Raw genomic sequence first — 56280 nt, forward strand, 5'->3', positions numbered from 1 at the left:
GTGGGTTTTTGGTATCGGCCGCTACAGCGGCGACTCGATCGAGTGGTTCCGGGTCTTCTCCTACGCCCCCCCGGCCGCGCCGGTGCTGCCGCGCACCGAGATCGAGGTGCTGGGCCGGCGCTACCCGCAGGGCCAGGAGGAACTCGCCCTGCTCTCGGGCTCGGTGGTGCTGCGCTGCCTGCACAAGGGCGCCCCGCTGGAGCTGGCGATGAGCGACGACGCGCTGACCGGCTTCCTGGCCTGGCTGGAGGCGGCGCCGCCCGGACAGCGGGTCAACGTCGCGTAGCGACGGGCCCGCTGGTGGGGGCACCCCCGGCCGGAGGCTGGGGGACGGGTCAACGTCGCGTAGCGACGGGCCCGCTGGTGGGGGGACGGGTCAACATCGCCTGGTGAGGCGCTGTTAACGGCCGTGAACCCGCGCGCTAGGCTGCGGGCATGGTGAACCTGACGCGCATCTACACCCGGACCGGGGACGACGGCACGACCGCACTCGGCGACATGAGCCGGACCACCAAGACCGACCCCCGGCTGATCGCGTACGCGGACACCAACGAGGCCAACGCGGCGCTCGGCGTGGCGCTGGCCGCCGGGCAGTTGGACGAGGAACTGGTCACGGTGCTGACCCGGGTCCAGAACGACCTGTTCGACGTCGGCGCGGACCTGGCCACCCCGGTCGTCGAGGACCCCAAGTACCCGCCGCTGCGGGTCGAGCAGTCGTACGTCGACCGGTTGGAGGGCGACTGCGACCGCTTCCTCGCCGAGCTGGAGAAGCTGCGCAGCTTCATCCTCCCCGGCGGCACGCCCGGCGCGGCCCACCTGCACCTGGCGTGCACCGTGGTGCGGCGGGCCGAGCGGTCGACCTGGGCGGCGATCGAGGCGTACGGCGAGGGCGTCAACCCGCTGACCGCGAAGTACCTCAACCGGCTGTCCGACCTGCTGTTCATCCTGGCCCGCACCGCCAACAAGGAGCGCGGCGACGTGCTCTGGGTGCCCGGCGAGAATCGCTGACCCCACCCGGTGGCGGGTCACTTCTCCCGCTGGGGGAAGACCGTGTAACCGGCCGCGATCAGCAGGTTGACGCCGACCACCAGGCCCATCCGCGGGTACCAGGAGCCCAGCGCCGCGGTGCGGGCGTCGTCGCCGACCAGCCACCGCACGGCCGCGACCAGTGCCACCGTGACCACCGCGGCCAGCAGCGTCAGCGCGCACACGCCCCACTCGTAGCGGGCCCGCGGCGCACCGTACCGGGGCGTCCCGGCGGGCTTCGGGCCGCCGGCCAGGCGGTGCGCGGCGTGCCCGTCCGCCCAGCGGACCAGGCGGCGGCCGTAGGCGAGCGAGAAACCGACGTACGCGGCGGCCAGGCCGTGCGTCCGGTCGGCGGTGGCGCCGCCGCGCAGGTCCGCGACGGTCGCGCCGAGGATCACCAGGTCGACCAGCGGGAGCAGCGTCAGCAGCACCGCGCCCGTCCGGCGCAGGCGCAGCGCGTACCGGGCCGGCAGCCCGGCCGCCAGCACCACCCAGAAGCCGATCCCACCGGCGACGATCAGGGAAACCATGCTGCGATCCTGTCGCGCCCCGGACGCCCGGTCATCGTCCGGCCAGCCGACACCGGTGTGCGACTTTCGTCGGACGGCTGGTCGTCCGACCGGTCGTTCCGGCGGGTCGGAAGGAGTGCTGGGATGGTGCCCGTGAGGCTCACCGCCCGCCAGGAGGACCTGGTCATCGCCGCCGCCGGGCTGCTCGGCGGCCTGCTGCTGCTCGCGTTCGGCGCCTACGAGGCCCGGCCCGGGCTGCCGGGGTGGGCGGTGGCGCTGCCGCTGGTGGCGATGGCGGCGCTGGAGACGGTGCGCCGCCGGCGGCCGGTCTGGACGGTCTGCCTGGGCGGCGCGCTGTTCGGCGCCGGGGTGTACCTGGGCTCGCTGACGGCCACCCTGCTGATGTACACCGACCTGCTGTACGCGGCGGCCCCGTACGGCCCGGTCCGGATGAGCAAGGTGCTGCAACTGACCGGCGCCGCCGCCACGTTGGTGCTCTCCGGGCTGGTCTGGCGGTACGGGTCGGTGCCCGGGGGCGCTGCTGGTCGCGGTGTTCTGCGGGCTGGTCTTCCTGGCCCCGGTCTGGACGGCCGACCTGCTGCGCCGCCACCGGGACCGCGCCGAGGCCGCGTGGCTGCGGGCCGAACAGACCGCGCTGCTGGCCGAGTTGGACCGGCGCGGCGCGGTGGCCGCGGAGCGCGCCCGGATGGCCCGCGAGCTGCACGACGTGATCGCCAACCACCTGTCGGCGATCGCCATCCACGCGACCGGCGCGCAGGCGGTGGCGCGCCGTCAGCGGCGCGCGGCGGACGAGCCGCTGGTGCAGGCGCTGGCGGTGATCCGGGAGAACAGCGTCCAGGGGCTGGCCGAGATGCGCCGGATGATCGGCCTGCTGCGCGGGAGCGGGCCCGAAGAGCCGTCCGTGGCACCGGGGTTGGCCGCGGTGGACGTGCTGCTGGAGCAGGCCCGGGCGGCCGGTCGGGCGGCCGGGCTGCGGTTCGAGGTGCGGGAGCTGGGCGAGCGCGGCGAGCTGTCCGCGCCGCTGGAGCTCGCCGCGTACCGGATCGTCCAGGAGTCGCTGACCAACGCGGTCAAGCATGCCGCGCCCGGCCCAGTGCGGCTGGAGATCCGGTACGGGGAGCGGGAGTTGGCGATCTCGGTGGAGTCCGCGTACCGGGCCGGGGCGGGCCGGCCGGTGCCCGGGGCGAGGGCCGGGCTGGTCGGCATGGGCGAGCGGGCCCAGCTGCTCGGCGGCCGGTTCGCCGCCGGGCCGGAGGGGGAGCGGTGGGCGGTGCGGGCGGTGCTGCCGCGGACGGCGGGCGGGGAGCGGGCGTGATCCGGGTGCTGGTGGCCGAGGACCAGGCGGCGGTGCGGGCGGCGCTGGTGATGATCCTGCGCGCGGAGGACGACCTGGAGGTGGTCGGCGAGGCCGCCGACGGCGAGCAGGCCGTCCGGCTGGCCCTGGAACTGCGGCCCGACGTGGTGCTGATGGACGTCCGGATGCCCCGGCTGGACGGCGTCGCGGCGACCCGGCGGGTGGTCGCCGCCGGGGCCGGGCAGGTGCTGGTGCTCACCACCTTCGACCTGGACGAGTACCTGTGGGGCGCGCTGCGGGCCGGCGCCGCCGGGTTCCTGCTCAAGGACCTGGAGGCCGAGGCGCTGGTCGACGGCGTCCGGGCGGTGGCCCGCGGCGACGGGATGCTCGCGCCGTCCGTCACCCGGCGGCTGATCGCCTTCTTCGCCCGGCCGGGCGGGCCCGGCCCGGCGGCTCCGGCGGGCGCCGCGGAGCCGGCGGAGCTGACGCCCCGGGAGCGGGAGGTGCTGGGCCGCCTCGGGGCGGGCCTGTCCAACGCCGAGATCGCCGCCCGGCTGCACACCGCCGAGGCCACCACCAAGACGCACGTCAGCCGGACACTGGCCAAGCTCGGCCTGCGCAGCCGGGTGCAGGCGGCGATCCTCGCCCGGGAGCCGGGGGTGCCCGGCCCGGGGGAGCGGTGAGGGCGGGACGCGGCCGGGGGCGGGGCGCGAGGGGCACAGATCACACCCGTCCCGGCGCAGATCACACTGCCGGAACGCACCACGGCGGGCGCGCTCCCACTAGAGTCCGGCGAGAGCGCTGCCGCTCCCGCGGTCGGTCCGTACTGCCCGGGTGCGGGACGTTCTGGGCGGCTGGGTGAGTTTGCTCACGGTCCGCCCGCAGACGGGTGATTTGGGCGGCAATCGAGCGTAGGTGTGAGGTGTTCCTGCGTATATTCCCTCGGACGGGTGAAGTTGAGGGGCAGTCCGGCGGGTGACAGCAACCTGCGGAACTGGTTCACCGTCAGATTCAGAAGGGGCCGGTGCGCGGACACGGCCCCGTGGAGCACGGACGTTCCCCGAGGTGCGGGCGGCACCGTGGAGCGGACGCCCGGCGGACGGCCGAGGAGGAGGACAGCATGCGCATCACCGGCGACCACACCGGACTGGCCATCGAAGGGCGGCTCGACGTGCGCAGCGCCGCCGACGCCAGGGCACTGCTGCACGCCGCCGTCGACGGCGGCGAGGGAGACCTGGTCCTCGACCTCGGACGCCTGGAGTTCTGGGACGCCACCGGGCTCGGCGTCATCATGGGCACCCACCGCCGGGCCGGCCGGGTCGGGCGGCGGCTGGTGCTCCGGGAAGTGCCGGTCCAGTTGCAGCGCCTGCTGGTGGCGACCCGGCTGCACCGCATCCTGGCGGTCGAGGGAGCGGTGCAGGACCCCTGCGGGACGACGCTCCCCGCGCTCGGCTAGCCCGCGCCCGGCCCACGCGCGTTCGGCGCCCGGGCCGGCGGCGGGAGGCGGACGGCGCACGGCCGGGTTCGTGTGCGGACGGCTCGGCGCCGGAACCACCCCTGTGTGGTGACCCGTCGTGTCCATGTGGGAAAGTCTCCGCTCAGGTGTCCGAGTGGCGGGGAGCAGCGACGTGGGTCAGCCGAGCGGGGAGTTCCGGGGGGACGGGGTGCGCCCGCGCAGCGGGGAACTGGTCAGCGGTGAACGGCTGGTGGTGGTCGGCGGCCCGGAGGGCTCCGAGGCCCGGCACTGCCCGGACGAGTGGATGCCGCAGCCCCGCCGGATTCGCGGCCTCGTGCAGGCCCGGCCGGAGCTCGGCCCCAGCCCGGCCGTCGGCCCGCTCGCCCTGGGCGCCGGCCCCGGCGACCTGCGGCTGCTGGACCGCGACGCCGACATCGCCGCCCTGCTGGAACAGCTCCGGGCCGGACGGTCGGTGCAACTGCTCGGCCAGGCCGGCTCGGGCCGCTCCGCGCTGCTCGCGGCCGTCGCCGAGGCGGCCGGGGAACTCGCCCCGGACGGCGTGGTACGGCTGAGCGGCTACCGGCGCACCACCGCCGACCTGCTCCAGGACCTGTTCGCCGCCACCCACCAGGCCCCCGACTTCCGCCCGGACCGCGAACAGCTGGCCGAACTGCTGGCCGGCGTCGCCGCGGTGGTGGTGATCGACGACGTCGAGCCGTCCGGCGAGGAACTGGAGGAACTGCTCGCCTTCGCCCCCGAGTGCGCGTTCCTGCTGGCCACCCTCCCCGACACCCCGCCCGCGCCCCCCGGCTCCCGGCTGCGCGACCACCTGGTGGCCGGCCTGTCCCGCCCCGCCTGCCTGACCCTCGCCGCCCGACTGGCCGGACGCCCCCTGGACGAGGCCGAACGGGCCTGGGCGGTGGACCTCTGGTTCGAGTCCGAGGGCCTGCCGCTGCGCTTCGTCCGGGCCGCCGCGCTGCTGCGCCAGCGCGACGTCACGGTGGACGCGCTGATCGCCGCGCAGGAGGACCGGCGGAGCGTGTTCGGCTCCGTCCACGAGTACGAACTGCCCCGCGATCCGGCCGAGTTGGAACGCGAACTGCGCCGCCAGGTGCCGCTGCCCTCGGTGGGGGAGAGCGCCGCCCCGGCCCGCCGCCTGGTCCAGGGGCTGAGCGAGTCGGCCCGGCTGGTGCTGCGCCTCGCGCTCGCCCTCGGCGGGGAGTGCCCGACCGCGCCGCACCTGCCCGCCCTGGTCGACGTCGGCCTCGGCGAGAGCGCCCTGCAGGAACTCGTCGAAACCGGACTGGCGGTCTCCGTCGGCGGCCACCACCGCCTCACCGAGGGCGTGCTCGACGCGCTGCTGCCCGAGGTCGAGGACGACGGCAACGGCCTGCCCGCGCCGTTCGCCCCCGGCGGGATCGCGCACGGCGCCGCCGAACACCTCGCCTGGTGGGTCGGCCACGCCTCGGTCTCCACCCGGCAGGTCGCCGCCGAGGCCGAGGTGATCCTCGCCGTGCTGCTCGCCGAACGCGACGCCGACCGCCCCGCCGAGGTGCTCCGGCTGGCCCGGGCCGCCGCCCCCGCGCTCGCGCTGTCGCTGCGCTGGGGCGCCTGGGAACGCGCCCTGCACCTCGGCCTGGAAGCCGCCAGGATGCTCGGCGCGCCCGCCGAACAGGGCTGGTTCCACCACGAGTTGGGCGTGTACGCGCTCTGCGCGGGCAGCCCCCAGCGGGCCGCCGCCGAACTGGAGGCGGCGATCGCGCTGCGCGCCGCCGCGGGCGAACAGCGCGGCGGGGCCGCCGCCCGCCGGATGCTCGACCTGGTCCGGCTGGAGGAGACCGCCGCACTCACCGCCGGCCCCGACAGCGAACCCGCCCGCCGCCGCCGCGCCATCCGGGCGATCGCCCAGGTGGTGCCCGGCCGGCTGCGCAAGCGGGCCCCGCGCGGCGCCCGCAAGACCGTCCTGCTGGCCGGCGCCGCCGTGATGGCGCTCGGCGTCCTCGGCACCGCGATCGGCGTCGCCGCCGGCGGGGACGACCACCCCGGAGGCGACCGCACCGGCAACTCCGCGGACGACCTGCCCCCGCTCGACCCCACCACCTCCCCCCGCCCCAGCAGCTCCCCCGCGCCCGCGCCGTCCGGCAGCGAGAGCCCGTCCGCGACGGACCCGGGCAGCCCGAGCGAGAGCCCGTCGCCCTCCACCGGCGGCCCGGCCACCACCAGCCCGTCGGCCACCCACCGGCCCGGCAGCACCCCGAGCCCGACGGCCACCACGACCAAGCCGGGCACCGGCACCGGCGGCAACGCGGGCGGGACCACCGGCGGGACGACCGGTGGCGGCACGGGCGGCGGTTCCGGCTCCGGCGGGGGCACCGGCTCCGGCGGCGGCACGGGTGGCACCGGCGGCCCGGGCGGCACCGGCGGTACGGGCACCAGCCCGGCGCCGTCCGCCTCCTCCTCGCCCTCCCCGTCGCCCAGCTCCTCGCCGCCCACCAGCCCCCCGGCGACGGGCACGCCCTCGCAGAGCGGTTGACCGCCCGTCAGAGCAGCAGCTGCTCCAGGGTCACGTTCCCGCGGGCGAGGCGGCGCGCGTACGCGGCCCAGGCCGGGCGGGCCAGCAGGGCGTCCAGCGGGTCGGGGGCGTCCGGGCCGAGGGCGCGGCGCAGCAGGCGGCGGGCCAGGCCCAGCGGGGCGCCGCGTGCGCACAGCCAGGCCTCGGCGGCGTCCAGGCCCCCGGCGGCGTGCGCCTCCCGCAGCGGGGCCGCCCAGCCCTCGGCCCACCAGGCGGCGCGTTCGGCGTCCGGGACTTCGGCGAAGGTCGGGGCCAGCGCGGCGGCCAGCCGGCGGCACAGGTCGTCCGCGGCGGGCAGGTCCGGGTACTCGGTGCGGAAGTGCGCCCAGTCCGCGCCGCCGGTGTCGGGGGCGCCGCCGGGGAGGTCGTCCGGGCCGGGCGGGTGCTCCGCCAGGTGGATCTCGCCGCCGGTGAACACCTCGCGCAGCACCCCGTACCGCAGGGCGGTCGACTCGGCGAGCAGCACCGCGTCGTAGAGGTCCTTGCCCTGCGGGTAGGCGTCGGCGGCCAGCCACAGCAGCTTCCAGGAGAGGGAGAGTTCGCGTCCGGCGACGCGCAGCACCGCCCCCGGCGCGACCTCCAGCGGGTCGGGTTCCAGCGGCAGCCGCTCGGTGAAGACGAAGTCCACCTGCACGCCGCCGCCCGGCAGGCCGTCGGCCGCCCAGGGCAGCAGCAGGCGGCGGCCGGGGACGCGGTCGTACGTCCAGATGTCCTCGTCGACGGCCTCGTCCGGCAGGAAGCGGACCGGGCCGGCGGCGGGGACGGCGGCGGTCAGGTCGGCGAACAGGGCGGCGGTGCGCGGGTCGTCGAGCCCCCAGTCGGCGGGGACGACCACGAAGTCCAGGTCGCCCGGTTCGCGGGCGGCGGGGCCGAACCAGGCGCGCAGCACCACGGAGCCGCGCAGCACCAGGTGGTCGGCCCAGCGGGAGGCGGCGACGGCGGCCAGCACGGCGTCCATCGCGGTGCGGCGGGCGGCCCGCCAGGCGGTGGCCGGCGCGGGGTCGGCGAAGCGCGGGTCGGTGGGCCGGTACGCGTCGGCGTGCTGCTTGAGCGACGGGTCGAAGACCGCGGCCTGCCGGGCCCGCGGGTCCGCGATCGGACGGAACGTCAGCGGCAGCTCGGCGTGGGCGCTCCGGGCTAGCTCGGCGGCGTCGGGGGCGCCGCGTCCGTCGGTCACGACGGGCCCGCCGCGCCGTCGTCCAGCCAGCCGTCGTCCAGAGCGAGCGCCGAGTCGTGGACCACGTACTCGCGTTCGGCCTTCAGCGGCGGGAAGCCGGCCGCGGTCAGGGCGGCGGTCAGGCGTTCCAGGCGGGAGCCGGCGGTGGCCTGGCCGACCCGGTGGCAGCGCTGGGTGACGAAGTACTGCCGGTGGCCGTCGGGTTCGGTGCGGCGGGCGTTCCAGGACACGTGGGCGCCGTGGCCGGCGGCGGCCCGGGCGAGGGCCTCGCGGGGCGTGCCGGGGGAGAGCCGGACCTTCACGTGGTGTTCGAAGTAGTGCGCGGGGTCGGCGCGTTCGGCCTCGGCGTCGGTGCGCGGGACGCCCGGCGCCCAGGGCGCGGCCTCGATCTTCACCCGGACCGGGGTGAACCCGGCCCCGCGCAGCCGGGCCGCCTCGGCGGCGGCCCGCCGGTGCTGCGCGGCCAGCGTGCCCGCGGCCCGCCAGGACAGCATCGGCTGCGAGGGGTGCCGCCCGCGGGCCAGCAGGATGTGGGTGAACTCCAGCCCGTGCGCGGCCGCCCAGCCCGCCAGCGCCCCGGCCTCGGCCGGGGCCAGCGTCAGGTGCGTCTCGTACGGGGCGACCCCGGCGGTGCTGCGAACGGGCATGCGGGGATTGTGGCAGCCGGGACGGACACCGCCGCGGGCTGGGCAGGCCGGGCCCGGGGGAGGGCTAGAAGAGCTTGAGCTTGTCGTCGTCGATGCCGCGCAGCTCGTCGTAGTCGAGGACGACGCAGCCGATGCCCCGGTCGGTGGCCAGCACCCGGGCCTGCGGCTTGATCTCCTGGGCGGCGAAGACACCCTTGACCGGGGCCAGCAGCGGGTCGCGGTTGAGGAGTTCGAGGTAGCGGGTGAGCTGCTCGACGCCGTCGATCTCGCCGCGGCGCTTGATCTCGATGGCGACGGTGGCGCCGTCGGAGTCGCGGCAGAGGAGGTCGACCGGGCCGATCGGGGTCGGGTACTCGCGGCGGATCAGCTGCCAGCCGGAGCCGAGCACCTCCATCCGGTCGGCGAGCAGCTCCTGTAGGTGGGCCTCCACGCCGTCCTTGATCAGGCCGGGGTCGACGCCGAGTTCGTGCGAGGAGTCGTGGTGGACGTCCTCCAGCGTGATGATCAGCTTCTCGCCGGCCTTGTTGGTGACCGTCCACACGCCGTCGCCCTCCTTGAGGGAGCACGGCGGCGACATCCAGTTCAGCGGCTTGTAGGCCCGGTCGTCGGCGTGGATGCTGACGCTCCCGTCGGCCTTCACGATCACCAGGCGCACGGCGGAGGGCAGATGTGCAGCGAGGCGGCCCGCGTAGTCCACGGTGCATTTGGCGATGACAAGACGCATGGGGACAAGCCTAAGGCCCGCCGGGAGTGCCCCGGTCCGTGTTCGATTCCGGAGGGCGGGCCACCGGTGGCCGGGCCGGTGGGGCCGAGGCGGCGCAATCCCGAGACAGCCGGTCCGGGCGGGCCGGGCCCGGGAGCCGTTTGAAGCGAGTGCGCGCACGGCGGGTGTCGGCCGGGCGGGAGCGGCGAAACATGGTGACCGCACGCGTACGTGCGGTGAGGGGCCGCAGCTCGGCGCGCTGGGTTGGGACACGGCTGATTCCGGCCAATCTCGTCCCGGGAGGGGCGTTCCGGGCGGCAATCCGCCGATTCACCAACCCGGGTGAGGGGGGGACTGCCAGGCTGGTCTGACCCCCCAGGACCGAACCCCGACGCGCGGCGTCCGCCGGGCTGTCGCACCGTCGACGCTCGAACGGCGCGCGCGGTCCACCGCACGTCCGTCCCACCGTTCCCCGGCACCGCACCCCCGGTGCCACCCCTACCGCACCACCCTCAGCACACCGGCACCACCGCCCCGGCGACCACGTCGGAGCGGACCGCGAGAGGAGAACCCATGTCGCTCGACGTCTCACCGGCCCTGCTGGAGAAGGCCGAACGAGGCGAGGTCGACGAGCGGGAGTTCGTCGACTGTGTCCGCACCTCGCTGCCCTACGCCTGGGACATGATCAGCTCACTGGTCGCCCAACTCAAGGTCGACGGGACCGACTTCGCCGACAACGAAGTCCCCCCGCCGAGCGAGCAGGAGCGCGGGCAGCTGCTCCGCGCACTGGCCAGCGACGCGATCCGGGGCGCCCTGCAGCGGCACTTCGGCGTCCGGTTGGCGTTCCAGAACTGTCACCGCGTCGCGGTCTTCGCCCCCGGCCCCGACACCGAGACGCGGCTGGCCCGCTTCACCTCGGTCCGGGCCCAGCTGCTCAACCAGTCGCCGGAGCTGCGCGACTGCTGACCCGACGTCAGCGCCCGGCGCCGCACGTGCGCTGACGGCCCGTCAGCGCCCCTGTGTCGCCGCCGCACGCGGGCCCCCCGGTCAGGACACCCGGGGCGGCCCGCGACCGCGCGACGGGCCGTCAGCGCGCCCGCACCGGCCTCCGCGCGCGCCTGCGTGCGGTGCTCGACTGCGGCCGGCGGCATCCCCTCGCCCCCGCCCCCGGCCCCCGCGCGCCCCCGCTGCCCGCTGCCCCCGCGCGGGCGCTCAGGACAGCTGCGGCAGCACCTCCGCGCCCAGCCGGGCCAGGTTGTGCAGCGTCGCCGCGGTGTCGCCCGAGCCCTCCGCGAGCAGCGCGAAGCGCCGGATGCCGGTGCGCTCCGCGGTGGCCAGCAGCCGGTCCGCGCACTGCCGGGGGGTACCGACCGCGTGCAGGTCGCAGAGCAGCTCGGTGTACGCCCGCGGGTCGCGCATCGAGCGCTCCCGGCCGTCCACCGTGCGGTGCGCGCCCAGGCCGTGCGCGAAGAAGTCCGGCATCGCCCGCAGCAGGCTGGCCCGGGCCGCTCCCGCCCGGTCGTCGACCTGCGCCACGCCCGCCGCCACGTGCTCCCGCTCCACCCGGGCCAGCTGCTCCTCGCCGCGCCCCGCCGCCCGCCAGGCCGCCCGGTACGCGGCCACCATCTCCCGCTTGTCCTCGTCGCCCGAGTGCATCCCCAGCAGCATCGGCAGGCCCCGTTCGGCGGCCGTCCGGACCCCGCCCGGCGAGGTGCAGGCCACCACCATCGGCGGGCCCGACCGCCCCGACCCCGCCTCGTCCTGGCGTTGGCGCGGGATCACCGCGCCCTCCAGGCCCAGCCAGCCCGCCAGGTCCGCCCGCCGGGCCGGCTCGGCGGCCCGCGGCACCACCGCCACCTCCGGGAACGCGAACTGCGGCCCCGCCGCGCCCACCCGGGCCCCGCGCAGCCAGCGCAGCAGCAGGTCCAGCCGCTCCGGGAAGCCCCGCTCGTACGCCTCCAGGCCGCCGCCGAACACCGCCAGGTCGATCCACGGACCGCCGCGCCCCACCCCCAGGGTGAACCGGCCGCCCGAGGTCAGGTGCAGCAGCGCCGCCTGCTCGCCCAGCGCCACCGGGTGACGGGTGCTCAGCACGCTCACCGCCGTCCCCACCCCGATCCGCCGGGTGCGGCCCAGCAGCAGCGCGGCCAGCGTCGCCGCGTCCGGGCAGACCCCGTACGGCACGAAGTGGTGCTCGGCCAGCCAGACCGCGTCCAGGCCGGCCCGCTCGGCGGCCAGCGCGGCCGAGACGGTCCGCTCCAGCGCCTCGCCGTGGCCCTGGCCCGGGAACTGCGCGGACAGCAGGAAGGCGCCGACCCGGAGCGCGTCCGTGCCGGCGCCCGGCGCCTGCTCGGGGGCGGGCCGCTCGGCCGGCAGCACGCCGCCGGCCGCCCGCGGGACGGCGGAACGGGCCTCGGGCCGGGCGGTGGTCTTCGTCATCGGGTGCCTCCATCGGTGCCGCGCAGGGTCTGCGGGCCCCGCCGTGTCACCACGTGAGTAACCCATGTCATGTGCCAATGGCACGCCGAACCCCCGATTTGCTCGGGGAAAGGGTGGATTACCCCGGAAACCCCGGCGCCCGCCCGCCGCTCCGTGCTATTGGGGCGGACGGGACCGGCGGGACGCCCGGGAACCCCCGGGGCGCCACCGGGTACAACGCGGGGCGCGACCCTCCGGTCACCGGCTGGGAACGGCCCCCCGGCGGCCCTTACCCTGGAGGCACAGCGCGCCGATGGAGAGGTCGTCACGTGTCACCCCGCCGCAACCGGATCGAGAAGCCCGACGACCGCGGCAGCGCCGCACCGACGGGCGGTTCGCTGCGCCGGGTGGAGGCGTACCGGGGCGAGGACTGGGTGGTGCAGACCGTGGCCGGCACCGCCGGCCGGTACTACCGCTGCCCCGGCTGCGACCAGGAGATCCCGCCCGGCGTCGGCCACGTGGTGGCCTGGCCCGACCACGGCGGCGTGGACGACCGGCGGCACTGGCACCGGGCCTGCTGGGGAGCGCGGGAGCGCCGCGGCTCCAACCTCCTGCGGGGCCGCGGCGCTCCGAAGTACTGACGGCGGGTCAGGCGTCGCGCCGCTTCAGCACCAGGTAGCCGCAGAGCAGCGCGGCGGCCGTCCACAGCGCGCAGATCAGCAGGCCGGTCCACGGGCCGTACGGCTGGCTGGCGGGCTGGTAGACCTGGAGCGACCGGGAGCCGGCCCAGTCCGGGAAGTAGTGGGCGACGTTCTTCACCTTCGGCACCACCGAGAGGATCGGGGAGAGCAGGAAGAAGAACGGCACCAGGATGCCCAGCGCCAGGGTCTGGTTGCGCAGCAGCACCGTCACGCCGGCCGAGAACAGGCAGAGCAGGGTCAGGTAGAGCGCGGCGCTGAACACCGCCCGCAGCACGCCCGGCTCGCCCAGCGTGGTGCGGTGCTCGCCCAGCATCGCCTGGCCGGCGAAGAAGGTGACGAACGCCGTCACCAGCGAGACCGCCAGGGCCAGCGCGCCGACCACCGCCGCCTTGGCGGCCAGCAGGGTGCCGCGCTGCGGGACGGCGGCCAGCGAGACCCGGATCATGCCGCTGCTGTACTCGTTGCCGACCGCGAGCACGCCGAACACCACGATCGCCAGCTCGCCGAGCATGATCCCGGCGAAGGCCGTCCCGGTGGCGTCGAACGGGGTGGTGGAGTCCTTGGTGACGTCGGCGAAGTTGTTCTTGGTCACCAGCGACAGCAGGGCGCCGACGACCAGGGTGACCAGGAAGGCCGCGGCGAGCGTCCAGACGGTGGAGCGGACGCTGCGGATCTTGGTCCACTCGGACTGCGCGACGGCGGGGAACGCGGCCATCTCAGTTCTCCTTCCCGGACGGGCGGTCGTTCCAGCCCGCGCCCCAGGCCGGGGCGGGGGCGGTGGGTTCGGCGGGGGCACCGGGTTCGGCGGGGGCACCGGGGGTGCCGGGTGCGGCGGGAGCGCCGGGGTGCCCGCCGGTGCGGTACTCCACCGACTCGGCGGTCATCTGCATGAACGCCTCCTCCAGCGAGGCCTGCTGCGGGCTCAGCTCGTGCAGGGTGACGCCGTGCGCGGCGGCCAGCTCGCCGAGCGCCGCCGGGTCGCCGTCGACGACCTCCCAGGAGCCGTCCGGGCCGGGCTCGGCGGTCAGGCCGGCGCCGTGCAGGACGTCCAGCAGCCGCTCCGGCTGCGGGGTGCGCAGGCGGACCGCGGAGCGGGAGTTGCGCTTGATGAACTCGGCCATCGGCAAGTCGGCGAGCAGCCGGCCGCGGCCGATCACCACCAGGTGGTCGGCGGTCAGCGCCATCTCGCTCATCAGGTGCGAGGAGACGAACACCGTGCGGCCCTCGGAGGCCAGCCGCTTCATCAGGTTGCGGATCCACAGGATGCCCTCGGGGTCGAGGCCGTTCACCGGCTCGTCGAACATCAGGGTCTGCGGGTCGGCCAGCAGGGCGGAGGCGATGCCCAGCCGCTGGCCCATGCCGAGCGAGAAGCCGCGGGCGCGCTTCTTCGCCACCGCGCTCAGGCCGACCAGGTCGAGCACCTCGTCGACCCGGGCGCGCGGCACCCGGTTGGACTGGGCCAGCCAGAGCAGGTGGTCGTAGGCGGTGCGGCCGGGGTGCACGGCCTTCGCCTCCAGCAGGGCGCCGATCTGCCGCAGCGGGTCCTGGATCTCGGCGTAGCGCTTGCCGTCGATGGTGACCTCGCCGCCGGTCGGGTGGTCGAGGTCGAGGATCATGCGCATGGTGGTGGACTTCCCGGCGCCGTTCGGGCCGAGGAAGCCGGTCACCACGCCCTCCGGGATGCGGAAGCTCAGATCGTCCACGGCCAACTTGTCACCATAACGCTTCGTCAGGTGATGCAACTCGATCATGTGGCTCTCCTTGGTCTGCGGCCAGGTTATGGCAAAAAGCGGATCAACCGGACAACCTGCGTCCGGCGCGTGCCCCCCGGGCCCTACGGTGGAACCATGACCTCGCCCAGCGCGCCGGCCGTCCGCGAGAACGGCACCGGTACCCCGCTCGTCCTGCTGCACGCCTTCCCGCTCTCCGCGCGGATGTGGGAGGTCCAACTGGAGCGCGTACCCGGTCCGGCCGGGGACGACGCCCGGGTCGTCGCACCGGACCAGCGCGGCTTCGGCACCGCCCCGCTCGGCGAGGGGCCGCCGTCGCTGGACACCGCCGCCGACGACCTCGCCGACCTGCTGGACGCGCTCGGCGTCGAACAGGCCGTCCTGGGCGGCCTGTCGATGGGCGGCTACGTGGCGATGGCCTTCGCCCGCCGCCACCCCGAGCGGCTGGCCGGACTCGTCCTCGCCGACACCAAGGCCACCACCGACACCGACGCCGCCCGCGCCAACCGGGAGCGGATCGCCGCCGCCGTCCTCGAACGCGGCAGCGTCGACCTGCTGATCGAGGAGCGGACGGCGGAGAACCTGCTCGCCCCCGGCACCGACCCCGAACTCACCGACGCGGTACGCCGGATGATCGCCGAGGCCAGCCCGGCCGCGGTCGCCTGGGCGCAGCGCGCGATGGCCGCCCGCCCCGACTCGCTGGACGAACTGGCCGCCCTGGAGGTGCCCGCCGCGGTCATCGTCGGCGAACTCGACACCGTCACCCCGCTCAGCGAGGCCCGGATGATGGCCGAGGCCCTCTCCGACGCCGAACTGACCGTCATCCCCGCGGTCGGCCACCTCTCCTCGCTGGAGGCCCCCGAGACCTTCAACGCCGCCGTCCGGGCCCTGCTCAAGCGCGTCAAGTAGCCGCCGGTCCGCCGGGAACGCCGGAGGGGCCCGGAGCGCGAGCTCCGGGCCCCTCCGGGCACTTCAGCGGTGTCCCGACCCGGGCGACGGGGCGTCAGCGCGACTGCTGCGCCGGCACGCCCAGCGAGTCGTCGGTCGGCAGCGAGGCCGCGGCGACCGCGGCGCCCGTCAGCGTGGCCAGCATCTCGCGGACGTTGGTCAGCTGGGCGTTGATCGAGTCGCGGCGGTTGGTGAGCGCCGCCAGCTCGCGCTCCGACTCGCTGCGGACCCGGTCGGCCTTCGCGTTGGCGTCGGCCACGATGTCCTCGGCCTGCCGCTGCGCGGTCTCGATGGTCTGCCGGGAACGGCGCTCCGCGTCGGTGCGCAGCTTCTCCGCCTCCAGGCGGAGCTGCTCGGCCCGGTGCTCGATCTCGGCCAGCCGCTTCTCCGCCTTGGCCTGACGGGCCGCCAGGTCGCGCTCCGACTGCTCCCGGCGCTTGGCCAGGTTGGTCTCGAACTCCAGGGCGGCCTGGGCGGCCTTGGTGCGGGTCTCCTCGAAGAGGGCGTCCGCCTCCTCGCGCTTGTTCTGCGCGTCCTTGTTGGCCTCGGCCCGCAGCTGCGCCGCGTCCGACTTGGCCTTGTCGACGATCCGCAGGCCCTCGTCCTCCGCCTTGGCCTTGCGGTCCTTGGCGTAGTTCTCGGCCTCGGTGCGGACCTGCTGCGCGGCGGCCTCGGCCAGCTCGCGGTGCTGCTCGGCGGCGCGGTGCGCCTCGTCGCGCAGGTCCTTGGCCTCCTCCTCGGCGAGGCGGAGGATCTTCTCGACGCGGGCACCGAGACCGGCGTACGAGGGCTCCGCGTCGGTGACCGCGGCCTGGGCCGTCTGGGTCTCCAGATGGAGTTCCTCGATGCGCTTCTCCAGCGCGCTGATCCGGGAGAGCGCGCTGTCTCGGTCGGCCACCAGCTTGGCGATCCGCTCGTCGACCTGGGCGCGCTCGTACCCACGGCGTACCAGGTCGAAGCCGTGCGGGGAGTGACTGTCGCTCATGGGATTTCTGGGCTTCCTGTCGTCAAACCGCTGAGATGGTTGAGGGAATCCTGACACGGTACCGGAGTGTCAACGGCGAAACGCCGTCGGTTCGCGGACAATGTCCGCTCAATCGGGTGGCGCGCCCCCGGAGCGATTGCCCGAGGACCGCGGAGAGCCCACTCCGGCACCTGCCTTGGGCCCTCCGTCCTTCTTGCTTCCCCCGTTGCCGTGCACCGCCGGAGCGGGCGCCTCGAACGCCTCCAACGCCGACAGCACGTCCTGGACCCGAGAGATCTCGGTGTTGATGTCCTTGCGCCGACGGACCAGTTCGTCCAACTCCCGCTGACCCTCGTCGGTCACGCGCTTGGCCTCGGACTTCGCCTCGGCGAGCATCCGCTCCGCCTCCTCGGCCGCCAGCCGCACCTGCTCCTCGGCGTCCGAACCGGCCCGGCGGACGCGCTTCTCGGCCTCCTCGTCGGCGCGCTTGAGCCGCGACGCGGCCTCGTCGGCCGCCGCCTCCAGCTGCTCCTCCGACTCCATCTCGGCGGCCTTGAGCTTCGCCTCCGCCTTGATGATCAGCGCCTCGGCGCGGGTGGTGGAGTCCGCCAGCTTGTTCTCGGCCTCCTTGAGCAGCGTCTCCGCCTTGCGCACCGCGGAGATCCGCACCCGGCCCGCCTCCGCGGACGCCTCCGAGGTCAGCTCGGACGCCCGCGCCTCGGCCGCCGCGATCAGCTCCGCCGCCCGCTCCTCGGCCTCCGCGACCTGCGCCTGCGCCTGCTCCTCGGCCTCGGTCAGCTGCTCCTGGGCCGCCGTCACCAGCGCGTCCACCCGCTCGCCGGCCGACTTCATCGCCTGCGCGTTCTCCTTGCGGGCCCGCTCGTGCAGCGCCTCGATCTCGGCGTCGGTGCGCTCGCGCAGCTCCTCGGCCCGCTCGCGGATCGCCGTGGAGTCCCGTCGGGCCTCCGACAGCAGCGCGTCCGCGTCCGAACGGGCCTTCTCCACCTCGGCCTTGCCCCGTGCCTCGGCCTCGGCGCGCAGCCGCTCCGCCTCCTGGCGGGCCGCCGACACCATCGCGTCGGACTGCTCCTCGGCCGCCGCGGCCACCGCCAGCGCCTCCGCCTGGGCCTGCTCGCCGAGCTGCTCGGCGTCCGCGAAGGCCCGCTCCAGCACCGACTTCGCCTGCTCGCGGGTCGCCTTGTCGTACGACTCGGCGGCCTCCCGGGTCTCCCGGTCGAAGGACTCGGCCCGGCGGCGGATGTCCGCGTCGAACTCCTCCGCCAGCGTCCGGGTCGCCAGCGCGTACTCCTCGGCGTCCGACCGCAGCGCGGCCGACCGCTCCTCGGCGTCCGCCAGCGCGGACGCCGCGAGCTCCTCCGCCTCGGCCAGCACCCGCTGCGCGGCGGCCTCCGCCTCGGCGCGCTGCTGCTGCACGAACTCGGCCACCGCGGCCCGCAGTTCGGCGCTCTCGCGCTCGGCGGCGGCCCGCAGCTCGCGGTCGTACTCCTCGGCGGCCGCCCGCAGCTCGGCGCTCTCGCGCTCCGCGGCGGCCCGCAGCTCGGCGATCTGCCCGGTGGCCTTCTCGTGCATGCCCGCCACCGACTGGCGGACCTCGGCGGCCTCCTGCTCGGCCGCCGCGACCAGCTCGGCGGCCCGCGCCTCGCCGTTCGCCCGCAGCTGCTCGGCGGCGTGCTCGGCCCGCTCGCGCAGCTCCGCGGTCTCCCGCTCGGCGGCGGCCCGCAGCTCGGCACTCTCGCGCTCCGCGACGGCGCGCAGCTCCCCGGTCTCCCGGTCGGCGGCGGCGCGCAGTTCGCGGTCGTACGCCTCGGCGGCCTCGCGCTGTTCGGTGGTCTCGCGGTCGGCGGCGGCGCGCAGTGCGGTGGTCTCCTGCTCGGCGGTGGCCCGCAGTTCGCGGTCGTACGCCTCGGCGCTCTCGCGCAGCTCGGTGGTCTCCCGCTCGGCGACCGCCCGCAGTTCGGTGGTCTCCTGCTCCGCCACGGCCCGCAGTTCGCGGTCGTACGCGTCGGCCTCCTCGCGCAGCCGGGCCGCCTCGGCCCGGTCGGCGGCGGCCTCGGCGCCCAGTGCCGCGGCGTCCGTGCGGGCGGCGGCCAGGGCCTGCTCGGCCTCGGCGCGCAGCCGCTGGGCGTCCTGCTCGGCGTCGGCGCGGGCCCGGGCGGCGTCGGTGGCGGCACTCTCGCCCAGCGCCGCGGCCTCGGTGCGGGCGGCCTCGCGGACCTGCTCGGCCTCGCCGTCGGCGGCCTCCCGGATGGCGGTGGCCTCGGCCAGCTTCTCGGCGGTCAGCGCCTGGTCGCGCTCCAGGTCGGCGCGGGCGGCCTCGCGGGCGGCGGCGGCCTCCTCGCGCAGTGCCAGGGCGTCGGCCTCGGCCCGTTCGGCGACCGCGCGGGCCGCCTGCTCGGCCTCGGCGCGCGCGGCCCGGCCGGCCTCCTCGGCCTCGGCGCGGTGGCGCTCGGCCCACTGGGCGGTGTCGGCACGCAGTGCCTCGGCGGCGGCGTCGGCCTCGGCGCGGACGGTGTCGGCCGCGGCGGCGGCCCGCTCGCGCAGCTCGGCGCCGTCCCGTTCGGCGGCGGCCCGGGTCTCCTCGGCGGCGGCCTCGGCCGCGGCCAGCTTCTCGGCGCGGGCCTGCTCGGCGGCGGCGGTGATCTTCTCGCCCTCGGCGCGGGCCCGGGCCAGGGTCTGCTCGGCCCGGCCCTGGACGGCGGCGGCCTGCTCGCGGGCCTCGGCGCGCAGCCGCTCGACCTCCTCGCCGGCGCCGGAGCGCAGCGCGTCCGCGTCGGACTTGGCGCTGGTCAGCAGCTCCTCGGCCTGCTTCGCGGACTCCTCGATCTGCACCGCGGCCTGTCGGCGGGCCTCGGCCCGGACCCGTTCGGCCTCGGCCTCGGCGGCGGAGCGCTGCTCCTCGGCCTGTTCGCGGGCCCGGGCGGCCTCGGCCTGCATCCGCTCCAGCTGCTCGCGGATCGAGGCGGCGTCCTCCATGGCGGCGTTCTGGGCCTGCTCGACGGCCTCGCGGGCCTGCTCCAGCAGGGTGCCGGCCTCGGACTTGGCGTGCTCGACCAGCCGGTCGGCCTCGGCGGCGGCCTCGCCGCGGGTGGCCTCGGCGTCGCTGCTCGCCCGGGCGAGCACCTCCTCGGCCTGCTTGGCGGCGCGGGCCAGCCGCAGTGCCGCGTCCTTGGCGCCCTCGGCGCGGCCGGCGTCCTCGGCCTCGGCGCGGAGCCGTTCGGCCTCGGCGGCGGCCTGCTCGCGCAGCCGGGCGGCCTCGGCCTCGGCGGCGGCCCGGCGTTCGGCGATCTCCGCCTCGGCCTCGGTGCGCAGCTGGTCGGCGACCGACTCGGCGGCGCCGCGCAGGCGCTCGCTCTCCTCGCGGGCCGCGGCCTTGGCGGCGTCCGCCTCGGCCTGCACGGTGGCGGCGGCGGAGCGGATCAGGTCGGCCTCGCGGGTGGCGGCGGCCACCATCTTGGCGATCTCGGCGCGGGCGGTGGCGGAGCGCTGCTCGCTGGCGGCGGCGCCGTCGGCGACCTTGCGCTCGGCCTCGCTGGTGGCCTCGGCCTGCAGGCGCTGGGCGGCGGCGGTGGCCTCCTCGCGCATCCGGGCGGCCTCGGCGCGGGCCCGTTCGGTCTCGGCCACGGCCTCGGCGCGCAGCCGCTCTATCTCGGCCTGGGCGCCGGACAGGGCGGCCTCGGCGCGCTCCTGGTCGGCGCGGGCCTGCCGCTTGAGGGCGGTGATCTCGGCCTCGGCGGCGGCGAGCCTCTGCTGGGCGGCGGCGTGCGCGCCGGCCAGCTCCTGCTGGGCGGCGGTGAGGGCGGCGGCGCGGTGCTCCTCGGCCTGGGCGCCGGTCTGCTGGGCCTGCTCGGAGGCGGCGCGCAGCAGGCGTTCGGCGTCGGTCTGGGCGCGCAGCAGGGCGGCCTCGGCCTGGGCCTGGGCCTCGCCGCGGGCGGCGTCGACGTCGGCGGCGGTCTGGGCGCGGGCCTGGTCGGCGAGGGCGGCGGCCTCGGCGCGGACGGCGGCCATCATCCGGTCGGCCTCGGCGCGGGCCTCCTGGAGCAGGCGCTGGGCCTCCTGCTCGGTGCCGGCGCGGGTCTGCTCCGCCCAGTTGACGTTCTCGTTGACGTGGCGCTCGGCGGCGGCCCGGAACTCGGCGAGCTCCTCCTCCAGCCGGCGGCGCCGGGTGTTGAACTCGGCCTCCAGCTGGGCGGTGCGCTCGGCGGCCTCGGCCATCATCCGCTGGGTGGCGGCCTGGGACTCGCGCAGCTGGCGCTCGGCGTCCGCGCGCAGCGCCTCGGCCTGCATCTCGGCGTTGCGCAGGACCTGCTCGGCCTGGCCGGAGACGGAGTCGAAGGCGCGCGGCTGGGCGAGCTGCCGACGGGCCTCGTGCAGCTTGGCCCGGAGCACCTCCACCTGGTAGGCGAGGTCGTCGGCGTGCTCGATGGTCTTGTCCCGCTCCTTGCGGGCCTTCTCCAGCTCGGCCTCGAACTTGGAGAGGTGATCCTCAACCTCGTAGCGGTCGTAGCCCCGCACTCCGCGGTCCCATCCATCTCCTGGTCGCGTCCTCGACCGGGCCGTTCCGCTCCGTGGTCCACGGGCGGATCGGTTGGTCCTTGCAATCGCTCCACCGTCCGGGTGGACTCGTGAGCGACATGGTGCCTCTGGAGAATGGTGACAGATCCGAACGGCGACCGTCCGGCCGTGCCCGCGTCGTGGACTCCCCTGCGGTGCGCGGACCGGTGGTACCAGCGCACCTGGGCATTGTAGTGGGAGCCGCCCCCGGGGGAATGGGGGCGAGGTCCTTTTCGGAAGTTACCGGCCGGTTCGTTACCGGCCGGCCCGCCCCCGGACCCGCTCCGCACCAGAACCGGTCAGTGCGCGGACGGGTCCGCCGCGGTGACCAGTTCGGTCAGCACGCCGCCGCAGTCCTTGGGGTGCAGGAAGGTGATCCGCGAGCCCATCGACCCGCGCCGCGGCTCGTCGTACAGCACCCGCACGCCCTTGCCGGCGACCGCCGCCGCGTCCGCGTCCACGTCGGCCGTCCCGAAGGCGACGTGGTGCACGCCCTCGCCGTTCTTGGCCAGCCACTTGGCGACCGTCGAGTCCTCCCGGGTCGGCTCCAGCAGCTGGAGGTAGGAGGCCCCGCCGTCCCCGGTGTCGTTGATCTTCAGCATGGCCTCGCGGACGCCCTGCTCCTCGTTGACCTCGGTGTGGAACACCTCGAAGCCGTACGTCGAGCGGTAGAACTCGACCGTCCGGTCCAGGTCGAAGCAGGCGATGCCGATGTGGTCGATGCGGGTCAGCACGGTGTCCTCCGGAAAGGGGCGGGACGGTGAGGGATGGCACCCAGTGCAGCGCATCCCGGCGACCGGGCGCCAGCGGGCCGCGCTGCGAGCCTGCTCACACGTTCCTGCGCGGTTCCGGCACGGTGTTCACTGGAGGGTGCCAGTAGCGCTGATCACATCACCGCGGCGGTGACGCAGAGGTGACCGATCAGTACATTGACGGCATCCCCGTACCCTCTGGTCCGACGCGCGAAGGGGCTCGTCCATGACTACTTCTGTGATCGTCGCAGGTGCCCGTACCCCGATGGGTCGGCTGCTCGGCTCGCTCAAGGGCTTCTCCGGCGCCGAGTTGGGCGGCTTCGCGATCAAGGCGGCGCTGGAGCGGGCCGGGATCACCGGCGAGCAGGTGCAGTACGTGATCATGGGTCAGGTGCTCCAGGCCGGTGCGGGCCAGATCCCGGCCCGGCAGGCGGCGGTCAAGGCCGGCATCCCGATGAACGTCCCCGCCCTGACGATCAACAAGGTCTGCCTCTCCGGGCTGGACGCGATCGCGCTGGCCGACCAGCTGATCCGGGCCGGCGAGTTCGACGTGGTGGTGGCCGGCGGCCAGGAGTCCATGACCAACGCCCCGCACCTGCTGCCCAAGTCCCGCGAGGGCTTCAAGTACGGCGCGATCGAGATGCTCGACGCGATGGCGCACGACGGCCTCACCGACGCCTACGAGAACATCCCGATGGGCGAGTCCACCGAGAAGCACAACACCCGGCTCGGCATCGCCCGCGACGTGCAGGACGCCATCGCCGCCGCCTCCCACCAGCGCGCCGCCAAGGCCCAGGCCGACGGCGTCTTCGAGGCCGAGATCGTGCCGGTGGAGATCCCGCAGCGCAAGGGCGACCCGGTGCTGTTCGGCCAGGACGAGGGCATCCGCGCCGACACCACCGTCGAGGGCCTGGCCCGGCTGCGCCCGGCCTTCAGCAAGGACGGCACCATCACCGCCGGCACCTCCTCGCAGATCTCCGACGGCGCCGCCGCGGTCGTGGTGATGAGCAAGGCCAGGGCCGAGGAGCTGGGCCTGAGCTGGATCGCCGAGATCGGCGCGCACGGCAACGTCGCGGGCCCGGACAACTCGCTCCAGTCCCAGCCGTCCAACGCGATCAGGCACGCCCTCGCCAAGGAGGGGCTGACGGTCGGCGACCTCGACCTGATCGAGATCAACGAGGCCTTCGCGGCCGTCGCCCACCAGTCGACGAAGGACCTGGGCGTCAGCGACGAGATCGTCAACGTCAACGGCGGCGCGATCGCGCTCGGCCACCCGATCGGCATGTCCGGCGCCCGCGTGGTGCTGCACCTGGCGCTGGAGCTCCAGCGCCGCGGCGGCGGGGTCGGCGCGGCCGCGCTGTGCGGCGGCGGCGGCCAGGGCGACGCGCTGATCGTCAAGGTCCCCGCGCAGGGCTGACCCAGGACCCCAGGACCACTCGGGACCCCCGCCCAGGCCGCGTCACCCGGCCCTGGCGGGGCGTCCGTCTTTCTGCTGCGAGGAGCACAACCCGATGGCCGATGTGGCGACGCTGGTCGAGCAGGCCCGGCAGGGCCGTCCCCGGGCGGTGGCCCGGCTGATCACCCTGGTGGAGAACGCCGCGCCCGAACTGCGCGAGGTGATGGCGGCCCTCGCCCCCCACAGCGGACGGGCCTACACGGTGGGCCTGACCGGCTCGCCCGGGGTGGGCAAGTCCACCTCCACCTCGGCGCTGGTGAGCGCCTACCGCAAGCTCGGCAGACGGGTCGGGGTGCTGGCCGTCGACCCGTCCTCGCCGTTCTCCGGCGGGGCGCTGCTCGGCGACCGGGTGCGGATGCAGGAGCACGCCACCGACCCGGAGGTGTTCATCCGCTCGATGGCCACCCGCGGCCACCTCGGCGGCCTGGCCTGGGCCGCCCCGCAGGCGCTGCGGGTGCTGGACGGGGCGGGCTGCGACGTGATCCTGGTGGAGACCGTCGGCGTCGGCCAGTCCGAGGTGGAGATCGCCGCGCAGGCCGACACCTCGGTCGTGCTGCTGGCCCCCGGCATGGGCGACGGCATCCAGGCCGCGAAGGCGGGCATCCTGGAGATCGGCGACGTGTTCGTGGTCAACAAGGCCGACCGGGACGGCGCGGACGCCACCGCCCGGGAGCTCAACCACATGCTCGGCCTGGGGGAGTCCCGGCAGGCCGGCGACTGGCGCCCGCCGATCGTGAAGACCGTCGCGGCCCGCGGCGAGGGACTGGACGAACTCGTCGAAGCCCTGGAGAAGCACCGCGGCTGGCTGACCGAGACCGGCGAACTGGACGCCCGCCGCCGCCGCCGGGCCGCCCAGGAGATCGAGGCCATCACCCTCGCCGCCCTGCGCGCCCGGATCGGCGACCTGCGCGGCGACCGGCACCTCGACGTCCTGGCCGGGCAGGTCGCCGCGGGCGCACTCGACCCGTACGCGGCGGCCGACCGGCTGGTGGCCGAACTGACCCGCTAACGGCGGGGGAGCGGCCCTAGCCCCGGCCGCGGAGCCCGCGCAGGTGCTCGGCGATCGGGGCCAGGGCCGCGTACAGCGCGTCCAGCTGCTCGTCGGTGAGCCGGTCGATGAAGTGCGCGCGGACGCTGCGGACGTGGTCCGGGGCGACCTTGCGCAGCGTCTCCCAGCCGTGCCCGGTCAGGTGCGCGTACAGGCCGCGGCGGTCGCCCGGGCACTCCTGGCGCAGCACCAGCCCGGCCGCCTCCATCCGGGTGATCTGGTGCGAGAGCCGGCTCTTGGACTGCAGGGTGGCGGTGGCCAGGTCGGTCATCCGCATCCGGCGGTCCGGGGACTCGGAGAGCACCACCAGGATCTCGTAGTCGTTGATGGCGAGGTTGTGGGTCTGCAGCTCCCGGCTCAGCTGGTGGTCGAGGAGCTTGCCGACCTCCAGGTGGGCGCGCCACAGCCGCTGCTCGCGCGCGTCGAGCCACGGGGTGTCCGCCTCCCCGCCCCGGGAGGGGGGGACCGCGGGCGCTTCGGTCACGGAGTCGTCCATGCGACCGAGTATAGCCGAAGTTGTTCAATGTTGTACGAATTCACATCCCGAGCCCCGGTCCCGGCCCGGCCGCCGGGCCGACCGCTCCGTCCACGGACAACCGCTGCCCCGCCTGGCCGAGTTGAACCGGACACGGTCAATTCCGGGACCGGAGTCAAACGGTGACACAGAGTTGGGCATAATCGCGCCCATGACGACGCCGAGCGCGCACTTCCATTCGATAGCCGACGGTATATACGCATGGCAGCCGCGGCAACGTGGTTGGGGCCTGGCCAACTGCGGCCTGGTCACCGCCGGCGGCTCCGCGCTGTGGATCGACACCCCGTACGACCGCGCGCTGGCCGGCGAGTTCCTGGAGCGCACCCGCGCCGTCCTCGCCCCCGGCACCGAGGTCGGGCGGATCGTGGTCACCCACGCCAACGGCGACCACCTGTGGGGCGCCGGCGTCCTCCCCGGGGCCGAGGTCATCACCACCCGCGAGGCGCTGCACCACATCGCCTACGAGCCGACCCCCGAGCAGCAGCACGCCCTGCTGCAGAACCTCGACCCGGGCGACGACACCGGCTCCTACCTGCACGAGCACTTCGGCTGCTTCGACTGGGCCGACACCCCGCCGGTCGTTCCCGACACCGTCTTCACCGGCGAGCTCGAACTGCGCGTCGGCGACATCCCGGTGCAGGTCAGCAGCCTCCCGCCGGCCCACACCAGCGGCGACCTGATCGTCCACCTGCCCACCCGCTCCACCGTCTTCACCGGCGACATCGTCTTCGGCTCCACCGCCGACCGGCCCGGCGACCACCCCGTGCACTGGGCCGGCCCGCTCGGCAACGTCATCGACGCCGTCGAGCGGCTGCTCGACACCGGCGCCGAGACGGTCGTCCCCGGCCACGGCCCGCTGCTCACCCGCGCCGACCTGCGCGCCCACGCCGGCTACCTGCGCTACGTCCGCGACCGGGCGCACGCCCTGCACGCCGCCGGCCTCCCGGCCGCCGAGGCCGCGCAGGCCGTCATCGACGAGGCCCGCTACCCCGAACTCGGCCTCCCCGAGCGGCTGCTGGTCACCATCGGCACCGAGTACCGGCACCTCGACGGCTCCCCCGAGCCCGCCATGCTGGAGGTCGTCGGCCGGATGGCCGGCCTGGCCCGGCAGCGCGCCCGCACCGCCTGAACCAGCGTCCCCCGCCCCAGCGACGACTCCCCCCGAGGACCCCATGGTCGAGATCGTGCTCGCCCTGCTGGCCGGTGCCGCCCTGACCGCAGGACCCCTGCTCTGGTCGGCCCGGCGCACCGCCCGGGCCGCCGCCCGGCGCGCCACCGAGGCCGAGAACCGCGCCCAGGGCGCCGAAGTCCGGGCCCGGACCGCCGAGGAACGCGTCCGCGCCGGCGAGGGGCGCACCCGCACGGCCGAGGGCCGGGCCCACGCCGCCGAGGCCCGGCAGACCCTCGCCGAGGCCCGACTGGCCACCGCCGTCCGCGAGTTCGCCCACCTCGCGCACGAACGGCTGCCCGCCGCCGCCACCGCGCTCACCCACCCCCGCACGCCCGTCCCCGGCCCGCTCGACACCGGCGCCGGCCAGGAGGAGCTGCACCGCGCCCTGGACGCCGTCCTGAACGCCGCCGTCCGGGCCGCCCTCGCCGAACGCGAACGCACCGACGCCGCCGCCCGGGCCGCGCTGCGCGGCGCCGCCTCCAAGATCCAGGCGCTGCTGATCCAGGTCCGCTCGCTGCTGGAGGAGATCCAGCTCTCCGTCGACGACCCCCGGCTGCTCGCCCTCGACTTCCGCAACGAACTCACCCTGCGCCGGGTGCAGTCCCTCGCCGTGCTCTCCGGCGCCTGGCCCGGCATGACCCGCGAGGACTCCCCGCTCGCCGAACTCTGCGTCGGCGCGCAGTCCCGGGTGGCCGGCTACGCCCGGATCGAGATCACCAACCACCTGCGCGAGCCCCGGCTCGCGGTGGCCGCCCGGGCCGCCGAACCCGTCGCCATCGCGCTCGCCGAGATCCTCGGCAACGCCACCGCCTACTCGCACCCCGAGACCCGGGTCGTGGTCTCCGTCGAACAGGGCAGCTCCGGCGCCCTGGTGGTGGTCGACGACATGGGCGTCGGCATGGAGCCCGACCAGCTCGAACGGGCCGGCGAACTGCTCGACGGCCAGGCCGAGGTGCTGCTCACCGAACTCGGCGACCCGCCGCAGGCCGGCTTCGCGGTGATCGGCCTGCTCTGCCGCCAGTTCGGCTTCGGCTGCCGGGTCGAGCCCTCCCCGTACGGCGGGGTCCGGGCCATCCTGCGGCTGCCCGCCGACCTGCTCACCCTGACCGACCCGACCGCCCCGCTCTCCGCCCTGGCCCCCCGGCCGATCACCCAGAGCGCCCCGGTGTTCGACGCGGGCGACGCGCTGCCGACCCGCAAGCGCCGCGCCCCCCGCGTCCCGCAGCAGGACGCCCCGTCCCCCCTCCCCGCCCCGGCGGGCACCACGCCCGACCGGGCCCGCAGCGCCTGGTCGGCGCTCCAGTCCGGCACCGCCGCCGGCCGCAGCGCCGCAGACCGCGCCGCCGACCGCACCGCCCGCCCCGAAGGACCCGCCGCACCCGAAGGAGTCGAAACCCCGTGACCACCCCGCTCCGCCGCCACACCGAGGACCTCTCCTGGGTCCTCATCCCGCTGCTCGACCTGCCCGGCGTGCAGAACGCCGTCATCGCCACCGGCGACGGCCTGGTCACCGGCCACTCCGCCGACCTCGGCCGGGACGGCGCCGACCGGGTCGCCGCGATGACCGCCTCGCTGCACGCCGCCGCCCGGGCCTTCACCACCGCCTTCACCGGCGCCGAGAACGTCCGGCTCAACCAGACCGTGGTCGAGTCCGAGCACGGCTACGCCGTGGTCACCCCGGCCGGCGAGAACTCCTCGCTGGCCGTCTTCGCCCTCCCCGGCGCCGACCTCGGCACCATCGCCTACCAGATGCAGGTCCAGGTCGCCGCGCTCGCCCGGGCGCTGGCCAGCCCCGCCCGGGAGGCGAGCCACACATGAGCGAGCCCCGCCCCCAGGGCCCGGACCCGCAGCGCCCGGACCCGCAGCGCCCGGACCCGCGGCGCCCCCGCCGCCGGCTCGTCCCGGCCTACCTCGCCACCCACGGCCGCGACGCCGCCGGCGGCGCCCACCGCCTGGACCGGCTCAGCGTGCTGCACGCCGCCGCCGACCTCCCGGCCGGACTCGGCGGCGAGCACCGCCAGTTATGGGAACTGGTCCGCCCCGGCGCACTGACCCTCGCCGAGGCCGCCGCCCACCTCCGGCTCCCCGTCAGTGCGACCGTCTTCATCGCGGCCGACCTGGCCGAACGCGGCGCCCTGGCGGTCCGCGCGCCGATCCCCTCCGCCCAGCCGGTCAACCGGGACCTCGCCGAAAGGCTCCTCAGTGGACTTCGCGCCCTCAAGTAGCACCGCCACCGCCCCCGGTGACGGACCCCCCGGGGCCCCGGCCTACCTGCCCCCCACCGACCCGATCCTGATGAAGCTCATGGTCACCGGGCCGTTCGGGGTCGGCAAGACCACCTTCGTGCGCACCCTGTCGGAGATCCCGACCCTGCACACCGAGGAGACCATGACCGCGGCCGGCATCCCGGTCGACGACACCAGCCGCACCCCCGGCAAGACCGCCACCACCGTCGCCGTCGACTTCGGCCGGCTCACCCTGTCGGCCGGCGAGTTCGTCCTCTACCTGTTCGGCACCCCCGGCCAGCGCCGCTTCCTCCCGCTCTGGGAGGACCTCGCCCGCGGCGCGCTCGGCGCCCTCGTCCTGGTCGACACCCGCCGCCTCGCCGACGCCTTCGACGCCATGGACCTGGTCGAGGAGGCCGGCCTGCCCTACGCCGTCGCGGTCAACCGCTTCCCCGACACCCCGCCGATCGCCCTCGACGCCGTCCGCGCCGCCCTCGACCTCGACCCCGCCACCCCGCTGGTCGAGTGCGACGCCCGCGCCCGCGAGGGCTGCGTCGACGCGCTGATCTCCCTCACCGAGCACGTCCTGGACCGCCTCCCCCAGGAGACCGCCCCATGACCCCCCGCACCGCCCGCACCGCCCTCTACGGGGCGCAGTTCGCCGCCGACCCGCACGCCCACTACGCCCGGCTGCGCGACCGCGGGCCGCTCGCCCCGGTCGAACTCGCCCCCGGCGTCGACGCCTGGCTGGTCACCGACTACCACGTCGCCCTGGAAGTCCTGCGCGACACCGACACCTGGACCCGCGACCCGCGCCGCTGGCAGGCCACCCAGCCCGCCGACTCCCCGCTGCTCCCGCTGTTCGGCTGGCGCCCCACCGCGCTGTTCTCCGACGGCCCCGCGCACGCCCGCTACCGCCAGGTCATCACCGACAGCGTCGGCATCCTCGAACCCCACCTGCTGCAGCGCGACACCACCGCCGTCGCCGAACAGCTCATCGCCGAGTTCGCCGGCGCCGGCAGGGCCGACCTGCTCGCCCAGTACGCCTACCGGCTCCCGCTGCTCATCCTCACCTCCTGGTACGGCGTCCCCGACCCGGACATCGACCGGATCAGCACCGCGATGAACCGCTCCTTCGAGACCTCCACCGGCGCCGCCGCCGCGTACGCCGACCTGGTCGCCGTCATCACCGAACAGGTCGCCGACCGCCGCACCGCCCCCCGGCACGACCTGATCTCCGCCTTCCTCGGCCACCCCGCGCGGCTCGCCGACGACGAGGTCGTCCGGCACATCACGCTCACCCTGATGGCCGGCCACGAACCCACCGCCAACCTGATCGCCAACGCGCTGCTGCGGATGCTCTCCGACGACCGCTACGCCGGCTCCCTGCACAGCGGCGCGATGACCGCGCACGACGCGGTCAACGAGGTGCTCTGGAACGACCCCCCGCTGTCCAACTTCTCCCCGCACTACCCCCGGCGCGAGATCGTCTTCCACGGCACCGCGCTCACCCCCGAGCAGCCCGTCCTGGTCTCCTACGCCTCCGCCAACGCCCAGGCCGTGCTCACCCCCGCCGAGAGCGAGTCCCTCGGCGGCTCCTACGCCCACCTCGCCTGGGGCGCCGGCCCGCACCGCTGCCCGGCCCGCCAGCCCGCCGTCCTGATGGCCGTCACCGCCGTCGAGTACCTGATCAGCCGCCTCACCGACCTGCGGCTCGCCGTCCCCACCGCGGACGTCCTCTGGCGCCCGGGCCCGATCCACCGCGCGCTCGTCTCGCTCCCCGTGGAGTTCACGCCGCTGTAGGCCGCCGGCCGCGGGACCGGGGGCGCGGAGAGGCCCGCGCCCCCGGTACCGCCCTCCGGTCCTACAGGCCGAACCGCCGCCCCAGGTCCCCGAGGTTGCCCAGCCCCGGGATGTTCGGGGCCTGCTGGTGGCCGCCGGCCTGGTGCGGGACGCCGCTGCCCGGGATGCCCGGCTCCGCGCCGACCACGCCGACCGAGCGCTCGGCCATCAGCGTCTCGGAGGACTGCATCAGCACCTGCCCGGCCCCGATGAACTCGAACTGGTGCTCCTCGCCGCTCGCGCCGCCGATCCCGGTCAGGTGCCGCAGGCCGCCGAGGACGCCGTGCAGGTAACCGTGGTCGTAGTGGTGGCAGGGCGCGGGGCAGTCCGCCCAGCCGACCAGGGCCTGCGGGTCGACCCGGACCGGGGGCTCGACGAAGTGCACCGGCCCGTTGGACGCGGCGACGAACTTGCCGGTGCCGATCAGGGTCAGGAACCCGGGGATGATCGACTGCTTGAGCCGCAGCGTGGGCTCGAAGGCGAGCAGGTTGCCCGAGCGCACGGTCAGGTTGCCGTCCTCCAGGTCGTACGAGTTGAGGTCGTACGACCGGTCGGCGAGCAGCAGCTTGCCGCGCCCCTCGGCGACCACCCAGTCGGCGGCGTGCAGCGGGGAGTTGAAGTTCTGCTCCAGGACGCGGTCGAGCGCGCCGCGGCCGATCCCGGAGAAGCGCATCTCGCCGTAGTAGGCGATCATCTTGCCCTTCTGCAGGTAGTACGCGCCGTTCAGGTCGACCGAGAAGCAGTAGGGGTTGACGTTGTCGTTCGAGGGCAGCGTGCCCGGGTCCCAGACCTGCGGGCCCTCGCCGCCGGGCGGCTGGAACACCGGCGCGCCGAACTGCCCGGCCGGACCGGCCTGGTAGGGCGGCGGGGGGCCAGGCTGGCCGGCCTGGGTGGCCTGGTGGGACTGGTCGTACTGCTGCTGGGAGTACCCGGGCGGCGGCCCCTGCGGCGGGTACGGCGGGGGCTGCTGCCCGTACGGCTGCTGGCCGTAGGGCGGGGGCTGCTGTCCGTACGGCTGCTGGCCGTAGGGCTGCTGCGGGGGGTAGGACATCAGAGCTTCACCTCGCTGGCCTGCACGTACACCGTGCCCTGCCCGGACAGTTCGAGCTGGAACGCCTCGCCGGAGCCGCGTCCGACCATGTCGCGCCAGCCGAGGGCGCTGGAGAGCTTGTTGCTGACCTCGCCGCGGTGCGCGACGTAGGCCTGCGGGTCGACGTGGACGGGCCGGCCGGGGAGGATCGGGAGTTCGATCACCCCGCCGTGGGCCATCACCGCGACCGCGCCCTTGCCGGTGAGCTTGGTGGTGAACAGGCCCTGGCCGGTCACCTGGCCGCGGACCACGCCCATCAGGCCGCCCTGCTGGCCCATGAACATGGTGGACTGCTGGAGGCTGCCCTCGAAGGCGAGCAGCCGGTCGGCCTCCACGTACAGGGTGTCGCCGACCAGGTCGACCACGTGCACGTGGTGGCCGCCGTGGCCGAACATCACGGTGCCGTGGCCCTCGACGGTCATCAGCGGGGTGTCCTCGTTGGCGACCCGGCGGCCGATCATCGACATCACGCCGCCCTGGCCGCCCATCAGGTTGGGCTGGAAGGAGACCTCGCCGGTGTAGCCGAGCATCGCGCCGCGCTGGGACAGGATCCGCTGCCCGGGCACCACCTGGGCGGAGATCATCTTGCCGTTGATCCGGGTGAAGGCCATCAGACCTCGCCTCCCAGCGTGATGCGCTCGGAGGGCTGGACGTAGACCAGGCCCTCGCCGGTGAACTCGACCTGCATCGCCTCGCCGCCGCCCTCGCCGATCAGGGTGGACCAGCCCGCCCCGGACTTGAGCGAGCGCTGGAGGTTGCCGGTGTGCGCGATGTACGCGCCCGGGTCGACCCGCAGCGGCAGGCCCTGGCCGACCCGGAGGATCACCGCCGGGCCGTCCGAGGTGACCGCGGCCCAGCCCTGGCCCTCGACCTTGGTGGTGAACAGGCCGTTGCCGCTGGCCATGCCGTTCAGCCCGGTGAAGGAGGTGCCGGTGCGCAGCGTCGCCTCGGTGCAGAGCAGGTTGTCGGATTCGACGAACAGCGTCTCGCCGTTCAGCCGGACCAGGTTGATCTCGGTGGCCCGGTCGGCGAAGTAGCAGGTGCCCTGCCCCTTCACCTCCATGACCTCCATGCGCTCGCCGGTGAGCCGGCGGGTGACCATGCCGCGCAGGCCGTCGCCGCCGCCGGAGAGCTTCTTGAAGCCCATCTGCCCGGTGTAGGCGACCATCGAGCCGTTGCGTGCCTTGACGGTGTCCCCGGCGAGATCGACGGCGAGGACCCTGGACCCCTGGAGTCGGAACTGTGCCACGTCCGGGAATCTAGCGCGCCCCTCCCCGGGAGGGGAGGGGAACCGGCCGTGCTGGTACCCGTTCGGTACGGAACCCGGACATCGGACGCCCCGTCAGTCGGACATAACGGGCGAAACCCCCCGGCGGGCCGGGATCAGACCTGCTGCGGCAGCGCCCCCGCCGAGACCTCCACCTCCAGCAGCGAGGCCGAGTGCCGCTCGGCCTCGAACGCGGCCCGGCCGCCGCGCAGGCCGAACAGGCGCTTGGAGAGCAGGATCCAGAGCACCGCGGCGACGTTCAGCAGCAGCGTGCAGACCTTCAGCACGCTGACGTGCTCGCTGAGCTCGTAGCCCTCCAGCGGGAGGAAGGCGGCGGTGGCCACCACCGTCAGGTACTCGGCCCAGCGGTGGCCCCACCACAGGCCGAACGCCTCGACGATCTCGATCAGCGCGTACGCCACCAGCGCGGCGGCCACGTAGACCAGGGTGGAGTGCTTGTAGTCGAAGGTCTTGCGGATGGTGTCGACGATCGGCGAGTGCTCCAGGTCCCAGTGGAAGTGCTCGGTGACCGGCTTGAGGACCGACAGGTTCTCGTCGAAGATCCGGCGCACCGCGTCCTGGCTGTTGGAGAACTTCCACACCCCCCAGGCGACGACCACGATCAGCAGGCCGCGCAGCAGCCGCTCGACGGCCAGGAAGCGCAGGATGAACAGGTCGCGCAGCGCCTTGCCGCGGGGCACCAGCGGCGCGTCCTCGGCCGGGCCGGAGCCGTGCGGGTCGCCGAGCGCGAAGTCGCCGCAGCGCAGGCAGCGCCAGGCGGTGCCGACGGCGGTGGCGGTGCGCAGCCGCTCGCGCAGTTCGGGCTCGTCCGGCGCGTAGGTGACGTGGCCGCGCGTGGCGCAGGTGTGGCGGTCCCAGTCCCGTTTCAGCATGGCGTGTTCCCCCCGTGGGTCCGCGCGGCCCGACGGTCGGGGTGCGCGCAGCACAGCAGGATAGGGGGTCCGCCGTCGGCGCCGGTGTCGGGTCGGTGATAATGGGACCGGCTTGTGCATCCGTTCACAAACCCAGCCGTCCGCCGTGCCGTGCCCCGTGAGGAATCCCCGTGAAGAGCGTCGCCGCCGTCCACCGCCTGCGCCTGGTCTCCGGCCCCGAGGGCCTGTCGTTCCTGCTGCTGCTGGTCTGCTCGGTGCTCAAGCGCACCACCAGCTTCAACGCCGTCCCGGTGATGGGCATGGTGCACGGCGTGCTGTTCATCCTCTACCTGGTGTTCCTGGTGCAGGCGCACCAGGCCCGCCGCTGGGAGCCGAAGCGCACCCTGCTGCTGTTCGTGCTCTCGGTGCTGCCCACCGGCGGCTTCTTCGCCGAGCGGACGCTGGCCCGGGAGGAGCGCGGCGAGCTCGACGGCGCCGCCCCGGCGACCGCCTGACCCGACCGCCCCGGAACGTGGTGCGCGGCGGCCGGGCCTCTTCGTGGGAGGCCGGGCCGCCGCGGGCTCTGCTGCTACCGGGTCGGCGTCAGTTGACGTTCACCGCGGTCCACGCGGCCGCGACCGCGTTGTACTGGGTCGAGCCGGAGCCGTACAGGTCCTTCGCCGCGTTCAGGGTCGCCGTGCGGGCGGCCTTGTAGTTCGTGGTGGAGGTCATGTAGACGGTCAGCGCCCGGTACCAGATCTGCGCGGCCTTGTCCCGGCCGATGCCGGTGAGCGTCGAGCCGTTGTAGGTGGGCGAGTTGTAGCTCACCCCGTTGACGGTCTTCGCGCCGCTGCCCTCGGACAGCAGGTAGAAGAAGTGGTTGGCGACGCCCGAGGAGTAGTGGACGTCCTTGTTGCCGACGGTGGAGGACCAGTAGTCGGCGGACGCGCCGTCCTTGGAGGGCTTGTCCATGTAGCGCAGCGGCGTGCCGTTGCCGTTGATGTTGATCAGCTCGCCGATCAGGTAGTCCGGGTTGTCCTTCGACAGGTTGGCGTAGAACTCGACCAGGGTGCCGAAGATGTCGCTGGTGGCCTCGTTCAGGCCGCCGGACTCGCCCGAGTAGTTCAGGCCCGCGGTGTTGGAGGTCACACCGTGGCTCATCTCGTGGCCGGAGACGTCGAGTTCGGTCAGCGGGTGGGTGTTGCCCGAGCCGTCGCCGTACGTCATGCAGAAGCAGCTGTCGTCCCAGAACGCGTTGACGTAGTTGCTGCCGTAGTGGACCCGGCTGTACGCGCCGACACCGTCGTTGCGGATGCCGCTGCGGCCGAAGGTGTTCTTGTAGAAGTCCCAGGTGACGGCCGCGCCGTACTGGGCGTCCACGGCCGCGGACTCGCCGTTGGAGGCGGCGCCGCTGCCCCAGGTGTTGCTGGTCTTGGAGTAGACGGTGCCCTTGCCGGAGGTCTTGCCGGCCAGGGTGGTGGTGTACTGGCCGCCGCGGGTGGCGTCCTTCAGCGTGTAGGTGCTGCCGGACAGCGTGGTGGTCAGCGAGACGTTGCCGACGAAGACGCCGTTGCCGGTGCCGGTCGCGTTGGAGGTCTGCACCTGCTCGTGGCTGGAGAGCAGCGCGCCGCTGTCCGCGTCGGTGACCAGCACCTGGTGGCTCGGGGTGCCGTCGGCCCGGACGCCCTCCACGGTGGTGCGGTAGGCCAGCCGCGGGGCGCCGTCGGCGGCCCAGACCACCAGCTGGGCGTCGCCGCTCGCGCCGGAGACCGAGGTGAGGGCGGCCTCGTCGGCGTCCGCGGTGATGCCGACGGTGGCCTGCACCGCGCCGGTCGCCTTGGCGGCGGCCTGGCCGGCCGACAGCTTCGGGCTCAGCGAGGCGGGGGCCAGGCTGCCGGAGACGGCCTTGTCGGTGGACTTCACCTTGCCGTTGGCGGCCTGGTGCACGACCAGGTCGCCGCCGAGCACCGGCAGGCCGTTGTAGGTGCGCTCGTAACGGAAGTGGCGGGTGCCGTCGGCGTCGACGACGGCGTCCTTGACGACCAGCTTCTCCTGGGCGCCCAGGCCCAGGGCCTTGGCGGCGGCGGGCGCCTGCGCGGCGGCCAGCGCGAGCTGGTCGCCGTGGCCCAGGGCGGCGGGACTGGGGGCGGCGTACGCCATTCCGGCGCTCACCTGGATCGCACCGGCCAGCAGGGCCGAGGCAGAGAGAACGGCGCCGACAGCGAGCTTTCGCTTCACGTACGGGTTCCTTCCGGATCAACCGCGTGTGCGCGGTCACACCTCGTCCCGGGGCACCGGGGTCAGTGCCTGCTGGGGCGGAACGGGTGCTGACGTGCAGCTCCGTGCGGTCAGGCGACATCCGCCGGTGGGGCGGGCCGGCGGTGTCGAACGGGGCTGGCCAGAAGCATGACGACGCGGTGGCGGCCGGGAACAGCCGTTCGGCAACTATTGGCAAACTCTCGCCAGCGTCCGGGGAAAGAACAGCCCAGGACATCGGATGTTTCACTGCGAACCGTGCCGCGTGGACTGCGCGGAGGCCCAACTCCGGTGCAATCACTGAATATTGCCGGAATATGCACGGTAAAAGGCCGTCGGCCGGCCGTCCTCGTCTGTTTGGCGTGATCCCGCCAAGTGGGGCGGCTTGTCCACCATCGTGGACACCTGCTACCCCCGCCCGGCCCCGCGGGTACGGTGGGGGCGTGCCCAAGCCCCTCGCCCTCGACTTCGACCCGATCGCCCGCGCCGACGAGCTCTGGACCCGCCGCTGGGGCAAGGTGCCGTCCATGGCGGCGATCACCTCGGTGATGCGCGCCCACCAGATCCTGCTCGGCCGGGTCGACGCCGTGGTCAAGCCCTACGGCCTCACCTTCGCCCGCTACGAGGCCCTGGTGCTGCTCACCTTCAGCCGCTCCGGCGAGCTCCCGCTCTCCAAGATCGGCGAGCGCCTGATGGTCCACCCCACCAGCGTCACCAACACCGTCGACCGCCTGGAGCGGGCCGGCCTGGTCACCCGCCGCCCCAACCCGCTCGACGGCCGCGGCGTCCTCGCCGCCATCACCGACCGCGGCCGCCGGGTCGTCGAGGAGGCCACCCGCGAACTCGTCACCGTCGAGTTCGGCCTGGACGGCTACGACGCCGACGCCTGCCGCGAGGTGTTCGACCTGCTGCGCCCGCTGCGGATCGCCGCCGGCGACTTCGAGGCCCCGGCCGAGGAGGGGCCCGACCGGGACGGCGCGTAGGGGCGGTTACCCTCGACTGCATGAAGCAGAGTGTGCTGACCCGCTACCGCGCCATGGCCTACGTCACCGGTGTGCTCCTGATCCTGCTCACCCTCGGGGTGATCGCCAAGTACGTCCTCGACATCTCGGGCGCGTCCGGCTTCACCACCGCGGTCGGAATCGCGCACGGCTGGCTCTACGTGGTCTACCTGGCGTTCGCCTTCGACCTGGGCACCAAGGCCAAGTGGCCGATGGGCAAGCTGCTCTGGACCCTGCTGGCCGGCACCGTCCCCACCGCCGTGTTCTTCGTCGAGCGCCGGGTCGTCCGCGAGGTCGCGCCGCTGGTCGCCGCACCGGAGCCGGTCGCCGCCTGACCGCGCCCGCACCAGCGCTCTGCCGGGGCGCCCCTTCCGCCGGAAGGGGCGCCCCTCCGCGTGTCCGGGGCCGGCCGTCGACAGGTACTAGGACGTCCGAGTAAATTACTAGGACATCCAAGCAGTTCTTCCGCCGCCCCCACCGGAGCGGCCGCACGGAGCGGGAGTCGGAGCCGATGGACGCCGAGCAGATCGAGGCCGGACGGCAGCGCTGGCAGCAGCGGTACGACAGGGCGCGCAAGCGCGACGCGGACTTCACCACGCTGAGCGGCGAGGAGGTCGCCCCGGTCTACGGCCCGCCGCCCGGCCAGGAGGTCGAGGGCTTCGAGCGGATCGGCTGGCCCGGCGAGTACCCCTACACCCGCGGCCTGCACCCCACCGGCTACCGCGGCCGGGCCTGGACCATCCGCCAGTTCGCCGGCTTCGGCAACGCCGAGCAGACCAACGAGCGCTACCGGATGATCCTCGACTCCGGCGGCGGCGGCCTCTCCGTCGCCTTCGACATGCCGACCCTGATGGGCTACGACTCCGACGACGCCCGCTCGCTCGGCGAGGTCGGCCACTGCGGCGTCGCCATCGACTCCGCCGCCGACATGGAGGTGCTGTTCCGCGGCATCCCGCTCGGCGAGGTCACCACCTCGATGACCATCAGCGGCCCCGCCGTCCCGGTCTTCTGCATGTACCTGGTCGCCGCCGAGCGCCAGGGCGTCGACCCCGCCGTCCTCAACGGCACCCTGCAGACCGATATCTTCAAGGAGTACATCGCGCAGAAGGAGTGGCTCTTCGCCCCCGAGCCCCACCTGCGCCTGATCGGCGACCTGATGGAGCACTGCGCGGCCGGCATCCCCGCCTACAAGCCGCTCTCCGTCTCCGGCTACCACATCCGCGAGGCCGGGGCCACGGCCGCCCAGGAGCTCGCCTACACCCTCGCCGACGGCCTCGCCTACGTCGAGCTCGGCCTCTCCCGCGGCCTCGACGTGGACGTCTTCGCCCCCGGCCTGTCCTTCTTCTTCGACGCCCACCTCGACTTCTTCGAGGAGATCGCCAAGTTCCGCGCCGCCCGCCGGATCTGGGCCCGCTGGATGCGCGACCACTTCGGCGCGAAGACCGACAAGGCGCAGTGGCTGCGCTTCCACACCCAGACCGCCGGCGTCTCGCTCACCGCCCAGCAGCCCTACAACAACGTGGTCCGCACCGCCGTCGAGGCGCTCTCCGCCGTCCTCGGCGGCACCAACTCGCTGCACACCAACGCCCTCGACGAGACGCTCGCCCTCCCCAGCGAGCAGGCCGCCGAGATCGCCCTGCGCACCCAGCAGGTGATCATGGAGGAGACCGGCGTCACCAACGTCGCCGACCCGCTCGGCGGCTCCTGGTACGTCGAGGCGCTCACCGACCGGATCGAGCGGCAGGCCGAGGCGATCTTCCAGCAGATCCTGGACAAGGGCGGCCTCGGCAGGGAGGGCGCCGAGCACCCGATCGGCCCGATGACCTCCGGCATCCTGCGCGGCATCGAGGAGGGCTGGTTCACCGGCGAGATCGCCGAGGCCGCCTTCCGCTACCAGCAGGGCGTCGAGAAGGGCGACAAGCGGGTGGTCGGCGTCAACTGCCACCCCCGCAGCGTCACCCCCGAGCTGGAGATCCTCCGGGTCAGCCACGAGGTCGAACGCGAGCAGGTCCGCGCCCTGCGCGAGCGCAAGGCGCGGCGCGACGAGGACGCCGTCCGGGCCGGCCTCGACGCGATGCTGGCCGCCGCCCGCTCCGGCGCCAACATGATCGAGCCGATGCTCCGGGCCGTCCGCGCCGAGGCCACCCTCGGCGAGATCTGCCACGCCCTGCGCGAGGAGTGGGGCACCTACCAGGAGAACGCCAGCTTCTAGCCGGCCGGTCGACGGACCTACCGGCCGGCCGACCGACCGCCCCGGGCCCCGTCCGTGCGCCCCCCTATCCTGGCCCGGGGAAAGGGGAGTGACGGATGACCGGGGGAGCGCGGCTCGCCGAGCGGTTCGAGGAGCACCGGCCCAGGCTGCGGGCGGTGGCGTACCGGATGCTCGGGTCACTGGGCGAGGCCGACGACGTGGTGCAGGAGACCTGGCTGCGGCTGGACCGGCACGCCGAGGAGGTGGAGAACCTGGGCGGCTGGCTGACCACCGTCGCCTCCCGGGTCTGCCTGAACGAGCTGCGCGGCCGGGAGCGGCGGCGCGAGGAGGAACTGGACACCTCGGTGCCGGACCCGGTGCTGGCCGCGCCGGAGCGGGACGACCCGGAGGCGGTCGCGCTGCTGGGCGACCGGGTGGGGATCGCGCTCCAGGTGGTGCTGGGCACGCTGGGCCCGGCCGAGCGGCTCGGGTTCGTGCTGCACGACCTGTTCGCGGTGCCGTTCGAGGAGATCGCGCCGCTGCTGGACAAGTCCCCGGCGGCGGTGCGGCAGGCGGTCGGCCGGGCCCGCCGGCGGGTGCGCGAGGGCGCCCCGGAGCCGGACCGCGACCCGGCGGCCCAGCGGGCCGCGGTGGAGGCGTTCCGGGCGGCGTCCCGGGACGGCGACTTCGAGGCCCTGGTGGCGGTGCTGGCCCCGGACGCGGTGCTGCGGGCGGACGGCGGCACCGCGCTGGCGGCGCTCAGCAAGGTGCTCCGCGGCAACCGGGCGATCGCGTCCTCGGCGCAGGGCTTCCGGCACCTGCTGCCGTTCGGCCGCCCGGTGCTGGTGAACGGCGCCTACGGGGTGCTGACGGTGGTGGACGGCGCGCCGGTCTCGGTGATGGCGTTCACCGTGGTGGACGGCCTGGTCGCGCGGATCGACGTGCTGGCCGACCCGGAGCGGCTGGCGGCGCTGGACCTGACCGGCCTGGACGGCCTCGACGACTGAGCGCGGGTCAGCGCAGCAGCCCCGGGAAGGGGCCCAGCAGCAGGGTGGTGAAGCGGCGGATCCAGTCCGGGGTGACGGGTTCGCCGCTCACCAGCAGCCGGTGCTCGACGGTGCCGGCGATGGTGTCGAAGATGATGTCGATCTCCTCGTCGGCGGCGGCCCGGTCCCGGTCCGGGTCCATCTCGCCGCGCGCCTGGGCGTTGGCCCGGCCGAGTTCGACCAGGACCTTCTGCGGCTGGACGATCCGCTCCCGAATCCGCCGGCGCAGCTGCGGGTCGCGGGAGCCCTCGGCGAACAGGGCGAGCAGCGCGGCCTGGGTCTCGGGGAGGCTGAGCAGCTCGGCGAAGCGGGCGACCACGGCCTCGATGTCGGCCTGGAGGCTGCCGCGGTCGGCGCACTCCAGCTGGTCGAAGAGGCTGGCGATGGCGTCGACGACGAGTTCGCTCTTGGACGGCCAGCGCCGGTAGAGGGTGGTCTTGGCGACGCCGGCCCGCAGGGCGACGTCGCCCATGGTGAGCCCGCCCCAGCCGAGTTCGGCGAGCGCCTCGCGGGTGGCGTCGAGGATGGCCTGGTCGGCGGCGGCGCTGCGGGGGCGGCCCTTGCCGCGGGCGGGCGGGGCGCCGGGCGGGGCGTCCTCGACGGGTGCGGCGTCCTGGGCGGGCGGGTCCTGGTGCTCGGCGGGCTGCCGGGTGGTGGGGGCCACCGCGCCTCCTGGCTTGTTTACTCAGAAGTAACTTGTTGCTCCCACGGTAGCGACATGCCGCGTCGACCGGCACCCGCCCCGGACCGGAAAGTGGGACAGCTCACGCTCCGGGAGGGGGCGGGGGGCTTGCGGGGGGAGCCCGGGGGGCAGATACGCTACGACCAGTAGCGAAAGAGCGACGACCATCGCGCCCCGCCCCGGGATCGGGCGGGCGCCCGACGCGGGTGGGGACCCGCGTCGAACGGTTCGGGTCCCGCCGGGGAGGCGGGCGGCCCGCTCCGGGTTTTTCCGGGTGGATGGCACCCGGCACCGGCTCCGACGGGGGAGGATAGAGCCATGCAGTCACGGAATTCGCGTCTCAACAGCTCCGCCCTCCGCGGTGCGGTGGACCTCGCCGCGGTGAAGGCGGCCGGAGAGGCCGCCCAGAAGGCGGAGCAGACCCGGGCCGAGCGGGCCCGGCAGGCAGCGGCGGGCGACGGCCCGGCGCTCGCGGACTACCCCCTGGTCCTGGACGTCACCGAGGAGACCTTCGAGTCCGAGGTGGTCCAGCGCTCGGCCGAGGTCCCGGTGGTGGTGGACTTCTGGGCCGAGTGGTGCGGCCCGTGCAAGCAGCTCAGCCCGGTGCTGGAGCGCCTCGCCGAGGAGTACGCCGGCCGGATCGTGCTCGCCAAGATCGACGTGGACGCCAACCCGGAGATTGCCCAGCAGTTCGGGATCCAGGGCATCCCGGCCGTGATGGCGGTGGTGGCGGGCCAGCTGGTGCCGCTGTTCCAGGGCGCCGAGAACGAGGCGAACGTCCGCAAGATCCTGGACCAGCTGATCGCGGTGGCCGAGCAGCGCTTCGGCATCGTCGGCGGGGCCGCCGGCGGCGGCGAGGACGCGGCGGCCGAGCCCCGGGTGCCGGCCGACCCGGCGCTGGAGGCCGCGCACGACGCGCTGGACCGGGGCGACCTGGCGGGCGCGGTGCGGGCGTACCAGAACGTGCTGAGCGACCGGCCCGGGCACGTCGAGGCCAAGCTGGGCCTGGCCCAGGCCCAGCTGCTGCAGCGGGTGGAGCAGCTCGACCCGCAGCAGGTGCGCGCCGACGCGGCGGCCGATCCGAAGGACGTACCGGCCCAGCTGCGGGCCGCGGACCTGGACCTGGTCGGCGGACACGTGGAGGACGCCTTCGGACGCCTGGTCGACACCGTCGCCCGGACGTTCGGCGAGGACCGGGACGCGGCGCGGCTGCGGCTGCTGGAGCTGTTCGAGGTGATCGGTTCGGAGGACCCGCGCACCGTGGCGGCCCGCCAGGCGCTGGCCCGGGTGCTGTTCTGACGGACCGCCCGGGCGGCCCGTCCGGGCGGTGACCGAGCGGTCCGGACGGGGCACCCGAGAGCCTCCCGGCGGCACCGGGTGACACCTCGGGTGACCTGCGGTGTCGTCGGCGATTTGACGACTTTCGGGTGGAGTCCGGCCAGGTTTACCAAATCTTGATAACACCCCGCCGCGGTCACGACTCGTGACCGCGGCGGGGTGTTTCGGCAGTGTTTCGGCGGTTTGACATCGGACGCACACGCGATTTCGGTCACACTCCGTTGCGGAGCCTTCGATTCCATGATCGACCCCGTTCACTGTTGGATTACCCGTCAGTAACGGACCTCTTGTGCTCCGCCCCGGTTTGGACAACGATCGGCGACGCCCGGTCCCTCGGCGACGAGGGGTCCCCACCGGGTGAGGGCAGGGGGGTAACCGCAGATCCCACGCGGCGGTTCCTGGCCTCGAAACGGCCGCGCGGCCCGCGCGGCCGCCTGGTTGTCGCTCGGGGGTGATCGCCGGCGCCGTCCCCACGGCAGCAGGCGCTCTCCGCTACCGAGGACGTAGCTCTCTCCCATCCCGGGCCGGACCACGTGCGGGACGCACCGGAACGACCGGAGATGTACGTCCTAGAAGGAGGACCACGCATGTCCCAGTCCTACGGCAAGACCCGCTGGAAGCGCTTCGCCCTGGTGATGGTGCCCAGCATCGCGGCCACCGCCGCGATCGGCGTCTCGCTGGCCAACTCCGCCCTCGCGGCCTCGTTCTCGGTCTCCGGCCAGCAGTTCAAGGTCACCGTCGACGACCTGCAGGGCGAGGGTTTCTCCCAGTTCGGCGGCGTGGACGTCGAGAAGAACGGCACCCCGCACCCGGTCGCGGTCTCCGCCTTCGACCACGCGACGCTGAAGAACCTGTGCCAGTCGGTCGTCACCGACCTCGGCCCGCTCGGCAAGTGGACCCTGGTCCTCAACGCCGGCCAGAGCGACGACAAGGCGAAGCAGGTCGACGCCCAGCAGCTGCTGATCGACCTCAACCAGCTGAACGCGGACGCCGAGTTCAAGAACATCAACATCGGCCAGGACGCCGGCACCCTCAAGGGCTCCGCCGTCAAGAAGCTCCAGGACGACGGCGGCACCCTGCCGACCGGCGCCCAGGGCTTCGCCCAGGCCGCCGACTCCGCGCACCTGCAGCACGTCCAGCAGACCGCGTGGGCCACCTCGGCCGGCACCTTCACGCTCAACGGCCTGAAGCTGAACATCAACAAGGGCTCCGGCGCGGGCGTCGAGTGCTACTAGTCCGCCCCTGAGGGCCCGCCCGCCGGGCCCGACGGCGGACCACCGGTGCGAGGGGGCGGCCGCGCCGCCCCCTCGCACCGCACCCCGGCGCACCCGGGACCATCCGTCTTCCCCCTCGGACCCACCATCGAGGAGTCGCACCATGTCCAGCGCAACCGTCGAGGCCTGGCCCGAGAACCCGGTCGGTCCGGTCGGCCGCACCCGGCGGGGGTTCCGCGCGTGGCGGCGCACCCGGCCGTTCTGGGGCGGGCTGCTCGCGATGATCGCCGGCGTGCCGATCCTGTACTTCCCCTACGCCCACCTCAGCCTGGGCGGCCTGACGGTGGCGATGGCCACCACCGCCGGCGCCGGCTCGATGATCATCGGCCTGCTGATGATCTCGCTCGGGCTGACCGCCTGGTTCCAGCCCTTGGTGCGGATCTTCTGCGGGGTGGCGACCACCATCCTGGCGCTGATCTCCGTCCCGGTCTCCAACCTCGGCGGCTTCGGCATGGGCCTGGTGCCCGGTCTGATCGCCGGCGGCCTGCTGGTGTCCTGGGCGCCGCTGCCGGAGCCGGTCGCCGACCCGGCCACCGAGTCCGCGGCCGAGTTCGCCGCCGCGCCGCAGCCGGCCCCCGTCGCGCAGCTGCCCGCGCAGGCCGCCGCCGAGCGGCCGCTGGAGCACGGGGCCGTCCCGCAGGCGCCCGCCGGAGAGGAGCAGCGGTGACCGGACCCGAGAAGCCGACCGTCCAGGGCCCGCGGCACGCGGTGCCCCGGGAGGGGGTCCGCTCCCGGCTGCGCGGACGGGCGCTGGCGATCGCCGCCGTGCCGACCGCGCTGCTGGTCGGCGCGGCCTACGCGCCGACGCTGGCCGCCGCCGACCCGCAGCAGAGCGGCGCCTGCGCCCCGGACACGGTGCTGAAGGAGACGCCCGTCCCGAAGAGCGAGATCAAGGTGCTGCCGGACTCCTCGGTGAGCCGGGCGGCGGCCGCCGGGCAGGCCCCGGCGGGCAGCGCCGCCGCGGTGCCGGCGGTCCTCACCGGCCCCGCGACGGCGCAGTCCGCCGTGTACACCGTGCCGAAGGCGGGCGCCGCCTCCGGCGGGGTCCAGCAGGCCGGGGTGATCGACGACTGGTGGAACGACCTGATCCACCCGGGCGCGAGCGCCTCCCCGTCCCCGACGCCCTCGCCGACCGCGCGGCCCACCACCGCCGCGCCGACCACCCCGCGGCCACCCCGGCCCCGTCCGGCGCCCCCCGCGCCGCCGGGACGCCCGCCGCCCCGCCCGCGTCCTCCGCCCCGGCCGCGAGCGGCTCCACCGCCCCGAAGCCCACCGCCTCCGGCGGCACCGCGCCCAAGGGCAGCGCCTCGCCGTCGTCCTCGCCGTCGCCGTCCGCCTCCGCCTCCGCGGACCCGAACTGCCTGGTCAGCACCAAGGGCCTGGCCGCGAAGGCGGCCCCCTCCGGCCACGTGGTGCCGGACCAGAACTGGGTGCTGCACTCGACCCGGCTGGCGCTGCACGGCTCGGTGTTCAACGGCGTCTACGACGTCACCACGGAGAGCGGCACCAAGCGGGTGCTGAAGTTCACCACGGCCAGCGTCGACATCGAGAACCTCGACATGTCGACCATCCAGATCCCCGGCCTGACCTTCCACGTGAAGAGCCGCGAGGGCTCGACCTCGACCATGCGCAACGGGCCGATCACCATGTACGTGGAGAGCCTGTCGGGCAACCTGGCGGCGGTCTACGGCCTGCCGATCCCGATCGACCTGGGCCAGATCACGCTCACCCCGGACACCCTGCCGAAGTGGCTCTGGGACCTGCTGGGCGCGGTGCCGATCCCGTTGGACCTGACGCTGACCCACGCCAAGGCGGTGCAGGCGGGCCAGTTCGGCGGCGACCTGACCATCCCCGGCATGCGGCTGTTCAACGACAAGGAGCCGTACGACGGCTGACCGGCCGCCACGGAACGCCGCAGGGGCGGGACCCGGTCCTCGGGTCCCGCCCCTGCGGCGTTCGTGCGGGGCGCTCAGCTCTCCGAGCGGGCGCCCAGGTGGTGCACCTGGACCATGTTGGTGGTGCCCGGGATGCCGACCGGCACGCCGGCCGTGACGATCACGGTGTCGCCCTCGGCGAGGCGGTTCATCTTGAGCAGCTCGCGGTCGACCTGCTCGACCATCTCGTCGGTGGTGGCCACCTGCTCCGAGACGTACGCCTCGACGCCCCAGCTCAGCGAGAGCTGGTTGCGGGTGGCGACGTCCGGGGTGAAGGCGATCACCGGGATCGGCGAGCGGTAGCGGGAGAGCCGGCGCGCGGTGTCACCGGACTTGGTGAACGCGACCAGCGCCTTGCCGTCCAGGAAGTCGCCCAGCTCGCACGCGGCGCGGGCGACCGAGCCGCCCTGGGTGCGGGGCTTGCGGCCCGGGTTGAGCGGCTGGAGGCCCTGCGAGAGCAGCTCCTCCTCGGCCTTCTCGGCGATCCTGCTCATGGTCTTGACGGTCTCGACCGGGTACTTGCCGACGCTCGACTCGGCGGACAGCATGACCGCGTCCGCCCCGTCCAGGATGGCGTTGGCGACGTCGGAGACCTCGGCGCGGGTCGGGCGCGAGGCGTGGATCATCGACTCCATCATCTGGGTGGCGACGATGACCGGCTTGGCGTTGCGGCGGGCGAGGGTGACCAGCCGCTTCTGGACCAGCGGCACCTTCTCCAGCGGGTACTCGACGGCGAGGTCGCCGCGGGCCACCATGATCGCGTCGAAGGCGAGGACGATCTCCTCCATGGCCTCGACGGCCTGCGGCTTCTCGATCTTGGCGATGACCGGCACACGAATGCCGACCTCGTCCATGACCTTGTGCACGTCGTCGATGTCCCCGGCGTTGCGGACGAACGACAGCGCGACCATGTCGACGCCCAGCTGGAGGGCGAAGCGCAGGTCGTCCTTGTCCTTCTCGGACAGCGCGGGGACGTTGACCGCCGCGCCGGGCAGGTTGATGCCCTTGTTGTTGGAGAGCACGCCGCCCTCGACCACCACGGTCTTCACCCGCGGGCCGTCGACGCTGACGACCTCCAGGGCGATGACGCCGTCGTTGATCAGGATCGGGTCGCCGGGCTTCACGTCGCCGGGCAGGCCCTTGTAGGTGGTGCCGCAGATGTGCTGGTCACCGGGGACGTCCTCGGTGGTGATGGTGAACGTGTCGCCGTTGTCAACGGTCACCGGGCCGTTGGCGAAGGTCGCCAGACGGATCTTGGGGCCCTGCAGGTCGGCCAGCACGCCGATGGTGCGGCCGGTGTCCTCCGAGACCTGGCGGACGCGGCGGTACCGGTCCTCGTGCTCGGCGTGGGAGCCGTGGCTCATGTTGAGGCGGGCGACGTTCATGCCCGCTTCGACGATGGCCTTCAGCTGTTCGTAGGAGTCCGTCGCGGGACCCAGGGTGCAGACAATTTTCGCTCGGCGCATATCCGTCAGTCTATCCGTTCGTGTTATCGGTACATTCAGCTCGTACCGTCAGATATCGCCAACGAACATTCCGAGGGGTGGGATACTGACGGGTAGTCATCCCGCGCGGGGCCTACACCTCGTGGACCAGCGCGAACGTCTGCTGGGCGATCTCCAGCTCCTCGTCGGTCGGCACCACGGCGACGGTGACCCGCGAGTAGGACGGCGAGACCGTCCGCGCCTCCCGCGAGCGCACCGCGTTCAGCTCCGGGTCGACCGAAATGCCCAGCTCCTCCAGATTGGCACAGACCGCGGCCCGCACCTCGGCGGAGTTCTCCCCGACACCCGCGGTGAACGCCACCGCGTCCACCCGCCCCAGCACCGCGTAGTAGCCGCCCAGGTAGCGCCGGACGCGGTGCACGTAGGCGTCGAACGCCAGCTTGGCGTCCTCCTCGCCCTCCTGGGCCCGGCGCACCACCTCGCGCATGTCGTTGTCCCCGCACAGGCCCAGCAGGCCGCTGCGCCGGTTCAGCAGGTCGTCGATCTCGTCGATGCTCATCCCGCCCACCCGGTGCAGGTGGAACACCAGGCCCGGGTCCACGTCGCCGGAGCGGGTGCCCATCACCAGGCCCTCCAGCGGGGTCAGGCCCATCGAGGTCTCCACGCACACCCCGCCCGCCACCGCCGAGGCCGAGGCGCCGTTGCCCAGGTGCAGCACGATCACGTTCAGCTCCGCCGGGTCCCGGCCGAGCAGCCGGGCGGTGGCCCGGGAGACGTACCGGTGCGAGGTGCCGTGGAAGCCGTAGCGGCGCACCCGGTGCGCGTCGGCGGTGGCCCGGTCGATCGCGTAGCGGGCCGCGTGCTCGGGCAGCGTGGCGTGGAACGCGGTGTCGAACACCGCGACCTGCGGCAGGTCCGGCCGCAGCGCCCGGGCCACCTCGATGCCGGTGATGTTCGCCGGGTTGTGCAGCGGCGCGACCGGGATCAGCCGGCGGATCTCGGCCAGCACCGCGTCGGTGACCAGGGTCGGCCGGGTGAAGCGCAGCCCGCCGTGCACCACCCGGTGGCCGATCGCCGCCAGCTCCGGCGAGTCCAGGCCCATCAGGTCCGCGGCCAGCTCCCCGGCCACCGCCTCCAGCGCCACGTCGTGCCCGGCGAACCGCCGCAGCGTCTCGCGCGGCTCCCCGGTCAGCGGCAGGTGCAGCAGTCGGCCGCCCTCCTCGCCGATCCGCTCCACCAGGCCGGAGGCCAGCTTCGAGCCGTCCAGCATGTCGATCAGCTGGTACTTCACCGAGGACGACCCGGCGTTCAGCACCAGGACACGGGTACCGGCGGTCACTGCGGGCCTCCTGCGGCGGGGTTCTCGGCGGCGGCGGGGGCTGCGGCCTCTGCGGGAGCGGGAGCGGAAGCGGGAACGGGAGCTGCGGCCTCGACGGCGGCGGCCTCGGCGGCGGTCTGGGACTGGATCGCGGTGATCGCCACCGTGTTGACGATGTCCTCCACCAGCGCGCCCCGGGACAGGTCGTTCACCGGCTTGTTCAGGCCCTGGAGCACCGGGCCGACCGCGATCGCCCCGGCCGAGCGCTGCACCGCCTTGTAGGTGTTGTTGCCGGTGTTCAGGTCCGGGAAGATCAGCACGGTGGCCCGCCCGGCCACCGCCGAGCCCGGCAGCTTGGTCGCCGCGACGTGCGCGTCCACCGCCGCGTCGTACTGGATCGGACCCTCCACCAGCAGGTCCGGGCGCTGCTCGCGGACCAGCTCGGTGGCCCTGCGGACCTTGTCCACGTCCGCGCCGGAGCCCGAGGTGCCGGTCGAGTACGACAGCATCGCCACCCGCGGCTCCACCCCGAACTGGGCGGAGGTCTCCGCCGACTGGATCGCGATGTCGGCCAGCTGCCGGGCGTCCGGGTCCGGGTTGACCGCGCAGTCGCCGTACACCAGCACCTTGTCGGCCAGGCACATGAAGAACACCGAGGAGACGATCGCCGCGCCCGGCGAGGTCTTGATCACCTCGAAGGCCGGCCGGATGGTCGCCGCGGTCGAGTGCACCGCGCCGGAGACCATGCCGTCCGCGATGCCCTCCTGCACCATCAGGGTGCCGAAGTACGAGACGTCGGCGACCACGTCCAGCGCCCGCTCCACCGTCATGCCCTTGTGCGCCCGGGCCTTCGCGTACAGCTCGGCGAACTGCTGGCGCAGCGGGCTGGCCGCCGGGTCGACGATCCGGGCCTGCGCGCCCGCGTCGCCGGCCTGCGGGAACTCGATGCCCAGCGCGGCCAGCCGGCGGTGCACCGCGTCCGGGTCGCCGAGCAGGGTCAGGTCGCAGATGTTGCGGCGCAGCAGCACCTCGGCGGCGCGCAGCACCCGGTCCTCGGTGCCCTCCGGCAGCACGATGTGCCGGCGGTCCGCGCGGGCCCGCTCCAGCAGCGCGTGCTCGAACATCATCGGGGTCACCCGCTCGGACCGGCTCAGCTCGATCCGGCTGGTCAACTCGGCGGTGTCCACGTGCAGTTCGAACAGGCCGAGGGCGATCTCGGCCTTCCGCGGGCTGTTCGGCCCGATCCGGCCCTCCAGGTGGGTGAGCGCCGCCGCGGTCAGCCAGGAGCCCTCCGACACCTCCGCCACCGGGGTGCCCGGGGCCAGCCGGGAGGCCAGCGCCATCACGTTGGGGCCCGGGTGCTGGCCGAGCGTCAGCAGCACGCCCGCGATCGGCGGGGAGCCCGCCGCGTGCGCCGCCAGCGACCCGATCACCAGGTCCGCCCGGTCGCCCGGGGTCACCACCAGCGCGCCCTCGGTCAGCGCGTCCAGGAAGGTCGGCAGCATCGCCCCGCCGAACACGAAGTTCCGCACGTCCCGGGAGAGCCCCGCCGTGTCGCCCAGCAGCACCGTCGCGCCGGTCGCCTCCACCAGCTGCGCCACCGTCGGCGCGGCCAGCGCCGGCTCCTCCGGGATCACGTACACCGGCACCGGCAGCTTCTCGGTCAGCGTCCGCTGCACCTGCTGCTTGGCCCCCGGCCGGACCCGGTTGGCCACCATCGCCAGGATCGAGCACCCCAGGTCCCGGTAGGCCCGGTGCGCGTTGCGCACCTCCGCGACCACCGCCTGCGGGTCCTCGTGCCGGCCGCCGACCACCGGCAGCACGCCCGCCCCGAACTCGTTCGCCAGCCGGGCGTTGAACGCCAGCTCGTCCGGGATGTTGGTCTCCGAGAAGTCGGTGCCCAGCACCAGCACCGCCTGGCAGCGCCGCTCCAGCTGGTGGAACCGGTCCACCAGCGCCGAGACCAGCTCGTCCTGCCCGCGGGCCGCCTGCAGCGCCGCCGCCTCGTCGTAGGTCAGCCCGTACAGCTCGGCGACCGGCAGGTCCAGCCGGTACCTGCCGCGCAGCAGCTCCACCACGTGGTCGCTGCCCGCCCCGCCGCCGTCGGGGGCGTGCACCAGCGGCCGGAACACCCCCACCCGGTCCACCTGGCGGGTGAGCAGTTCCATGACCCCGAGCTCCACGGCCTGTCGGCCGTCCCCCCGGTCGATGCCGGTCACGTACACGCTGCGCGCCACGGTGGAGCTCTCCGTCCGGTCGTCCCAGCCGGTCGTCCCGGGCTGCGGTCGTACCGACCATACCGTCGTACCACACGGGGGACTTGCTGCGGCACCGCCGCTACCGCCGCACGGGTCGGGTGCCGCGCGGCGGTGGCGGAGCGGTTCAGCGGGCCGGGCGGAGCCAGACGGTGGCCAGCGGCGGCAGGACCAGCTCGGCCGAGCGCGGCTGGGCGTTCCACGGCTCGGACTCGGACTTCACCGGGCCGGAGTTGGCCACCCCGCTGCCGCCGTACTCCTCGGCGTCGGTGTTGAGCGCCTCCTCCCAGACCTGCTCGGCCCCCTCCAGCCGCGGCAGGCCGACCCGGAAGCCGTGCCGGACCACCGGGGAGAAGTTGCAGACCGCCACCAGCGGGCTGCCGTCGGCGGCGAACCGGACGAAGGACAGCACGTTGTCCTCGGCCGCGCCGCCGTCCAGCCAGGCGAACCCGGCCGGGACGGTGTCCTGCTCGTACAGCGCCGGGGTGTCCCGGTAGACGTGGTTGAGCGCGCCGACCAGGCGCTGCACGCCGCGGTGGTCGGCGTGCGCCGGCCAGCCCTCGTCCAGCACCCACCACTGCGGGCCGTGCTCGTGGTCCCACTCCGCGCCCTGGGCGAACTCCTGCCCCATGAACAGCAGTTGCTTGCCCGGGTGGGCCCACATGAAGCCCAGGTAGGCCCGGTGGTTGGCGCGCTGCTGCCACCAGTCGCCGGGCATCTTGGCGACCAGCGCCTGCTTGCCGTGCACCACCTCGTCGTGCGAGATCGGCAGGATGTAGTTCTCCGAGTAGGCGTACACCATCGAGAAGGTCATCTCGTTGTGGTGGTACTTGCGGTGCACCGGCTCCTTGGCGATGTACACCAGCGAGTCGTGCATCCAGCCCATGTTCCACTTCAGGCCGAAGCCCAGCCCGCCGCTGTCGGTCGGCCGGGTCACCCCCTCCCAGGCGGTGGACTCCTCGGCGACCGTCAGCACGCCCGGGCAGCGCCGGTAGACGGTGGCGTTCATCTCCTGCAGGAAGGAGGCCGCGTCCAGGTTCTCCCGGCCGCCGTACTGGTTGGGCGTCCAGGCGCCGCCCTCCCGGGAGTAGTCCAGGTAGAGCATCGAGGCCACCGCGTCCACCCGCAGGCCGTCGACGTGGAACTCCTCGCACCAGTACACCGCGTTGGCGACCAGGAAGTTGCGCACCTCGGTGCGGCCGTAGTCGAACTCCAGCGTCCCCCAGTCCGGGTGCTCGGCGCGCAGCGGGTCGGCCGGCTCGTACAGCGGCTCGCCGTCGAACCGGGCCAGCGCGAAACCGTCCTTGGGGAAGTGCGCGGGCACCCAGTCGACCAGCACGCCGATGCCGTGCCGGTGCAGGGTGTCGACCAGGTGCCGGAAGTCGTCCGGGGTGCCGAGCCGGGCGGTCGGGGCGTAGAAGCCGGAGACCTGGTAGCCCCAGGAGCCGCCGAACGGGTGCTCCATCACCGGCATGAACTCGACGTGGGTGAAGCCGAGTTCGTTCAGGTAGCCGGGCAGCACCTCGGCGATCTCCCGGTAGGACGTCAGCTCCGGCCGCCAGGACGCCAGGTGCAGCTCGTAGACGGACATCGGGGCGCGGTGGTGCACGGTGCGGGCGCGCCGCGCCATCCAGTCGGCGTCCTGCCACTCGTGCCGGGAGGCGGTCACCACCGAGGCGGTCTCCGGCGGGCACTGGGTGGCCCGGGCCAGCGGGTCGGCCTTCTCCAGCCGGTGCCCCTGCCGGGTGAGGATCTGGTACTTGTAGTGCTCGCCCTCGCCGACCTCCGGCAGGAACACCTCCCACACGCCCGAGGAGCCCAGCGAGCGCATCGGGTGCGCGGTGCCGTCCCAGTGGTTGAACGAGCCGATCACCCGCACCCCGACCGCGTTCGGCGCCCAGACCGCGAACGCCGTGCCGGCCACCCCGTCGACCGTGCGCAGGTGCGAGCCCAGCGCCTGCCACAGCTGCTCGTGCCGGCCCTCCCGGATCAGGTGCAGGTCCAGCTCGCCCAGCGTCGGGGCGAACCGGTAGCCGTCCTCCTGGACCAGCGGCTCGCCGCCCGGGTACGTCACCCGCAGGGTGTAGCGCGGGAAGCTCTGCCCGGTCAGCAGACCGGTGAACAGGCCGCCCTGCTGGTGGGTCAGCTCCGCCGGGCCCAGCTCGGTCTCCACCACCACCCGCTCCGCGAACGGCCGCAGCACCCGGATCGCGGTGCCCGTCGGCAGCTCGTGCGCGCCCAGCAGCGCGTGCGGGTCGTGGTGCGCGCCGGAGACCAGCCGCTCCACCTCGGCCGGCGGCAGCGGGGCCTCCGGCAGCCGCAGCGCGCCCCCGGCGGCCGGCGGCCGGGCCGCGGCCGGGGCGGAGCCCGCCGCACCCGCCCGCCCGGCCGGCTTCGCCGCGGCGGACTTCGCCGGGGCCGCGGCCGGTGTCTTCGCGGCGGGGGCCTTCGCGGCGGGCTTCGCAGCGGGCCGCCCGGCGGTGGCCTTGCTGCGCGGACCGCTGCGGAACGTGGCCGGGACGGCCGGGGGGCGGTCGGCGGACGGGTCGAGCGGACCGAGCGGGGTCACGGCGGAATCCTCCAGGATCGGGGTGCCTTGCGCGGGGGGACGCGGAGAGCTGTCGGGGAGGGGCGGGTGGCGCGGGTCGTACGGGTCGTTCCGGTCGTACGGGTGGCGCGCGGGCGCGCGGCGGCCCGGCCGCCGGGCGGGCGGCCGGGCCCGGGTCAGACGGAGTCCGCCAGGCGGTTGATCGCGGCCAGCGGGATGGGAAGCCAGCTCGGTCGGTGCCGGGCCTCGTACACCACCTCGTAGACCGCCTTGTCGATCTCCAGCGCCCGCATCAGCTCCGGGGTGCCGGCCGGGTCGGCGCCGCCGCCCGCGGTGTAGCCCGCGCAGTACGCGGCCCGGTTGCGGGCGGCCCAGGCCGAGGCGAGCAGGGCCAGCTCCGGGTCCTGGCCGGGGGCGCCGGCCAGCAGGTGGGCGGCCGCGTAGTCGAAGGAGCGGAGCATCGCGGCGACGTCCCGCAGCGCGGGCTGCGGGAGGCGGCGCTCGGCCAGCGGCTTGGCCGGCTCGCCCTCGAAGTCCAGCAGCACCCAGCCCTGCGGGGTGCGCATCGCCTGGCCCAGGTGCAGGTCGCCGTGGATCCGCTGGACCAGCAGGCCGTCCAGGTGGGCCTCGGTGAGCTGCTGGAACGCGGCGCGCAGCGCGGGGCGGTAGCGCATCAGGCCGGGCACGGCGGTGACTGCGGAGTCCAGCCGGGCGGCCATCGCGTCGGCCAGCTCGGCGATCTTCGTCCGGTCCAGCCGGGCGGTCGGCATGCTGCGGGCCAGCACCCGGTGCACCTCGGCGGTGGCCCGGCCCAGCCGGTGCGCCTCGATCGCGAAGTTGCCCGGCGAGGGGTCGCCCTTGAGCCGGGCGACCTGGTCGAGGGCCAGCTCCCAGCCGTCCTCGGCGTCCTCCAGGTAGCGCTGCAGCAGGCCCAGGGTGGCGGGCTCGGAGCGCTCCAGTCGGCACTCGAACCAGGCGGCGACCCGCGGGATGCGGGTCGAGCCGGCCCGGGACAGCGCCAGCGAGAGTTCCAGGTCGGGGTTGGTGCCCGGGCTGATCCGGCGGAACAGCTTGAGGATGAACGCGGTGTCGTAGATCACCGAGGAGTTGGACTGCTCGGCGGTGGACGCCCGCCCCGGCAGGTTGCCCGGCAGGCCCGGGCCGGGGGTGCGGCGGAACGACAGCGAGCCGAACCGGTCGCCGGTGGCCAGGTGCTCCAGCAGCCGGCCGGTCAGCTCCGGGTCGTGCACCGCGTCGTAGAGCGTCGCCCCGTCGTAGGTGCCGCCCGTCAGCCGGCCCAGCACCGCCATCGGGCCGACCGAGGCGGGCTGCTCCGAGCGGATGCCCAGCAGCAGCTGGTAGACGTCCTCCGGGCCGGCGGAGGCGCCGCCGTACTCGACCCGCAGCAGCAGGTGCAGCAGGGCCGGGTCGCCGACCTGGAGCGGGGTGCCGACCACCGGGGTGAGCGCGGCGATCGGCCGGCCCTTGCCGGCGTACCAGCGTTGGGTGGGCAGCCACTCGGCGATCAGCGGCATGGCCGCCTGGACCAGTTCGCCGACTCCGGCGGCGGTTCTCCGGACCCCCGGTGTGCGCGTTCCCACCGGCCCCATGGCGGCGTCGGAGGGCTCACGGTGCACGTGGGCTTGAGAACGGGAGGGTTCGGACATGACTCCCTTTCCCCGGAAGCGGGCGGCTGCCCGACGAATCGTGGCCGGGCCCAGCAGTCTTCCGGATTTCGGCGGCGCGGCGGCGACGGCACGCGAGCAGCGGCTCGGTGTCACGCCTTCGTGTGGGTGGCCGTTGGGCTGTTCTCCGTACGCGGTGGTGCGAAGACCCCCGGGGGCGCGCGAGGATTCCCGCGCGCCCGCGGAGGGTGACGTCCCGTTCGGGGCCTGAGGGATCGTTACTTCGTGGACGTGCTGCGGCGTTCCGGCCGCTACCGGGACCCGGACGGCTTCGTCCGGTCCTGGCGCAGTTGGAACCAGTAGAACCCGTGGCCGGCCAGCGTCAGCAGGTACGGCCACTCGCCGATGGTGGGGAAGCGCACGCCGCCGATCAGCTCGACCGGGTACCGCCCCCCGTACTGCCGCAGGTCCAGTTCGGTCGGCTGCGCGAACCGCGAGAAGTTGTTCACGCACATGACCAGGTCGCCCTCGTACTCGCGCACGAAGGCCAGCACCGCGGGATTGCTGGAGGGCAGCTCGGTGTAGCTGCCGAGGCCGAACGCGGGGTTGAGCTTGCGGATCTCGATCATGCGACGCGTCCAGTGCAGCAGCGAACTCGAACTGCTCTGCTGCGCTTCGACGTTGGTCACCTGAAAGCCGTACACCGGGTCCATGATGGGCGGCAGACTGAGCCTGCCCGGGTCCGCCGAGGAGAAACCCGCGTTCCGGTCCGGCGTCCACTGCATCGGGGTGCGGACGCCGTCCCGGTCGCCCAGCCAGATGTTGTCGCCCATGCCGATCTCGTCGCCGTAGTACAGCACCGGCGAGCCGGGCAGCGAGAGCAGCAGCGCGGTGAACAGCTCGACCTGGTTGCGGTCGTTCTCCAGCAGCGGGGAGAGCCGGCGGCGGATGCCCACGTTGGCCCGCATCCGCGGGTCCTTCGCGTACTCCGCGTACATGTAGTCGCGCTCCTCGTCGGTGACCATCTCCAGGGTCAGCTCGTCGTGGTTGCGCAGGAAGATGCCCCACTGGCAGCCCGAGGGGATCTCCGGGGTCTTCGCCAGGATCTCGGAGACCGGGTAGCGGGACTCCCGGCGGACCGCCATGAAGATCCGCGGCATCACCGGGAAGTGGAACGCCATGTGGCACTCGTCACCGCCGGAGCCGAAGTCGCCGAAGTAGTCGACCACGTCCTCCGGCCACTGGTTGGCCTCCGCCAGCAGCACGGTGTCCGGGTAGTTGGCGTCGATCTCCTTGCGGACCCGCCTGAGGAAGTCGTGGGTCTCCGGCAGGTTCTCGCAGTTGGTGCCCTCCCGGGCGTAGAGGTACGGCACCGCGTCCAGCCGGAAGCCGTCGATGCCGAGGTCGAGCCAGAACTTCAGCGCCGCCATCACCTCCTCCTGCACCCGCGGGTTGTCGTAGTTCAGGTCCGGCTGGTGGCTGAAGAAGCGGTGCCAGTAGTACTGCTTGCGGATCGGGTCGAAGGTCCAGTTCGAGGACTCGGTGTCGACGAAGATGATCCGCGCGTCCGGGTACTGCTTGTCGTCGTCGGCCCACATGTAGAAGTCGCCGTACGGGCCGTCCGGGTCGCTGCGGGACGCCTGGAACCACGCGTGCTGGTCGCTGGTGTGGTTGACCACGAAGTCGATGATCACCCGCATGCCGCGCAGGTGCGCCGCGTCCACGAACTCCACGAAGTCGGCCAGGTTGCCGAACTCGGGGAGCACCGACTGGTAGTCCGAGACGTCGTAACCGCCGTCCCGGAGGGGGGAGTTCATGAACGGGGGCAGCCAGAGGCAGTCCACCCCCAGCCACTGGAGGTAGTCGAGCCGCGAGGTGAGCCCCTTGAGGTCGCCGACGCCGTCCCCGTTGCTGTCCTGGAACGAACGCACCAGCACTTCGTAGAAGACCGCGCGTTTGAACCACTCGGGGTCGCGGTCCCGGGCGGGGGTGTCGGCGAAGGTGTCGGGGACGGGCTCGTTGACTGTCACTGCGGGTTCCTCCGAACCGTGAGGAGGTGGGCCGGCCCGGAAGAGGGGTCGAGCCGGACGTAGTTGTGACGGCCCCAGGCGTAGGTGGCGCCGGTCAGCTCGTCGTGCACCGTCAGCGGCCCCGGCGCGTCGAGCGTCACCGTGGCCTCCTGGACGTGGTGCGGGTCCAGGTTGACCACGCAGATCACCCGGTCCTCCAGGCCGTCCTCGGTGACGGCGGTCTTGGAGAACGCGATGATCCGCTCGTTGTCCACGGGGTGGAAGCGCAGGTCCCGCAGCTGCTGGAGCGCGGGGTGGCGGCGGCGCAGCCGGTTCAGGGCGGTCAGCAGCGGTGCCAGCGA

The 56280-nt window shown here is 74.3% G+C and carries 52 protein-coding genes (2 of these 52 only partly in view); 26 read left to right on the top strand and 26 right to left on the bottom strand.

What is annotated here, in order from left to right:
- A protein-coding gene (locus QMQ26_RS23095; protein ID WP_282202555.1) for a DUF2550 domain-containing protein crosses the window boundary here: on the top strand, positions 1–286 show its 3' portion. It extends 215 nt beyond the left edge of the window; only the last 286 of its 501 coding nucleotides appear in the window; its start codon lies off the left edge, out of view; the stop codon is at positions 284–286.
- A gap of 149 nt (positions 287–435) precedes the next feature.
- Positions 436–1008 carry a cob(I)yrinic acid a,c-diamide adenosyltransferase gene (locus QMQ26_RS23100; RefSeq protein WP_100836337.1) on the top strand — a complete coding sequence of 191 codons (573 nt, stop codon included), beginning with the start codon at positions 436–438 and terminating at the stop codon, positions 1006–1008.
- Positions 1009–1025: 17 nt separating this feature from the next.
- On the opposite strand, the gene QMQ26_RS23105 is transcribed toward QMQ26_RS23100, so the two are convergent.
- Positions 1026–1556, bottom strand: coding sequence for a hypothetical protein (locus QMQ26_RS23105; protein ID WP_282202556.1), 531 nt, complete (start codon positions 1554–1556; stop codon positions 1026–1028).
- Between the two features lie 215 nt (positions 1557–1771).
- On the bottom strand, positions 1772–1945 hold the full coding sequence (locus QMQ26_RS23110; protein WP_282202557.1) for a hypothetical protein: 174 nt from the start codon (positions 1943–1945) through the stop codon (positions 1772–1774).
- A 140-nt stretch (positions 1946–2085) separates the two neighbouring features.
- Between QMQ26_RS23110 and QMQ26_RS23115 the strand changes: the two genes are divergently transcribed.
- The 4 genes from QMQ26_RS23115 to QMQ26_RS23130 all read left to right on the top strand — a co-directional run bounded on the left by QMQ26_RS23115 (position 2086) and on the right by QMQ26_RS23130 (position 6839).
- The gene (locus QMQ26_RS23115; RefSeq protein WP_282202558.1) at positions 2086–2871 is read left to right on the top strand and encodes a sensor histidine kinase; all 786 of its coding nucleotides are present in this window, start codon (positions 2086–2088) and stop codon (positions 2869–2871) included.
- 50 nt (positions 2872–2921) lie between these two features.
- Positions 2922–3533 carry a response regulator gene (locus QMQ26_RS23120; RefSeq protein ID WP_404814196.1) on the top strand — a complete coding sequence of 204 codons (612 nt, stop codon included), beginning with the start codon at positions 2922–2924 and terminating at the stop codon, positions 3531–3533.
- Positions 3534–3970: 437 nt separating this feature from the next.
- Positions 3971–4306 carry an STAS domain-containing protein gene (locus tag QMQ26_RS23125; protein WP_100836334.1) on the top strand — a complete coding sequence of 112 codons (336 nt, stop codon included), beginning with the start codon at positions 3971–3973 and terminating at the stop codon, positions 4304–4306.
- 172 nt (positions 4307–4478) lie between these two features.
- Positions 4479–6839 (top strand): ATP-binding protein, encoded by a 2361-nt coding sequence (locus QMQ26_RS23130; protein WP_282202560.1) that lies wholly within the window; start codon positions 4479–4481, stop codon positions 6837–6839.
- Between the two features lie 7 nt (positions 6840–6846).
- Here the strand turns inward: QMQ26_RS23130 and QMQ26_RS23135 are convergent, their stop codons facing one another.
- The 3 genes from QMQ26_RS23135 to nucS form a co-directional block, all read right to left on the bottom strand.
- Positions 6847–8055, bottom strand: a complete 1209-nt coding sequence (locus QMQ26_RS23135; protein WP_282202561.1) for a nucleotidyl transferase AbiEii/AbiGii toxin family protein — start codon at positions 8053–8055, stop codon at positions 6847–6849.
- A complete protein-coding gene (locus tag QMQ26_RS23140) occupies positions 8052–8702 on the bottom strand; it encodes a hypothetical protein (RefSeq protein ID WP_282202562.1) in 651 nt (216 codons plus the stop codon). Before QMQ26_RS23140 ends, QMQ26_RS23135 begins: the two co-directional genes overlap by 4 nt.
- Positions 8703–8766: 64 nt before the next feature.
- Entirely contained in the window at positions 8767–9426 is a 660-nt protein-coding gene (gene nucS, locus QMQ26_RS23145) for an endonuclease NucS (protein ID WP_100836332.1), read from the bottom strand.
- A gap of 552 nt (positions 9427–9978) precedes the next feature.
- On the opposite strand from nucS, the gene QMQ26_RS23150 reads away from it, so the two are divergent.
- Positions 9979–10371, top strand: a complete 393-nt coding sequence (locus QMQ26_RS23150; protein ID WP_100836331.1) for an SCO5389 family protein — start codon at positions 9979–9981, stop codon at positions 10369–10371.
- A gap of 246 nt (positions 10372–10617) precedes the next feature.
- Here QMQ26_RS23150 and QMQ26_RS23155 read toward each other — a convergent pair whose 3' ends face one another.
- The gene (locus QMQ26_RS23155; RefSeq protein WP_282202563.1) at positions 10618–11844 is read right to left on the bottom strand and encodes an LLM class flavin-dependent oxidoreductase; all 1227 of its coding nucleotides are present in this window, start codon (positions 11842–11844) and stop codon (positions 10618–10620) included.
- Between the two features lie 308 nt (positions 11845–12152).
- On the opposite strand from QMQ26_RS23155, the gene QMQ26_RS23160 reads away from it, so the two are divergent.
- Entirely contained in the window at positions 12153–12464 is a 312-nt protein-coding gene (locus tag QMQ26_RS23160) for an ATP/GTP-binding protein (protein ID WP_282202564.1), read from the top strand.
- A gap of 7 nt (positions 12465–12471) precedes the next feature.
- On the opposite strand, the gene QMQ26_RS23165 is transcribed toward QMQ26_RS23160, so the two are convergent.
- Together QMQ26_RS23165 and QMQ26_RS23170 are read right to left on the bottom strand one after the other, a co-directional pair.
- Entirely contained in the window at positions 12472–13239 is a 768-nt protein-coding gene (locus tag QMQ26_RS23165) for an ABC transporter permease subunit (protein ID WP_100836329.1), read from the bottom strand.
- Position 13240: 1 nt separating this feature from the next.
- Positions 13241–14275 carry an ABC transporter ATP-binding protein gene (locus tag QMQ26_RS23170; RefSeq protein WP_282202565.1) on the bottom strand — a complete coding sequence of 345 codons (1035 nt, stop codon included), beginning with the start codon at positions 14273–14275 and terminating at the stop codon, positions 13241–13243.
- A gap of 96 nt (positions 14276–14371) precedes the next feature.
- Between QMQ26_RS23170 and QMQ26_RS23175 the strand changes: the two genes are divergently transcribed.
- Positions 14372–15163 carry an alpha/beta fold hydrolase gene (locus QMQ26_RS23175; protein ID WP_100836327.1) on the top strand — a complete coding sequence of 264 codons (792 nt, stop codon included), beginning with the start codon at positions 14372–14374 and terminating at the stop codon, positions 15161–15163.
- 94 nt (positions 15164–15257) lie between these two features.
- Here QMQ26_RS23175 and QMQ26_RS23180 read toward each other — a convergent pair whose 3' ends face one another.
- The 3 genes from QMQ26_RS23180 to mce all read right to left on the bottom strand — a co-directional run bounded on the left by QMQ26_RS23180 (position 15258) and on the right by mce (position 21472).
- Positions 15258–16187 (bottom strand): coiled-coil domain-containing protein, encoded by a 930-nt coding sequence (locus tag QMQ26_RS23180; protein ID WP_100836326.1) that lies wholly within the window; start codon positions 16185–16187, stop codon positions 15258–15260.
- Positions 16188–16295: 108 nt separating this feature from the next.
- Positions 16296–20699 (bottom strand): hypothetical protein, encoded by a 4404-nt coding sequence (locus tag QMQ26_RS23185; protein ID WP_282202566.1) that lies wholly within the window; start codon positions 20697–20699, stop codon positions 16296–16298.
- 338 nt (positions 20700–21037) lie between these two features.
- Positions 21038–21472 (bottom strand): methylmalonyl-CoA epimerase, encoded by a 435-nt coding sequence (mce, locus tag QMQ26_RS23190; RefSeq protein ID WP_100836324.1) that lies wholly within the window; start codon positions 21470–21472, stop codon positions 21038–21040.
- Positions 21473–21716: 244 nt separating this feature from the next.
- Between mce and QMQ26_RS23195 the strand changes: the two genes are divergently transcribed.
- Positions 21717–22907 (top strand): acetyl-CoA C-acetyltransferase, encoded by a 1191-nt coding sequence (locus tag QMQ26_RS23195; protein ID WP_100836323.1) that lies wholly within the window; start codon positions 21717–21719, stop codon positions 22905–22907.
- Positions 22908–23001: 94 nt separating this feature from the next.
- Positions 23002–23955 (top strand): methylmalonyl Co-A mutase-associated GTPase MeaB, encoded by a 954-nt coding sequence (gene meaB / locus QMQ26_RS23200; protein ID WP_100836322.1) that lies wholly within the window; start codon positions 23002–23004, stop codon positions 23953–23955.
- A 16-nt stretch (positions 23956–23971) separates the two neighbouring features.
- Here meaB and QMQ26_RS23205 read toward each other — a convergent pair whose 3' ends face one another.
- A complete protein-coding gene (locus QMQ26_RS23205; protein ID WP_199846981.1) occupies positions 23972–24490 on the bottom strand; it encodes a MarR family winged helix-turn-helix transcriptional regulator in 519 nt (172 codons plus the stop codon).
- Positions 24491–24680: 190 nt separating this feature from the next.
- On the opposite strand from QMQ26_RS23205, the gene QMQ26_RS23210 reads away from it, so the two are divergent.
- From QMQ26_RS23210 to QMQ26_RS23235, 6 genes are read left to right on the top strand one after another with little or no spacing between them, the layout of a single operon-like run.
- On the top strand, positions 24681–25658 hold the full coding sequence (locus tag QMQ26_RS23210) for an MBL fold metallo-hydrolase (RefSeq protein ID WP_100836321.1): 978 nt from the start codon (positions 24681–24683) through the stop codon (positions 25656–25658).
- Between the two features lie 43 nt (positions 25659–25701).
- Complete coding sequence (locus QMQ26_RS23215; protein WP_282202567.1) at positions 25702–27102, top strand: ATP-binding protein; 1401 nt, start codon at positions 25702–25704, stop codon at positions 27100–27102.
- The gene (locus tag QMQ26_RS23220) at positions 27099–27518 is read left to right on the top strand and encodes a roadblock/LC7 domain-containing protein (protein ID WP_100836320.1); all 420 of its coding nucleotides are present in this window, start codon (positions 27099–27101) and stop codon (positions 27516–27518) included. The genes QMQ26_RS23215 and QMQ26_RS23220 overlap by 4 nt, the downstream gene beginning before the upstream one ends.
- Positions 27515–27925, top strand: a complete 411-nt coding sequence (locus tag QMQ26_RS23225) for a DUF742 domain-containing protein (protein ID WP_282202568.1) — start codon at positions 27515–27517, stop codon at positions 27923–27925. The genes QMQ26_RS23220 and QMQ26_RS23225 overlap by 4 nt, the downstream gene beginning before the upstream one ends.
- Positions 27903–28544: a GTP-binding protein gene (locus tag QMQ26_RS23230; RefSeq protein ID WP_404813942.1), complete on the top strand. Its 642-nt coding sequence runs from the start codon at positions 27903–27905 to the stop codon at positions 28542–28544. The genes QMQ26_RS23225 and QMQ26_RS23230 overlap by 23 nt, the downstream gene beginning before the upstream one ends.
- On the top strand, positions 28541–29728 hold the full coding sequence (locus tag QMQ26_RS23235; RefSeq protein ID WP_282202569.1) for a cytochrome P450 family protein: 1188 nt from the start codon (positions 28541–28543) through the stop codon (positions 29726–29728). Before QMQ26_RS23230 ends, QMQ26_RS23235 begins: the two co-directional genes overlap by 4 nt.
- A gap of 61 nt (positions 29729–29789) precedes the next feature.
- On the opposite strand, the gene QMQ26_RS23240 is transcribed toward QMQ26_RS23235, so the two are convergent.
- The 4 genes from QMQ26_RS23240 to QMQ26_RS23255 form a co-directional block, all read right to left on the bottom strand.
- The gene (locus tag QMQ26_RS23240) at positions 29790–30590 is read right to left on the bottom strand and encodes an AIM24 family protein (protein ID WP_100838490.1); all 801 of its coding nucleotides are present in this window, start codon (positions 30588–30590) and stop codon (positions 29790–29792) included.
- 227 nt (positions 30591–30817) lie between these two features.
- Positions 30818–31468, bottom strand: coding sequence for an AIM24 family protein (locus tag QMQ26_RS23245; protein ID WP_282202570.1), 651 nt, complete (start codon positions 31466–31468; stop codon positions 30818–30820).
- Positions 31468–32106 (bottom strand): AIM24 family protein, encoded by a 639-nt coding sequence (locus QMQ26_RS23250; protein ID WP_100836316.1) that lies wholly within the window; start codon positions 32104–32106, stop codon positions 31468–31470. The genes QMQ26_RS23245 and QMQ26_RS23250 overlap by 1 nt, the downstream gene beginning before the upstream one ends.
- A gap of 134 nt (positions 32107–32240) precedes the next feature.
- A complete protein-coding gene (locus QMQ26_RS23255) occupies positions 32241–33014 on the bottom strand; it encodes a DUF2127 domain-containing protein (protein ID WP_199847107.1) in 774 nt (257 codons plus the stop codon).
- Between the two features lie 167 nt (positions 33015–33181).
- Between QMQ26_RS23255 and QMQ26_RS23260 the strand changes: the two genes are divergently transcribed.
- Positions 33182–33511: a DUF3817 domain-containing protein gene (locus tag QMQ26_RS23260; protein WP_100836314.1), complete on the top strand. Its 330-nt coding sequence runs from the start codon at positions 33182–33184 to the stop codon at positions 33509–33511.
- 88 nt (positions 33512–33599) lie between these two features.
- On the opposite strand, the gene QMQ26_RS23265 is transcribed toward QMQ26_RS23260, so the two are convergent.
- Positions 33600–35234 carry a M4 family metallopeptidase gene (locus tag QMQ26_RS23265; protein WP_100836313.1) on the bottom strand — a complete coding sequence of 545 codons (1635 nt, stop codon included), beginning with the start codon at positions 35232–35234 and terminating at the stop codon, positions 33600–33602.
- 461 nt (positions 35235–35695) lie between these two features.
- Here QMQ26_RS23265 and QMQ26_RS23270 point away from each other — a divergent pair, with 461 nt between their 5' ends.
- The 4 genes from QMQ26_RS23270 (at position 35696) to QMQ26_RS23285 (ending at position 39451) form a co-directional block, all read left to right on the top strand.
- Positions 35696–36235 carry a MarR family winged helix-turn-helix transcriptional regulator gene (locus tag QMQ26_RS23270; protein WP_282202571.1) on the top strand — a complete coding sequence of 180 codons (540 nt, stop codon included), beginning with the start codon at positions 35696–35698 and terminating at the stop codon, positions 36233–36235.
- Between the two features lie 20 nt (positions 36236–36255).
- Positions 36256–36588: a DUF3817 domain-containing protein gene (locus QMQ26_RS23275; protein WP_100836311.1), complete on the top strand. Its 333-nt coding sequence runs from the start codon at positions 36256–36258 to the stop codon at positions 36586–36588.
- 176 nt (positions 36589–36764) lie between these two features.
- On the top strand, positions 36765–38465 hold the full coding sequence (locus tag QMQ26_RS23280; protein ID WP_100836310.1) for an acyl-CoA mutase large subunit family protein: 1701 nt from the start codon (positions 36765–36767) through the stop codon (positions 38463–38465).
- 95 nt (positions 38466–38560) lie between these two features.
- Complete coding sequence (locus QMQ26_RS23285) at positions 38561–39451, top strand: sigma-70 family RNA polymerase sigma factor (protein WP_282202572.1); 891 nt, start codon at positions 38561–38563, stop codon at positions 39449–39451.
- Positions 39452–39458: 7 nt separating this feature from the next.
- Here QMQ26_RS23285 and QMQ26_RS23290 read toward each other — a convergent pair whose 3' ends face one another.
- Positions 39459–40154 carry a TetR/AcrR family transcriptional regulator gene (locus QMQ26_RS23290; RefSeq protein WP_282202573.1) on the bottom strand — a complete coding sequence of 232 codons (696 nt, stop codon included), beginning with the start codon at positions 40152–40154 and terminating at the stop codon, positions 39459–39461.
- Positions 40155–40490: 336 nt separating this feature from the next.
- Between QMQ26_RS23290 and trxA the strand changes: the two genes are divergently transcribed.
- From trxA to QMQ26_RS23305, 3 genes are all read left to right on the top strand, one after another.
- A complete protein-coding gene (gene trxA, locus QMQ26_RS23295) occupies positions 40491–41471 on the top strand; it encodes a thioredoxin (protein ID WP_100836308.1) in 981 nt (326 codons plus the stop codon).
- A gap of 626 nt (positions 41472–42097) precedes the next feature.
- Positions 42098–42745 (top strand): DUF6230 family protein, encoded by a 648-nt coding sequence (locus tag QMQ26_RS23300; protein ID WP_100836306.1) that lies wholly within the window; start codon positions 42098–42100, stop codon positions 42743–42745.
- Positions 42746–42887: 142 nt separating this feature from the next.
- Positions 42888–43451, top strand: a complete 564-nt coding sequence (locus QMQ26_RS23305) for a DUF6114 domain-containing protein (RefSeq protein ID WP_282202574.1) — start codon at positions 42888–42890, stop codon at positions 43449–43451.
- A gap of 127 nt (positions 43452–43578) precedes the next feature.
- On the opposite strand, the gene QMQ26_RS23310 is transcribed toward QMQ26_RS23305, so the two are convergent.
- The gene (locus QMQ26_RS23310; RefSeq protein WP_282202575.1) at positions 43579–43797 is read right to left on the bottom strand and encodes a hypothetical protein; all 219 of its coding nucleotides are present in this window, start codon (positions 43795–43797) and stop codon (positions 43579–43581) included.
- A 60-nt stretch (positions 43798–43857) separates the two neighbouring features.
- On the opposite strand from QMQ26_RS23310, the gene QMQ26_RS23315 reads away from it, so the two are divergent.
- Entirely contained in the window at positions 43858–44679 is an 822-nt protein-coding gene (locus QMQ26_RS23315) for a hypothetical protein (protein ID WP_282202576.1), read from the top strand.
- Positions 44680–44753: 74 nt separating this feature from the next.
- Here QMQ26_RS23315 and pyk read toward each other — a convergent pair whose 3' ends face one another.
- From pyk to QMQ26_RS23350, 7 genes are all read right to left on the bottom strand, one after another.
- Positions 44754–46184, bottom strand: a complete 1431-nt coding sequence (gene pyk / locus QMQ26_RS23320; protein WP_100836303.1) for a pyruvate kinase — start codon at positions 46182–46184, stop codon at positions 44754–44756.
- Between the two features lie 112 nt (positions 46185–46296).
- Positions 46297–47502: an acetate kinase gene (locus QMQ26_RS23325; RefSeq protein WP_100836302.1), complete on the bottom strand. Its 1206-nt coding sequence runs from the start codon at positions 47500–47502 to the stop codon at positions 46297–46299.
- A complete protein-coding gene (gene pta / locus QMQ26_RS23330; RefSeq protein WP_282202577.1) occupies positions 47499–49718 on the bottom strand; it encodes a phosphate acetyltransferase in 2220 nt (739 codons plus the stop codon). Before pta ends, QMQ26_RS23325 begins: the two co-directional genes overlap by 4 nt.
- Positions 49719–49863: 145 nt before the next feature.
- Positions 49864–52305, bottom strand: coding sequence for a 1,4-alpha-glucan branching protein GlgB (glgB, locus tag QMQ26_RS23335; RefSeq protein ID WP_282202578.1), 2442 nt, complete (start codon positions 52303–52305; stop codon positions 49864–49866).
- A gap of 155 nt (positions 52306–52460) precedes the next feature.
- Entirely contained in the window at positions 52461–53894 is a 1434-nt protein-coding gene (locus tag QMQ26_RS23340; RefSeq protein WP_100838488.1) for a maltokinase N-terminal cap-like domain-containing protein, read from the bottom strand.
- Between the two features lie 326 nt (positions 53895–54220).
- Positions 54221–55939, bottom strand: a complete 1719-nt coding sequence (gene treS, locus QMQ26_RS23345; RefSeq protein ID WP_100836299.1) for a maltose alpha-D-glucosyltransferase — start codon at positions 55937–55939, stop codon at positions 54221–54223.
- Positions 55936–56280 carry the end of an alpha-1,4-glucan--maltose-1-phosphate maltosyltransferase gene (locus tag QMQ26_RS23350; protein ID WP_282206596.1) on the bottom strand. Its footprint extends 1611 nt past the window's final position, so 345 of the gene's 1956 nt are visible here — the last part of the coding sequence; its start codon lies beyond the right edge, outside the window; its stop codon occupies positions 55936–55938. The genes treS and QMQ26_RS23350 overlap by 4 nt, the downstream gene beginning before the upstream one ends.

This window comes from Kitasatospora fiedleri, assembly GCF_948472415.1.
Lineage (GTDB): Bacteria > Actinomycetota > Actinomycetes > Streptomycetales > Streptomycetaceae > Kitasatospora > Kitasatospora fiedleri.

Coding starts and splice junctions, on each gene's coding strand:
- QMQ26_RS23100 (WP_100836337.1), top strand. CDS start 436: ATGGTGAACCTGACGCGCATCTACACCCGGACCGGGGACGACGGCACG.
- QMQ26_RS23105 (WP_282202556.1), bottom strand. CDS start 1,556: ATGGTTTCCCTGATCGTCGCCGGTGGGATCGGCTTCTGGGTGGTGCTG.
- QMQ26_RS23120 (WP_404814196.1), top strand. CDS start 2,922: ATGATCCTGCGCGCGGAGGACGACCTGGAGGTGGTCGGCGAGGCCGCC.
- QMQ26_RS23125 (WP_100836334.1), top strand. CDS start 3,971: ATGCGCATCACCGGCGACCACACCGGACTGGCCATCGAAGGGCGGCTC.
- QMQ26_RS23140 (WP_282202562.1), bottom strand. CDS start 8,702: ATGCCCGTTCGCAGCACCGCCGGGGTCGCCCCGTACGAGACGCACCTG.
- nucS (WP_100836332.1), bottom strand. CDS start 9,426: ATGCGTCTTGTCATCGCCAAATGCACCGTGGACTACGCGGGCCGCCTC.
- QMQ26_RS23150 (WP_100836331.1), top strand. CDS start 9,979: ATGTCGCTCGACGTCTCACCGGCCCTGCTGGAGAAGGCCGAACGAGGC.
- QMQ26_RS23155 (WP_282202563.1), bottom strand. CDS start 11,844: ATGACGAAGACCACCGCCCGGCCCGAGGCCCGTTCCGCCGTCCCGCGG.
- QMQ26_RS23165 (WP_100836329.1), bottom strand. CDS start 13,239: ATGGCCGCGTTCCCCGCCGTCGCGCAGTCCGAGTGGACCAAGATCCGC.
- QMQ26_RS23170 (WP_282202565.1), bottom strand. CDS start 14,275: ATGATCGAGTTGCATCACCTGACGAAGCGTTATGGTGACAAGTTGGCC.
- QMQ26_RS23175 (WP_100836327.1), top strand. CDS start 14,372: ATGACCTCGCCCAGCGCGCCGGCCGTCCGCGAGAACGGCACCGGTACC.
- QMQ26_RS23180 (WP_100836326.1), bottom strand. CDS start 16,187: ATGAGCGACAGTCACTCCCCGCACGGCTTCGACCTGGTACGCCGTGGG.
- QMQ26_RS23195 (WP_100836323.1), top strand. CDS start 21,717: ATGACTACTTCTGTGATCGTCGCAGGTGCCCGTACCCCGATGGGTCGG.
- meaB (WP_100836322.1), top strand. CDS start 23,002: ATGGCCGATGTGGCGACGCTGGTCGAGCAGGCCCGGCAGGGCCGTCCC.
- QMQ26_RS23205 (WP_199846981.1), bottom strand. CDS start 24,490: ATGGACGACTCCGTGACCGAAGCGCCCGCGGTCCCCCCCTCCCGGGGC.
- QMQ26_RS23210 (WP_100836321.1), top strand. CDS start 24,681: ATGACGACGCCGAGCGCGCACTTCCATTCGATAGCCGACGGTATATAC.
- QMQ26_RS23215 (WP_282202567.1), top strand. CDS start 25,702: ATGGTCGAGATCGTGCTCGCCCTGCTGGCCGGTGCCGCCCTGACCGCA.
- QMQ26_RS23225 (WP_282202568.1), top strand. CDS start 27,515: ATGAGCGAGCCCCGCCCCCAGGGCCCGGACCCGCAGCGCCCGGACCCG.
- QMQ26_RS23235 (WP_282202569.1), top strand. CDS start 28,541: ATGACCCCCCGCACCGCCCGCACCGCCCTCTACGGGGCGCAGTTCGCC.
- QMQ26_RS23245 (WP_282202570.1), bottom strand. CDS start 31,468: ATGGCCTTCACCCGGATCAACGGCAAGATGATCTCCGCCCAGGTGGTG.
- QMQ26_RS23275 (WP_100836311.1), top strand. CDS start 36,256: ATGAAGCAGAGTGTGCTGACCCGCTACCGCGCCATGGCCTACGTCACC.
- QMQ26_RS23280 (WP_100836310.1), top strand. CDS start 36,765: ATGGACGCCGAGCAGATCGAGGCCGGACGGCAGCGCTGGCAGCAGCGG.
- QMQ26_RS23285 (WP_282202572.1), top strand. CDS start 38,561: ATGACCGGGGGAGCGCGGCTCGCCGAGCGGTTCGAGGAGCACCGGCCC.
- trxA (WP_100836308.1), top strand. CDS start 40,491: ATGCAGTCACGGAATTCGCGTCTCAACAGCTCCGCCCTCCGCGGTGCG.
- QMQ26_RS23300 (WP_100836306.1), top strand. CDS start 42,098: ATGTCCCAGTCCTACGGCAAGACCCGCTGGAAGCGCTTCGCCCTGGTG.
- QMQ26_RS23305 (WP_282202574.1), top strand. CDS start 42,888: ATGTCCAGCGCAACCGTCGAGGCCTGGCCCGAGAACCCGGTCGGTCCG.
- pyk (WP_100836303.1), bottom strand. CDS start 46,184: ATGCGCCGAGCGAAAATTGTCTGCACCCTGGGTCCCGCGACGGACTCC.
- QMQ26_RS23340 (WP_100838488.1), bottom strand. CDS start 53,894: ATGGGGCCGGTGGGAACGCGCACACCGGGGGTCCGGAGAACCGCCGCC.